The sequence below is a fragment of the Chelatococcus sp. YT9 genome (assembly GCF_018398315.1).
Classification (GTDB): domain Bacteria; phylum Pseudomonadota; class Alphaproteobacteria; order Rhizobiales; family Beijerinckiaceae; genus Chelatococcus.
Map to the genome: position 1 here is coordinate 3157886 of NZ_JAHBRW010000001.1, position 57011 is coordinate 3214896.

General features: G+C 64.0%; 55 protein-coding genes (2 of these 55 running past the window's edge). 40 read left to right on the top strand and 15 right to left on the bottom strand.

Annotated elements, in window-relative coordinates; all coding sequences use genetic code 11:
- Window positions 1-166 carry the 5' portion of a L,D-transpeptidase gene (locus KIO76_RS14430; RefSeq protein WP_213323915.1) on the bottom strand. 509 nt of this gene lie to the left of the window's left edge, so only the first 166 of its 675 coding nucleotides appear in the window; its start codon is at window positions 164-166; the stop codon falls past the left edge of the window.
- A gap of 777 nt (window positions 167-943) precedes the next feature.
- Here KIO76_RS14430 and KIO76_RS14435 point away from each other — a divergent pair.
- Genes KIO76_RS14435 through KIO76_RS14465 form a run of 7 tightly spaced genes read left to right on the top strand, consistent with a single transcriptional unit; the run spans window position 944 to window position 5984 of the window.
- Window positions 944-1207, top strand: a complete 264-nt coding sequence (locus tag KIO76_RS14435; RefSeq protein ID WP_213323916.1) for a hypothetical protein — start codon at window positions 944-946, stop codon at window positions 1205-1207.
- Complete coding sequence (locus tag KIO76_RS14440; RefSeq protein ID WP_213325270.1) at window positions 1179-2471, top strand: terminase large subunit domain-containing protein; 1293 nt, start codon at window positions 1179-1181, stop codon at window positions 2469-2471. The genes KIO76_RS14435 and KIO76_RS14440 overlap by 29 nt, the downstream gene beginning before the upstream one ends.
- 48 nt (window positions 2472-2519) lie before the next feature.
- A complete protein-coding gene (locus KIO76_RS14445; protein ID WP_213323917.1) occupies window positions 2520-3716 on the top strand; it encodes a phage portal protein in 1197 nt (398 codons plus the stop codon).
- A 17-nt stretch (window positions 3717-3733) separates the two neighbouring features.
- The gene (locus KIO76_RS14450; protein ID WP_213323918.1) at window positions 3734-3964 is read left to right on the top strand and encodes a hypothetical protein; all 231 of its coding nucleotides are present in this window, start codon (window positions 3734-3736) and stop codon (window positions 3962-3964) included.
- The gene (locus KIO76_RS14455; RefSeq protein ID WP_213323919.1) at window positions 3961-4128 is read left to right on the top strand and encodes a hypothetical protein; all 168 of its coding nucleotides are present in this window, start codon (window positions 3961-3963) and stop codon (window positions 4126-4128) included. The genes KIO76_RS14450 and KIO76_RS14455 overlap by 4 nt, the downstream gene beginning before the upstream one ends.
- A complete protein-coding gene (locus tag KIO76_RS14460; RefSeq protein WP_213323920.1) occupies window positions 4125-4712 on the top strand; it encodes an HK97 family phage prohead protease in 588 nt (195 codons plus the stop codon). Before KIO76_RS14455 ends, KIO76_RS14460 begins: the two co-directional genes overlap by 4 nt.
- A 12-nt stretch (window positions 4713-4724) precedes the next feature.
- Window positions 4725-5984: a phage major capsid protein gene (locus KIO76_RS14465; protein ID WP_213323921.1), complete on the top strand. Its 1260-nt coding sequence runs from the start codon at window positions 4725-4727 to the stop codon at window positions 5982-5984.
- A gap of 99 nt (window positions 5985-6083) precedes the next feature.
- Here the strand turns inward: KIO76_RS14465 and KIO76_RS14470 are convergent, their stop codons facing one another.
- Window positions 6084-6908, bottom strand: coding sequence for a S1 family peptidase (locus tag KIO76_RS14470; protein WP_249729604.1), 825 nt, complete (start codon window positions 6906-6908; stop codon window positions 6084-6086).
- 115 nt (window positions 6909-7023) lie between these two features.
- Between KIO76_RS14470 and KIO76_RS14475 the strand changes: the two genes are divergently transcribed.
- The 14 genes from KIO76_RS14475 to KIO76_RS14540 all read left to right on the top strand — a co-directional run bounded on the left by KIO76_RS14475 (window position 7024) and on the right by KIO76_RS14540 (window position 18632).
- Window positions 7024-7587, top strand: a complete 564-nt coding sequence (locus KIO76_RS14475; protein WP_213323922.1) for a head-tail connector protein — start codon at window positions 7024-7026, stop codon at window positions 7585-7587.
- 1 nt (window position 7588) lies between these two features.
- The gene (locus KIO76_RS14480) at window positions 7589-7915 is read left to right on the top strand and encodes a head-tail adaptor protein (protein WP_213323923.1); all 327 of its coding nucleotides are present in this window, start codon (window positions 7589-7591) and stop codon (window positions 7913-7915) included.
- A complete protein-coding gene (locus tag KIO76_RS14485; RefSeq protein ID WP_249729605.1) occupies window positions 7912-8364 on the top strand; it encodes a DUF3168 domain-containing protein in 453 nt (150 codons plus the stop codon). Before KIO76_RS14480 ends, KIO76_RS14485 begins: the two co-directional genes overlap by 4 nt.
- Window positions 8365-8430: 66 nt before the next feature.
- Entirely contained in the window at window positions 8431-8841 is a 411-nt protein-coding gene (locus KIO76_RS14490; RefSeq protein WP_213323924.1) for a phage major tail protein, TP901-1 family, read from the top strand.
- A gap of 8 nt (window positions 8842-8849) precedes the next feature.
- On the top strand, window positions 8850-9206 hold the full coding sequence (locus KIO76_RS14495; RefSeq protein WP_249729606.1) for a gene transfer agent family protein: 357 nt from the start codon (window positions 8850-8852) through the stop codon (window positions 9204-9206).
- Window positions 9203-9460: a rcc01693 family protein gene (locus KIO76_RS14500; protein WP_283771438.1), complete on the top strand. Its 258-nt coding sequence runs from the start codon at window positions 9203-9205 to the stop codon at window positions 9458-9460. The genes KIO76_RS14495 and KIO76_RS14500 overlap by 4 nt, the downstream gene beginning before the upstream one ends.
- A gap of 2 nt (window positions 9461-9462) precedes the next feature.
- Window positions 9463-10062, top strand: coding sequence for a phage tail tape measure protein (locus KIO76_RS14505; protein ID WP_213323927.1), 600 nt, complete (start codon window positions 9463-9465; stop codon window positions 10060-10062).
- A gap of 9 nt (window positions 10063-10071) precedes the next feature.
- Window positions 10072-10707, top strand: a complete 636-nt coding sequence (locus KIO76_RS14510; protein ID WP_213323928.1) for a DUF2460 domain-containing protein — start codon at window positions 10072-10074, stop codon at window positions 10705-10707.
- An 18-nt stretch (window positions 10708-10725) separates the two neighbouring features.
- A complete protein-coding gene (locus KIO76_RS14515) occupies window positions 10726-11619 on the top strand; it encodes a phage/gene transfer agent baseplate hub protein (RefSeq protein WP_213323929.1) in 894 nt (297 codons plus the stop codon).
- On the top strand, window positions 11616-12059 hold the full coding sequence (locus KIO76_RS14520; RefSeq protein WP_213323930.1) for an NlpC/P60 family protein: 444 nt from the start codon (window positions 11616-11618) through the stop codon (window positions 12057-12059). Before KIO76_RS14515 ends, KIO76_RS14520 begins: the two co-directional genes overlap by 4 nt.
- Complete coding sequence (locus KIO76_RS14525) at window positions 12059-15961, top strand: baseplate multidomain protein megatron (RefSeq protein WP_213323931.1); 3903 nt, start codon at window positions 12059-12061, stop codon at window positions 15959-15961. The genes KIO76_RS14520 and KIO76_RS14525 overlap by 1 nt, the downstream gene beginning before the upstream one ends.
- A gap of 15 nt (window positions 15962-15976) precedes the next feature.
- Window positions 15977-16693, top strand: a complete 717-nt coding sequence (locus tag KIO76_RS14530; RefSeq protein ID WP_213323932.1) for a DUF2793 domain-containing protein — start codon at window positions 15977-15979, stop codon at window positions 16691-16693.
- A gap of 23 nt (window positions 16694-16716) precedes the next feature.
- Window positions 16717-17073, top strand: coding sequence for a hypothetical protein (locus tag KIO76_RS14535; protein ID WP_213323933.1), 357 nt, complete (start codon window positions 16717-16719; stop codon window positions 17071-17073).
- 11 nt (window positions 17074-17084) lie between these two features.
- Window positions 17085-18632 carry a phage head spike fiber domain-containing protein gene (locus KIO76_RS14540; RefSeq protein WP_213323934.1) on the top strand — a complete coding sequence of 516 codons (1548 nt, stop codon included), beginning with the start codon at window positions 17085-17087 and terminating at the stop codon, window positions 18630-18632.
- A 48-nt stretch (window positions 18633-18680) separates the two neighbouring features.
- On the opposite strand, the gene KIO76_RS14545 is transcribed toward KIO76_RS14540, so the two are convergent.
- The gene (locus KIO76_RS14545; protein WP_110376039.1) at window positions 18681-18860 is read right to left on the bottom strand and encodes a hypothetical protein; all 180 of its coding nucleotides are present in this window, start codon (window positions 18858-18860) and stop codon (window positions 18681-18683) included.
- 98 nt (window positions 18861-18958) lie between these two features.
- Between KIO76_RS14545 and KIO76_RS14550 the strand changes: the two genes are divergently transcribed.
- The 12 genes from KIO76_RS14550 (at window position 18959) to KIO76_RS14605 (ending at window position 34842) form a co-directional block, all read left to right on the top strand.
- Window positions 18959-19717: a glycoside hydrolase family 108 protein gene (locus tag KIO76_RS14550; protein ID WP_213323935.1), complete on the top strand. Its 759-nt coding sequence runs from the start codon at window positions 18959-18961 to the stop codon at window positions 19715-19717.
- Between the two features lie 628 nt (window positions 19718-20345).
- On the top strand, window positions 20346-21014 hold the full coding sequence (locus tag KIO76_RS14555) for a response regulator transcription factor (RefSeq protein ID WP_213323936.1): 669 nt from the start codon (window positions 20346-20348) through the stop codon (window positions 21012-21014).
- Window positions 21015-21203: 189 nt separating this feature from the next.
- On the top strand, window positions 21204-22514 hold the full coding sequence (locus tag KIO76_RS14560; protein WP_249729607.1) for a sensor histidine kinase: 1311 nt from the start codon (window positions 21204-21206) through the stop codon (window positions 22512-22514).
- A 91-nt stretch (window positions 22515-22605) separates the two neighbouring features.
- Window positions 22606-23388 (top strand): FkbM family methyltransferase, encoded by a 783-nt coding sequence (locus tag KIO76_RS14565; protein ID WP_213323938.1) that lies wholly within the window; start codon window positions 22606-22608, stop codon window positions 23386-23388.
- Window positions 23389-23525: 137 nt separating this feature from the next.
- The gene (ccmI, locus tag KIO76_RS14570) at window positions 23526-24632 is read left to right on the top strand and encodes a c-type cytochrome biogenesis protein CcmI (protein ID WP_213323939.1); all 1107 of its coding nucleotides are present in this window, start codon (window positions 23526-23528) and stop codon (window positions 24630-24632) included.
- Window positions 24633-24724: 92 nt separating this feature from the next.
- Window positions 24725-25189: a cytochrome c maturation protein CcmE gene (gene ccmE / locus KIO76_RS14575; protein WP_213323940.1), complete on the top strand. Its 465-nt coding sequence runs from the start codon at window positions 24725-24727 to the stop codon at window positions 25187-25189.
- Entirely contained in the window at window positions 25186-27162 is a 1977-nt protein-coding gene (locus KIO76_RS14580; RefSeq protein WP_213323941.1) for a heme lyase CcmF/NrfE family subunit, read from the top strand. The genes ccmE and KIO76_RS14580 overlap by 4 nt, the downstream gene beginning before the upstream one ends.
- 3 nt (window positions 27163-27165) lie before the next feature.
- Window positions 27166-27696: a cytochrome c-type biogenesis protein gene (locus tag KIO76_RS14585; protein ID WP_213323942.1), complete on the top strand. Its 531-nt coding sequence runs from the start codon at window positions 27166-27168 to the stop codon at window positions 27694-27696.
- A 204-nt stretch (window positions 27697-27900) separates the two neighbouring features.
- Window positions 27901-29502 (top strand): Do family serine endopeptidase, encoded by a 1602-nt coding sequence (locus tag KIO76_RS14590; protein ID WP_213325273.1) that lies wholly within the window; start codon window positions 27901-27903, stop codon window positions 29500-29502.
- A gap of 243 nt (window positions 29503-29745) precedes the next feature.
- On the top strand, window positions 29746-30429 hold the full coding sequence (locus KIO76_RS14595; protein WP_213325274.1) for a response regulator transcription factor: 684 nt from the start codon (window positions 29746-29748) through the stop codon (window positions 30427-30429).
- Window positions 30413-31810 carry an ATP-binding protein gene (locus KIO76_RS14600; protein WP_213323943.1) on the top strand — a complete coding sequence of 466 codons (1398 nt, stop codon included), beginning with the start codon at window positions 30413-30415 and terminating at the stop codon, window positions 31808-31810. Before KIO76_RS14595 ends, KIO76_RS14600 begins: the two co-directional genes overlap by 17 nt.
- A gap of 41 nt (window positions 31811-31851) precedes the next feature.
- Window positions 31852-34842 carry a bifunctional [glutamine synthetase] adenylyltransferase/[glutamine synthetase]-adenylyl-L-tyrosine phosphorylase gene (locus KIO76_RS14605; RefSeq protein ID WP_213323944.1) on the top strand — a complete coding sequence of 997 codons (2991 nt, stop codon included), beginning with the start codon at window positions 31852-31854 and terminating at the stop codon, window positions 34840-34842.
- Window positions 34843-34891: 49 nt separating this feature from the next.
- On the opposite strand, the gene KIO76_RS14610 is transcribed toward KIO76_RS14605, so the two are convergent.
- From KIO76_RS14610 to KIO76_RS14625, 4 genes are all read right to left on the bottom strand, one after another.
- Complete coding sequence (locus KIO76_RS14610) at window positions 34892-36088, bottom strand: class I SAM-dependent methyltransferase (protein ID WP_213323945.1); 1197 nt, start codon at window positions 36086-36088, stop codon at window positions 34892-34894.
- Window positions 36089-36219: 131 nt separating this feature from the next.
- The gene (locus KIO76_RS14615) at window positions 36220-38517 is read right to left on the bottom strand and encodes a PAS domain-containing sensor histidine kinase (protein WP_213323946.1); all 2298 of its coding nucleotides are present in this window, start codon (window positions 38515-38517) and stop codon (window positions 36220-36222) included.
- A 186-nt stretch (window positions 38518-38703) separates the two neighbouring features.
- Complete coding sequence (gene pepN / locus KIO76_RS14620; protein ID WP_213323947.1) at window positions 38704-41337, bottom strand: aminopeptidase N; 2634 nt, start codon at window positions 41335-41337, stop codon at window positions 38704-38706.
- Between the two features lie 44 nt (window positions 41338-41381).
- A complete protein-coding gene (locus tag KIO76_RS14625) occupies window positions 41382-42839 on the bottom strand; it encodes a cation diffusion facilitator family transporter (protein ID WP_213323948.1) in 1458 nt (485 codons plus the stop codon).
- A 77-nt stretch (window positions 42840-42916) separates the two neighbouring features.
- Here KIO76_RS14625 and KIO76_RS14630 point away from each other — a divergent pair, with 77 nt between their 5' ends.
- The 6 genes from KIO76_RS14630 (at window position 42917) to KIO76_RS14655 (ending at window position 48199) form a co-directional block, all read left to right on the top strand.
- The gene (locus KIO76_RS14630; RefSeq protein WP_213323949.1) at window positions 42917-43357 is read left to right on the top strand and encodes a VOC family protein; all 441 of its coding nucleotides are present in this window, start codon (window positions 42917-42919) and stop codon (window positions 43355-43357) included.
- A 195-nt stretch (window positions 43358-43552) separates the two neighbouring features.
- On the top strand, window positions 43553-44599 hold the full coding sequence (locus tag KIO76_RS14635; RefSeq protein ID WP_213323950.1) for an aldose epimerase family protein: 1047 nt from the start codon (window positions 43553-43555) through the stop codon (window positions 44597-44599).
- 29 nt (window positions 44600-44628) lie between these two features.
- Entirely contained in the window at window positions 44629-45102 is a 474-nt protein-coding gene (locus KIO76_RS14640) for a nucleoside deaminase (RefSeq protein WP_213323951.1), read from the top strand.
- A gap of 53 nt (window positions 45103-45155) precedes the next feature.
- Window positions 45156-46097, top strand: a complete 942-nt coding sequence (locus KIO76_RS14645) for a sugar kinase (RefSeq protein WP_213323952.1) — start codon at window positions 45156-45158, stop codon at window positions 46095-46097.
- A gap of 152 nt (window positions 46098-46249) precedes the next feature.
- Window positions 46250-47758 (top strand): UbiA family prenyltransferase, encoded by a 1509-nt coding sequence (locus KIO76_RS14650; protein ID WP_213323953.1) that lies wholly within the window; start codon window positions 46250-46252, stop codon window positions 47756-47758.
- A gap of 30 nt (window positions 47759-47788) precedes the next feature.
- Window positions 47789-48199 (top strand): GtrA family protein, encoded by a 411-nt coding sequence (locus KIO76_RS14655; RefSeq protein WP_213323954.1) that lies wholly within the window; start codon window positions 47789-47791, stop codon window positions 48197-48199.
- A gap of 438 nt (window positions 48200-48637) precedes the next feature.
- Here KIO76_RS14655 and KIO76_RS14660 read toward each other — a convergent pair whose 3' ends face one another.
- Window positions 48638-49885, bottom strand: coding sequence for an ArnT family glycosyltransferase (locus KIO76_RS14660; RefSeq protein WP_213323955.1), 1248 nt, complete (start codon window positions 49883-49885; stop codon window positions 48638-48640).
- Between the two features lie 213 nt (window positions 49886-50098).
- On the opposite strand from KIO76_RS14660, the gene KIO76_RS14665 reads away from it, so the two are divergent.
- On the top strand, window positions 50099-50863 hold the full coding sequence (locus KIO76_RS14665; RefSeq protein ID WP_213323956.1) for an SDR family NAD(P)-dependent oxidoreductase: 765 nt from the start codon (window positions 50099-50101) through the stop codon (window positions 50861-50863).
- Between the two features lie 66 nt (window positions 50864-50929).
- Here the strand turns inward: KIO76_RS14665 and KIO76_RS14670 are convergent, their stop codons facing one another.
- The 7 genes from KIO76_RS14670 to urtA form a co-directional block, all read right to left on the bottom strand.
- Window positions 50930-51610: an urease accessory protein UreE gene (locus KIO76_RS14670; RefSeq protein ID WP_213323957.1), complete on the bottom strand. Its 681-nt coding sequence runs from the start codon at window positions 51608-51610 to the stop codon at window positions 50930-50932.
- Window positions 51611-51654: 44 nt separating this feature from the next.
- Window positions 51655-52014: a GFA family protein gene (locus tag KIO76_RS14675; RefSeq protein WP_213323958.1), complete on the bottom strand. Its 360-nt coding sequence runs from the start codon at window positions 52012-52014 to the stop codon at window positions 51655-51657.
- A gap of 62 nt (window positions 52015-52076) precedes the next feature.
- Window positions 52077-52772, bottom strand: a complete 696-nt coding sequence (gene urtE / locus KIO76_RS14680; protein WP_213323959.1) for an urea ABC transporter ATP-binding subunit UrtE — start codon at window positions 52770-52772, stop codon at window positions 52077-52079.
- A gap of 74 nt (window positions 52773-52846) precedes the next feature.
- Entirely contained in the window at window positions 52847-53602 is a 756-nt protein-coding gene (gene urtD, locus KIO76_RS14685; RefSeq protein ID WP_213323960.1) for an urea ABC transporter ATP-binding protein UrtD, read from the bottom strand.
- Between the two features lie 5 nt (window positions 53603-53607).
- Entirely contained in the window at window positions 53608-54750 is a 1143-nt protein-coding gene (gene urtC, locus KIO76_RS14690) for an urea ABC transporter permease subunit UrtC (RefSeq protein WP_213323961.1), read from the bottom strand.
- Window positions 54751-55006: 256 nt separating this feature from the next.
- Entirely contained in the window at window positions 55007-56605 is a 1599-nt protein-coding gene (urtB, locus tag KIO76_RS14695) for an urea ABC transporter permease subunit UrtB (RefSeq protein ID WP_213323962.1), read from the bottom strand.
- A 283-nt stretch (window positions 56606-56888) separates the two neighbouring features.
- A protein-coding gene (urtA, locus tag KIO76_RS14700) for an urea ABC transporter substrate-binding protein (protein WP_213323963.1) crosses the window boundary here: on the bottom strand, window positions 56889-57011 show its final stretch. Its footprint extends 1188 nt past the window's final position; 123 of the gene's 1311 nt are visible here — the last part of the coding sequence; its start codon lies beyond the right edge, outside the window; it ends in the stop codon at window positions 56889-56891.

Genomic DNA, 57011 nt, shown 5'->3' on the forward strand with positions numbered 1-57011 from the left:
CGACAGCAGGAACAGGAAAGCGCTCGTTATCGATAGCGGCGTACATCCGCTCGAAGGATCGATCATAGGCAGGCCCGACTTCCACCGGAACCGGCGGGCGTGAAACGCATCCACCCAAAGCCACGAGCCCGCCGCCCATCAACATACGCCGTGTCAAACCAACCATAATTGACCTCTGCCGGGGAAAATCTTGGAGCCGCGTAGAAAACGGCCCCTGATACATTGAGAACTAAGGCCAAAAGTTCCTTGAACGTGACCGTACTGGGGCAAATACCGCTCACGGCTCGGTGAAGTGTGTTGTTTGGCAACAGGTGTGACCTAAACAACGCAGTTTTGGCCCGCAATGTGACCAGGATAGCGCGTTATTCCTAGAATAGGAAAATTATCCTTGACAGCGAGCCGCTGGTGAGGTAGGGTTCAGCCATGCTCAAGAATTACGCCTGAGCCCGACTCATTGGTGGGGTCGCGCCGGTCGGCTTATCAAAGGGGAGCGGTGCGGCGCCGTTGGCAGCGGTGCCGCCGCCGCTCTGGAGCGGAAAACCTTCAATTCCCTGGTCTGACGCAATTCCGGAAGCAGCTTCGTCTGCTCTTGGGAGTTGGTCAGCGTTGACAGGACAATTTCATGGCCTCTCCATCTGCGGACGACGTGGCGGACATGCGCCGCCGCCGCGCTGAAGGCGCTTCCATTGCCGGGATTATGGCCGCCACCGGGTGGGGCCGGACTGCGGTGCGAAATGCCCTTTCAACTCCATCCGACAGGCCGGCCGCCTCGGCGTGCGCAAAGACTTCGGCTTCAGCAAAAACCCCTCGCAGTGCAAAGACGAAGGCGAAGTCTGTGGCGGGAGGCAGGCCGCCGCCGTCCGCGGCGCCTCCAGGCGCTAAAAGCAAGAAACCCAAAAGGGGATCTCTCGTCGCACGCCTCTGGCGCACCGCGGAAGCGCAGGTGCGGGAAGTAGAGAGACGTCTGGCCGACGGCAAGACGGAGCCCGGCGAGCGCGAGAAAGATGCTCGCACCCTGGCCATCGTGGTGAAGACGCTGCGCGATCTCCTCGCCCTTGAGGCAGACGAACACACTGTCGAAGCGACAGCACCAGAAGAGGAGGGCGGCGATGTCCGGGATCTCGACGATTTCCGACGCGAGCTTGCGGAGCGCATTGATCGACTGCGCCGCGCGCGGGATGCTGACGCCGCTGCTGGCGAGCTGTGATGCCCGGCTTCTTGACTGGCTGATGCACTACTGGCCTCTCTTTGCCCGTCCCGATCAGCTGCCACCCCCTTTGAGCGCGATCCAAGACGACTGGACCGTCTGGCTGGTGCTTGGCGGACGCGGCGCGGGCAAGACGAGAACCGGCGCGGAATGGGTACGGGGAATGGCGCTTGGACACCCGTCCTTTGCGTCGGCCCCGGTCAGGCGGATCGCTCTCGTCGGTGAGACAGCGGCCGATGTTCGCGATGTGATGATCGAGGGCGTTTCCGGTCTTCTCGCCATTCACCCTAAACATGAACGGCCCACCTGGACGCCGACGCGGCGTCGGCTGGAGTGGCCGAACGGCGCAGTTGCACAGGCCTTCTCCGCCGAAGATCCCGAACAGCTACGAGGGCCGCAGTTTGAGGCGGCCTGGGTCGACGAACTCTGCAAATGGCGTTACGCGCAGGAGACTTGGGACATGCTGCAATTTGGGTTGCGCCTGGGCACGCGTCCCCGGCAGGTGGTGACGACGACGCCGCGCCCGATCCCCCTCTTGAAGAAGCTGATGGTGGAGCCGCGCACAGTGCTGTCGCGGGCAGCCACCCGCGCCAATGCCTTTCATCTGGCTCCGGCTTTTCTCGATACGATCGTCGGCCGCTACGCCGGCACGCGTCTCGGCCGGCAGGAACTCGACGGCGAAATCGTCGAGGAGCGCGCCGACGCCTTATGGAACCGCGAAGCGATCGAATCTGTACGCGCCGACAAGGCCCCCCCGCTGACGCGTCTCGTCGTGGCCGTCGATCCGCCTGCGTCATCGGGCCGAAGGGCTGATGCCTGCGGCATCGTCGCGGCCGGCATCGATACCGGAGGCCAGGTCTTCGTGCTGGAGGATGCGACGTGCGAACGGGCGCGTCCCGCCGAGTGGGCCGAGATCGCGGTCGCACTCTATCGCCGGCTGGAAGCCGATGCGCTCGTGGCAGAGGTCAACCAGGGCGGCGAGATGGTGGCCGCCGTCATCCGGGAGGTCGACCCCGCGGTGCCCGTCACGACGGTGCGCGCGACGCGCGGGAAATATTTGCGTGCCGAGCCGGTCGCAGCCCTCTACGAGCAGGGGCGGGTGCGGCATGTGGGTATGCTCCCGGCGCTCGAAGACGAGATGGCCGACTTCGGCCCCGGTGGCCTCTCCTCCGGGCGCTCGCCCGATCGCCTGGATGCCCTGGTCTGGGCTGTAACGGCGCTTGCCTTGACGGGGCGGGGGGAGCCGCGCGTGCGCCGCCTCTGATCACGCCGTTCCGTATTCGCAGGACGGCCCTACCGGAAAGCTCAGTTCATGTCGAACTTCCTCACCCGCCTCATCGGGCGCGCGGTGAACGCGCCGCCACGCCCGGAAGGCATTTTGTCACCCGAGGCCAAAGCCTCACGGACAGGGCCCCTGATCGCGCTTTACCAAATGGGCAAGCCGGTCTGGACGCCGCGCGATTATGGAGCGCTGGCGCGCGAGGGCTTCCAGCGCAACGCGGTCGTTCATCGCTGCGTCCGGCTGATCGCCGAAGCCGCCGGCTCCGTGCCTTGGCTTGCCTATGACGGCCGCCGGGAACTCGATGATCATCCGCTGCTCAAGCTTCTCGCCCGGCCCAACCCACGCGAGGCTGGAGCCGCCTTTCTCGAGGCCGTCTACGGCCATCTCCTGGTGGCCGGCAATGCCTATCTCGAAGTGGTCACTCTGGACGGCGAGCCGCGCGAGCTATTCGCACTGCGGCCGGACCGCATGCGCGTCGTGCCGGGCGGCGATGGTTGGCCGGAAGCCTATGACTACACCATCGGCGGCGGCACGGTGCGCTTCCGCCAGGACGAGCGCCTGCCGCCCATCCTGCATCTCGCCCTGTTCAACCCGGTCGATGACCACTATGGGCTGTCGCCCATGGAGGCGGCAGCGACCGCGCTCGACATCCACAACGCGACGGGCGCCTGGAACAAGGCGCTGCTCGACAATGCGGCGCGACCGTCCGGCGCGCTGGTGTATGCCGGCCCGCAGGGCACCAATCTCACCGATCAGCAGTTCGAGCGGCTGAAGGCCGAGCTCGACGAGCAGTTCCAAGGTGCGGCCAATGCCGGCCGTCCCCTGCTGCTCGATGGCGGGCTCGACTGGAAGCAGCTGTCGCTCTCGCCGAAGGACATGGATTTCATTGAGGCGAAGGCAGCTGCAGCGCGCGAGATCGCGCTGGCCTTCGGCGTGCCGCCGCTGATGCTGGGCCTGCCCGGCGACAATACCTACGCGAATTTCGCCGAGGCCAACCGCGCCTTCTGGCGGCAGGCGGTCATCCCGCTCGTCAAGCGCACGGCCCAGAGCATCGCTCAATGGCTTGGACCAGCCTATGAGCCCGGGTTGACGCTCGTCCCGGATGTCGATGGCATCGAGGCGCTGTCCAGCGAGCGCGAAGCCCTGTGGCGGCGCATTGCTGATGCCGATTTCCTCGATCGCGACGAGAAGCGGGAGGCAACCGGCTATGGCCCGAGCCCAGGCTGAATCGTCGGAGGCCTGTCATGGCCACTATCACAGAGATTTTTATCGCGCGGGGCGATCTCGCGCATCTCGCCCTCTTTCTCTGGGCGAGCGGCGCCTCGACCCTGCTCGTGCTCATCCTGCGCGAGCTCAGCGCCGCGAACCGGCGCTTCGACGTTTTCGTCGGCGAGCTCGCCCGCTTCAACCTTCGCCACGCGGCCCATTCGCCGATCGAGCCGCTCCCTGATCCCAGCAAGGAGACAAAAGCATGAATGCTGCACCCGCGCGGCAGGCCCGGCCTGCACAGCGCCGCCCCCGCCAGCCCCATAAGCCGGACGAAGCCATCGCGACGTTCTTGCGCATCCTGGAGCAATTGGAGGCGGGCGCCGCCGGGCTGGCCAGCGGCCGCCGGCAGCCGGCCCGAGCCGGCCGGTGAAGCCGGAACCACGCGCCGCACCCACAGTAAAGCTCATCCCGACGGCTACAGCGCCCGGTCTGTTCGAAGGCTACGCCAGCTTGTTCGGCGTGCCCGACCTCGGCCGTGATGTCGTGGAGCGCGGTGCCTTCCGTGCAAGTCTGGAGCGGCGCGGCATCCAGGGTATCAAGCTCCTGTGGCAGCACAATCCCGGGGAGCCGATCGGCCGCTGGCTCGCGCTCGCGGAGGATGCGCGCGGATTGAAGGTGCGGGGACAGCTCAATCTCGCTGTGGCGCGCGCCCGCGAAATCTATGCACTGATGCGGGATGGCGCCGTGGATGGGCTTTCCATCGGCTATCGCACGGAACGTGCCCGTACCGATCCGCGCGATGGCCTGCGCCATATCGCCCGGCTCGATCTCTGGGAAATCTCGCTCGTCACCTTCCCGATGCTGCCCGGAGCGCGTGTCGGCAGCGTCAAGCGTGACCTGTTGCGAGAGCGTTTGCCGCATCCCTTGCCGATCCCAGGGCGGCCCGCGGGGGATCTCGCCGCTGTCATCCGCGCAGCCGCTGGGCGGCTGTCCGCCTCTCTCTCTGATCCATGAAGGAACGATTGTATGCATACGGATCTGATCGCCCCTGAAACGAAGGCCGCCGGCACGGAGGTTGCGGCCGCCTTCGCTGATTTCGCCACGACGTTCGAGGCCTTCCGCGAGACGAATGACAGCCGCCTCAGCGAGATCGAGACCCGCCTTGGAGCCGACGTGGTGACCGAGGAGAAGCTCGGCCGCATCGACCAGGCGCTCGACGAGACCAAGCGCCGGATCGACCGGTTGACGCTGGCCGCGCGCCGTCCGGCGCTCGGCGCGCCGGCAGCCGGGGAGGGGGCCGATGATGCGGCCGCGCAAGAGCACAAGGCGGCCTTTGCCGGCTATATGAAATCCGGCGAGGCGGGCGGCCTCAAGACGTTGGAAGCCAAGGCCCTGTCGGCAGGCTCCGGCCCCGACGGCGGGTATCTCGTTCCGGCCACAGTGGAGCGTGAAGTGCTGCGGCGTCTGGCGGCGATCTCGCCGATCCGCGCCATCTCCGGCAACCGCGTCATTTCGGGCGGCCTCTACAAGCGCGCCTTCTCGACCACGGGGCCGGCCTCCGGCTGGGTGGCGGAAACCGCCGCGCGGCCGCAAACCAACAGCCCGACGCTCGCGGAACTCAGCTTCCCCGCCATGGAGCTCTATGCCATGCCGGCAGCCACCCAGACGCTGCTCGACGACGCGGTCGTCGACATCGAGCAGTGGCTGGCCGATGAGGTTGAGACGGTTTTCGCCGAGCAGGAGGGCACGGCCTTCGTGACCGGCGACGGCACTAACAAGCCCAAGGGCTTCCTGGCCTATGACACGGTGGCCGAAGCCAGCTGGAGCTGGGGCAAGCTTGGCACGGTATCGACCGGCGTCGACGGCGCCTTCGCGGCGAGCAACCCTTCCGACATCCTGATCGATCTCATCTATGCGCTGAAGGCCGGCTATCGCCAGAACGCGGCCTTCGTGATGAACCGCAAGACGCAGAGCGCGATCCGCAAGTTCAAGGACAGCCAGGGCAATTATCTCTGGCAGCCGCCGGCCTCCCTGGGCCAGGCAGCGACCTTGATGTCCTTCCCAGTCGTCGAGGCCGAGGACATGCCTGACATCGCGGAGGATAGCCTCTCGATCGCGTTCGGCGATTTCCGGCGCGGCTATCTCGTAGTGGACCGCGCGGGCGTGCGCGTCCTGCGAGATCCCTTCTCATCGAAGCCCTATGTGCTGTTCTACACGACCAAGCGCGTCGGCGGCGGTGTGCAGGATTTCGCGGCGATCAAGCTGCTGAAATTCGCCGCGAGCTAGAGCATCTTCGAGCGAAGTGGGAACCGGTGCGCGTGAAGAAAATGCGTAAAAACAAAATATAGAGCAAGTCCGCGACAGACGGACTTGCTCCAGGGTGGTTCAATCCCCAACCCAGCTCGCGCGCCGGCCCCAGCCCCCCAGCGTCCTGTCGATGAAGGCGCGCTGCGGACCGACGAGCACGCCCTGGCTGAGGAGGCCGCAGTCACGCTTGCCCGGCCCCTTCGACCAGGTGCTGATGGCAATGATGGCGCCTGACTTAAGCGCGATAGGCCCGCCGGAATCGCCCCGGCAGACGCCGGCGCCCGCGGACTTGCCTAGCCCTTGTCTGTCGGCTGCCCAGATCAGAATGCTGCTCGGTCCGTAAGGTTCTACGACGGCGAGCGGTGCCGTGCGGAAGGTGCCGCTCGAGGCGCCGTCGCCCTCGCGAGCCACGCCCCAACCCCCGAGCATCAGGGACGTACCAGGCGCAGGGGATCGCTGGGCGGCCACGAGACTGGCGGTCGAAAACTGCACCGGCAAGGGCGATGGCAGGCGCACCAGCGCCAGATCTATCGATCTTTGACGCGTGCGGATGGCGTTTGGGACGTAGCCCGGATGAACGGCTATGGAGCGCGGTTCGATGAGGACCGGCTCGCCCCGCTCGCGGAAATGCACGCGGAAGGCATCGGCGCCGGTTACACAATGAGCGGCGGTCAGAACAGCGTCAGGTGCAACGACGACCGCCGAGCAGACGCTGCCGCGGGATCCGAGGACCATGACGCTCGCCGCGGCGAGCGATCCCCCATCGCCGGTGGCGCCGACCACCGCCTTTGCCGAGGGCGCGCCGGCGAGGAGAGCGGACACCAGGAGGCTGAGCGCCAGAGCATGTCGCGCGATGGTGCGGGTCTTCGCACTCAGCTCATGCATGGCGCTCGTCTCAAACATGCGGTTGCTCCCTTTCGGCGCGCCAACGCTTAAGCGCGGAGGCGCCGGAAGGGAAGTGCCGATCGGCAACGCGTCTCGCCAAAAGAGCTGCGCGAGATTTGTCCAGGAGCTGCGAATGACCGCGACATTGATCGAGGGGCCGGAGCGGGAGCCTGTCTCACTGATCGACATGAAGACCTATCTGCGCGTCTGCGATGACAGCGACGACGATTTGATCGCCTCGCTGATCACCGCAGCGCGGGGTGCGATCGAAACCACGACCGGACGCCAGATGATGCGCCAGACCTGGCGGTTGGTGCTCGACGCCTGGCCGCTGGCGCGCATCCTACGCGTGCCGATCGGCCCGCTGCTCGGGCTGGCGGCCGCGCGGATCGCCGACGCAACTGGCGGTTTGCAGGCCGTGCCCCCCGGCTATTTCGTGGTAGGCGCGCTCTCGGGTGTCGGCCGCATCGCACTCGGCCCGGATGTACCGGAGCCGGGGGTGTCCACAGCCGGTATCGAGCTCGATCTCGTGGTGGGCTACGGCACAGATCCCGAGCGTGTGCCGATGCCAATGCGGCAGGCCCTGCGTCAGCTCGTTGCCGGCTGGTACGAGCGCCGGGGCGATACCGCCGCCGCGGCCACGCTTCCCGATGAAGTCGCGGCTTTGCTCGCGCCCTATCGCCCGGTGAGGCTCTGACATGGAGATCGGCATGATGCGCCGCCCGCTCATTCTGGAGCGGGCGGTCGACACCCTCGACGACGTCGGCGGCGTCACACGGCGCTGGTGCAGGGTCGCCCGGCTGTGGGCGGCGATGGAGCGGACGCAGGGTACCTCCAGCGAGCGCGACCGCAGCGACCGGCGCGAACTCGCCATGGCCTATCGCGTCACGCTGCGCTGGCGCGGCGACATCACCGGCAATCACCGGTTCCGCGACGGCAGGCGCCTGTTCGCCGTTCTGAGCGCGGCGGATCCCGATGGCCGCCGGCGCCGGCTTGTCTGCACCGTCGAGGAGGTGACACCATGAGCGACACGATGAGTGATCCATCGTCGGCGGAACTGGAAAGCCCGGTGCTGGCGCTCCGCCGCGCCATCCTTGGCCGTCTCGCGGCGGATGTGGATCTCACCGTCATTCTCGGCGGAGCACGCATTCATGACGCGGTGCCGCGTGCGGCGTCAGGCGTGTTCGTGGTCTTCGGGGAGGCCCGTTGCCGCGACTGGTCGACTATGACGGACCGGGGGCACGAGCAGGACATCAGCCTGACGGTCTGGTCCAGGCCGGGCGGAGCGCGGCCGGCACTCGCCGCCGCGGCGCGCATCGAGCGGCTGCTGCATGACGCATCGCTGCCGCTCGCGGGGCATCGCCTCGTCAATCTTCGCGTCACGGCGACGGAGGTGCGGCGCGACGAGCGCGCCGACCTCGCCCGGGTCACGGTGCGGCTGCGCGCCGTCACAGAATGTCTCGCGACGCCCTGACCTCAAGAAGTTTCCCGATATTCAGCCAAGATTTCGGCCAAGATTCAGCCAAGAGGACGATTGGACATGAGCGCCCAGAAAGGCAAGGACCTCCTGCTGAAGGTGGCGGGGGATCCCGCCGGCTTCGTCACCGTGGCGGGCCTGCGCAGCAACCGGCTGGCCTTCAACGCGGAGACCGTCGACATCACCCACCAGCAATCGGCGGGGCGCTGGCGGGAACTGCTGGCAGGGGCGGGCGTGCGCCGCGCCAGCATCGCCGGTGCCGGCGTGTTCAAGGACGAGGCGTCGGATCAGCGCGTGCGGCAGATCTTTTTCGATGCTGTCATCGTGAGCTGGCAGGTCGTCATCCCGGATTTCGGCACCCTCGAAGGGCCGTTCCAGATCCTCTCGCTGGAATATTCCGGCGACCATGCGGCGGAAGTCACCTTCGAGCTCGCGCTGGAATCGGCCGGCGCCTTGACCTTCACTGCGCTATGAGCCCGGCGATGACCGCGCGACGCGCCAACCGCCACCGCGGCGAGGTCGAGGCCGAGTTCGGCGGCGAGCGCCATGTGCTCTGCCTGACTCTCGGGGCGCTCGCGGAGCTCGAGACCGCCTTTGGGGCAGACGACCTTGCGACGCTCGGCCAGCGGCTCAGCGAGGGGCGGTTGTCCGCCCGCGACATCATCCGTATTCTCGGGGCCGGCCTTCGCGGCGCCGGCACGACGCTCTCGGACGCGGAGGTGGCCGGATTGCCTGTCGCCGGCCATCTCGATGCCTATGCGCAGGCGGTTGCGGATCTGCTCGCGGCGGCCTTCGGCATGGGCGCCCCCGAAATCCCCGAGACCGCCGCAAACCCTTGATCGCCGCAGGACGCCCCGAAGCCGGGCCGTCGCCCGTCCCGCTGCCGTGGGATGCGGCGATGGCCTTCGGCCTCGGCGTCCTGCGGCTGGTGCCCGCTGACTTCTGGGGGATGACGCCGCGTGAATTTGCCGCCGCCGTCAAGGGCCTGACCGGGCGAAATCTGCGGTCCATGCCACTGGATCGAGCGCGGCTCGCACAACTGATGGCGGCTTTTCCGGATCAGACCAGGTCTCAGTACCAAGAGGAGCAATGATCATGGCTGACGGCCATCTGCCGGACGACGACCTTGTGTCGCTGGCCAATGCGCACGATGCGCTGAAGGATCTCGATAGCCTGTCGCGTCAGTTCGGCCGCTCCATCAGCGATTCCTTCGCCAAGGCGGCGACGGGCAGCCGGCAATTCGACGACGTGCTCCGCAATGTCGGCTCTCGTCTCACGGAGATCGGCCTGAAGGCGGCGCTGAGGCCGCTCGGGCAGGCCTTGACCTCGGGGCTCGAAAGCCTCGTGACGTCGGCGGGTGGCTCCCTGCTCGGCGGCCTGTCCCTCAATGCCACGGGCAATGCATTCTCGCAAGGGCGCGTGAAGCCCTTCGCCGCCGGCGGGGTGGTGGCGACGCCGACCTATTTCCCCATGCAGCGCGGTGTCGGGCTCATGGGCGAGAGCGGCCCGGAGGCGATCCTGCCGCTTGCGAGAGGCGCGGACGGCCGGCTCGGCGTCGCGGCTTCCGGGGGCGGGGCCGCAACATCCATCGTGGTGAATATCGCCACCAGCGATGCCGAGAGCTTCCGCCGGTCGGAGGCACAGGTCTCGGCCGCCCTTGCCCGCGCCGTGGCGCGTGGCCAGCGCGCCCTGTGAGGAGCCGCCATGCCCGCTGATTTCCACGATGTCCGCTTTCCGCTCGATGTCGCGCTGGCGGCGAGCGGGGGGCCGGAATGGCGCACCGACGTCGTCATCCTCGGCTCGGGCCACGAGCATCGCAATGCGCGCTGGGCCCATTCCCGCCGCCGTTATGACGCGGGCTACGGCGTGAAGTCGCTCGACGCGCTGGCGGCGGTGCTCGCCTTCTTCGAGGAGCGCCGTGGCCGCCTCTTCGGCTTTCGCTGGCACGACCGGCTCGACGGCAAATCCTGCATGCCCTCCGGGGTTCCCCAGCCGACCGACCAGGTGATCGGGCAGGGCGACGGCGAGCGCGTCGCCTTCCCGCTCGTCAAGACCTATGGCTCCGTCCACGACCCCTACGCGCGCCGCGTCGCCAGGCCCGTTGCCGGCTCGGTGCGCGTGGCGATCGACAGTATCGAGCAGTCCGCCGCGACCTTCACCTGTGACGCCGCGACGGGCCTCGTGACCTTTGCCGCGCCGCCGGCGACCGGGCAGGTCGTGACGGCGGGCTTCGTCTTCGACGTGCCGGTGCGCTTCGACATCGACCGGCTGGAGGTGGACCTCGCCGCCTTCACGGCCGGCAGCATCCCGAAGATCCCCCTCGTCGAACTCATCGACTGACAAGGCAGGAAACCCACCATGCGCCTGATCGATCCCGGGCTCGCCGGCCATCTCGCCGGCGGGGTGACGACCTTGTGCCATTGCTGGAAGCTGACGCGCCGCGACGGCGTCGCCATGGGCTTCACCGACCATGATCGCGATCTCACCTTCGCCGATGTCGTCTTCCGGGCCGGGACAGGCCTGGAGGCGGCTGAAATCACGGCCGAGCGGGGCTTTGCGGTCGGCGGCGGCGATGTCTCGGGGGTTCTGACCGCCGCGAGCCTCACCGAGGATGATCTGGCCTCCGGCCTCTACGACGATGCCAATATCGAGCTTTGGCTCGTGAACTGGGCTGACGTGAGCGAGCGCCTGCTGCTGGAGGTCGGCTCGACCGGCGAGGTGCGGCGCACGGAACACGCCTTCGCGGCGGAAGTGCGCGGGCTCATGCATCGCTACGGGGAGGAGAGGGGACGCGTCTATCGCACCACCTGCTCGGCCGATCTCGGCGACCGCCATTGCGGGATCGACCTTGCCGATCCGGCCTTCGCCGCCGAGGTTGCGGTGACGTCGACCGACGGCCGCCTCGGCTTCGGCGCGACGGATCTCGGCGGCTATGCGGATGACTGGTTCACGGCGGGACAGGTTCGCTGGCTCGACGGCGCCAATGCCGGGATGCGCGTGGATGTGAAGGCGCATCGCGCGGCGACCGGGCGCGGCGAAGTGCTGCTCTGGCAGCCCGTGCCGCGCGCCATCGCCGTCGGCGACCGGCTGCGCATCACGGCCGGCTGCGACAAGCGCTTCGCCACCTGCCGCACCAAATTCGCCAATGCGGCCAATTTTCGCGGCTTTCCGCACATGCCCGGCAACGACTTCGTGGTGCGCTATCCGCTGCCGGGCGAGGCTGGCCACGACGGCGGCAGCTTCTTCCGATGAGCACGTCACCCACTCGGGAGCAGGTCGCCGAGGCCGCGCGCGGCTGGATCGGCACGCCGTACCGGCATCAGGCCTCACTGCGCGGCATCGGTTGCGACTGCCTCGGGCTGGTGCGCGGCATCTGGCGCCAGCTCTACGGCGCCGAGCCCGAGGCTCCGCCGCCCTATGGCCCGGACTGGGCCGAAGCCGGTCGCCGGGAGATGATTGGGGAGGCGATGCTGCGCCACTTCCGGCTCGTCGACAGCGTCCCGCACCGCCCCGGCGACGTGCTTCTCTTCCGCTGGCGCGCGCATCTGCCGGCGGGCCATCTCGCCATCGCCACGGGCAACGCGAGCATGGTGCATGCCCATGCCGGCGCGCGCGTCGCGGAGGTCGCCATCGGCGCCTGGTGGCGCCGGCATCAGGTCGCAAGCTTTGCTTTTCCGGAGATCCTGGACTGATGGCAACACTCGTCCTTCAGGTTGCGGGCTCGGCGCTTGGCGGGGCCATCGGGGGGCCATTCGGCGCCATCATCGGCCGTGCCATCGGCGGGCTCGCGGGTGCCGCCATCGACACCGCGCTGCTCGCGTCCGGCAGCGGCACGCGCTATGTCGAGGGGCCGCGCCTCAACGACGTGCAGGGGCTCACCTCCACGGAGGGTGCTGGCGTGCCGCGCGTCTATGGCCGCGCCCGCGTCGGCGGCCAGCTCATCTGGGCGACGCGCCTCGAGGAGGTCGCCCATACGAGCGAGGCGAGCGCGGGCGGTGGCAAGCTCGGCGGTGGCGGCTCGACCGTCACCACCAACTACAGCTATTTCGCCAATCTCGCCGTGGGGCTGTGCGAGGGGCCGATCGCCTTTGTCCGCCGCGTCTGGGCCGACGGCCGCGAGCTCGACCAGAGCGGCTTCGTCATGCGCGTCCACCAGGGCCACGAGGATCAGGAGGCCGACCCCCTGATCGTGGCCAAGGAGGGCGGGGACAACGCGCCGCGCTATCGCGGCCTTGCCTATGTCGTGTTTGAGCGCTTGCCGCTTGAGGACTTCGGCAACCGCATCCCGCAATTCTCCTTCGAGGTGCTGCGGCCGGTCTCCGGCCTTGCCGAGATGGTGCGCGCGGTGGATTTCATCCCCGGGGCGAGCGAGTTCATCTACGAGCCGCAGGCGGTTTCGCAGGTGCTCGGCCCGGGCGTCACGCGCTCGGAGAACCGCCACCAGCTGTTCCGGCCGAGCGACGTCATCGCTTCCCTCGACGTGCTGCAGGCGCTGTGCCCCAATCTGGAGCAGATCGCGCTCGTCGTGAGCTGGTTCGGCGACGACCTGCGCGCCGGCCATTGCACAATTACGCCGCGCGTCGAAAGCCATCTGAAAACGACAGAGGACCTGCAGTGGCAGGTTGCCGGGCTCGACCGTGCCGCAGCCAGCCAGGTGAGCCAGCTCGATGCGCGCCCTGCCTATGGCGGCACGCCGTCGGACAACTCGGTGATCGGGCTCATCCGCGAGATCAAGGCACGCGGCCTGAAGGTTGTCCTCTACCCCTTCTTGATGATGGACGTGCCACTGGCCAATGACCTGCCGAACCCTTATGCCGATGAGCCGGGCCAGCCGGCCTTTCCTTGGCGTGGCCGAATTACCTGCCATCCCGCGCCGGGGCAGGCGGGCTCGCCGGACGGCGCCGCCGAGGCGGGCGAGCAGGTCGCCCAGCTTTTCGGCGAGGCCTTGCCCGGCCATTTCATGGCCGCAGCGGAGGGCGTGCTCTATGCGGGTCCGGACGAATGGAGCCTGCGCCGCCAGATCCTGCATTATGCGCATCTCGCCACGGTCGCGGGCGGCGTCGATGGCTTCATCATCGGCTCGGAGTTCGTGGGGTTGACGCGTGTGCGACGCGGCCCCGGCCTCTATCCGGCAGTCGAGCAGTTGATGACGCTGGCGAACGATGTTCGCGGCGTTGTCGGATCGGATACAAAGATCCTCTATGCGGCCGACTGGACCGAATATGGTGCCCATGTCCGCGAGGGCGGCGAGGTGCGCTTCCCGCTCGACCCGCTATGGGCCTCTTCGGCGATCGACGCGGTCGGAATCGATTTTTATCCCCCCTTCACCGACTGGCGTGACGGCACCACCCATCATGACGCGGCAGAGGCCTATTCGATCTACGATCCGGACTATCTGAAGCGACGGATTACGGCCGGCGAGGCTTTCGACTGGTATTATGCGAGTGATGCGGATCGCGATGCACAGATCCGCACGCCGATTGCAGATGGCGACTATGGCAAGCCGTGGATATATCGCGCCAAGGACCTCGCCGGCTGGTGGCAGAACCCGCATGTCGAGCGCGTCGGCGGGGTGGAGACGACCGCGACCGCATGGGTGCCTTGCGCGAAGCCGATCTGGCTGACCGAGATCGGCATACCGGCCGTGGACAAGGGCCCTAACGGGCCGAACGTCTTCCCTGACCCGAAATCATCAGAATCAGCCTATCCGCCCTATTCGCGCCGAGTGCGCGATGATCTGATCCAGAATCGTGCGCTGGAGGCGCTCATTGGTCATTACGGAGAGGGCGGCGAAGCGGTCAATCCGACCTCGCCGCTCTATGGCGGGCCGATGGTCGATCCCGCCGGCGTTTTCGTCTGGGCCTGGGACGCGCGGCCCTTCCCCGCCTTTCCCGACCAGGCGGGCACCTGGTCGGACGGAACGAACTGGCAGAGCGGCCATTGGCTGACTGGGCGGTTGGAGGGCCTCCCGCTCGACCGGCTCGTAGCCCAAGTGCTCGGTGATTTTGATCTCCCAGCCGCCTCCGTGCTTGCAATAGACGGCTTTCTCGACGGCTATGTCGTTGAGCGTCCGATGAGCGTCCGCGCCATGCTGGAGCCTTTGGCCAACGCTTATGGCTTCGATGCCGTTGCTAGCGGGCAGGCGGTGCATTTCCGTGGCACCGGCCGCGGCCCCCTCGTCCAGTTGGAGCCGGGCGCTCTCGTTCCCGACGATGCGGGCACCGGCTTGGCTCTACGCCGTGCGCAGGAAACGGATCTGCCGCGCGAATACCGTATCGGCTTCACCGATGGCGACCGCGAGTACAGGCGCAGCGCCGCCGCCTCGCGGCGGCTGAGCGCCGGCAGCGCCCGCGAGCAGGGGAGCGACCTCGCCGTCATTACCGGTCCGGCCGAAGCGCAACGTCTCGCGGATCTCGCCTTGCAGGACGCCTGGATCGGCCGCGAGACGCTCGATTTCGGCGTGAGTCCCCGGATGGTGGAGCTCGAGCCTGGCGATCTGCTCGATGTGCCCGTTGGCAGTGGGCGTCGGATCTACCAGATCCAACGAATTTCGGATGGCCTCTCCCGTCGCGTCAGCCTGCGCGCCATCGAGCCAACGTTGCATGACGGGGCTGCGCCCCATATCCCCCGTCATACAGCGTCGTCGCCACCCGTCCCAGGGAGGCCGGCCGTTGTCATTATGGACTTGCCGATCGCGACGAAGAGCCCCCCAACGCTGCAGCATATGGCCGTCGCGGCCAGCCCCTGGCCGGGACGCGAGATTGTCTGGCGCTCTGCTAACGGCACGAGCTTCGTGCAGCACATGGTCGCCCCCCTGTCAGCTGACCTCGGCGAAACGTGGGATCTCCTGCCGCCCGGGCCATTGTGGCGTTGGGATAAGGCGAGCAGTCTGACTGTTCGGCTCTGGGGCGGAGCGCTGGCAAGCGTCGACGACACGTCCGCGTTGGCAGGTGCCAATAGCTTCGCCCTGAAGGGGGCTGACGGGCTGTGGGAAATTCTGGTCGCAGCACGCGCGGAATTAATTGGCGATGGGGTCTACAGGCTCAGCCGCTTGCTGCGCGGTCTTGGCGGTTCAGAGGAAGCCGCCGGGCGGCCGGTGCCTGCGGGCGCGACAATCGTGCGCCTCAACCGCGCAATCCTTGACCTCACCGATCGCACGGCTGATCTCGGACGCACCTGGCACTATCGCGTTGGGCCGACCGGACGCGACCACGGCGATGCCATCATCCGCGCGGTGAGCGCGAGGGTGGGTCCGCTGGCGCTTATGCCCTTCTCCCCGGTTCACGTCCGCGCTCGCCGTATTGCGGGGGGCATCGCGATCGCCTTTATCAGGCGCAGTCGCATCGATGGCGACGCCTGGGAGGCGGCGGAGATCCCACTCGGTGAGGATGCGGAAGCGTATGAGGTTGATATCCTCGACGGCGCGACCATAAGGCGCCGGCTGACGAGCGGCTCGCCCGCCGTCTTCTACTCGGCAGCCGATGAACTGGCCGATTTCGGCAGCACCCAGGCAACGCTCACGCTCGCGCTCGCGCAGATCAGCACCTTGGTCGGGCGCGGTTTCGCGGCCCGCGTCACCATTCCCATCCTCTAGTTTCCGGATCTTTCGATGACTGAGACGCCCAATCTTGCGCTGCCCTTCATGGCGGCGGCGCAGGCCCAGAAACACGTGACCCACAATGAAGCGCTGCTGAAGCTCGATACGCTCGTGCAGCTGGCGGTGGAGGATCGCCATCTCACCAGCCCGCCGTCCTCTCCGTCCGAAGGAGCCGCCTGGATCATCGCGACGCCGGCGACGGGCGCCTGGGCCGGCCATGCGCATAAGGTCGCGGCGTTCCAAGATGGCGCCTGGACCTTCCTGACCCCGCGCGTCGGCTGGCAGGCCTATGTGCGGGACGAGAACTCGCGCGTGACCTGGACAGGCGCTACCTGGACCGCGGTGGTGAGCGATGACGGCGTCGTGGCGAGCTCAATTCATGGGGCGACGACGGAATTCGCAATCGCGGAGGAAGAGCGCACGCTGGCCGGCGCTAGCGTCACCTTGGGCATCGCTATTCCCGACCGCGCGATCGTACTGGCAGTGACCGAACGCGTCACAGAGGCCGTGACGGGCGCCACGTCCTTTTCAATTGGCATTGCCGGCGAGCCTACGAAATTCGGCAATCTGCTCAGCGTGAGCCTCGGCTCGCACAATATCGGGGTAGTCGGCCCTACCGCCTTCTACGCCGAGACGCCTCTGCTGATCACAGCGAACGGCGGTGCCTTCACCGGCGGCAAGCTGCGCGTCGCCCTCCACTACGCGCGCTTCGGCGCTCAACTCGCCTGATGGTCGCTTTGAGGATCCGATCAATGATGCCTGTATGCTATGATTTTGCGGTGGTGCGCGGCAACAATCGGCCTATCACCTTTCGTTTCAGCACAGTGAGGGATGGCGAGGCTGAGCCGGTCGACTTCAGCGGCGGCGAAGTTGTATTGACCGTCGTCTCGCGCCTTGGCGTCCTGCGCAAGTCCACTGACGATGCCGACGGCCTGGCGGTCGTCCCGCTCGCAGGGGAGGTGACTTGGCAGCCCACTCTTGCCGAGACGCGTGCGATCCCCGAGGGGCGTCGCTCGACCTACGAAGTCGAGTGGCGGCAGGCAAGCGGCCAGCAACTCACTCTCCTGCGCGGCGCCGTCACCGGCGTCGGCGGCATCGGCGATGACTGATGGAGGTCACCATGTCCTGCGACAACGACGTCATCTGCGACGATGACGCCCCCCTCGTCATGATTCCGGACAGCGATGAGCCGTTGATCATCGAGATTGTCGTGCCGGGTCCTCCCGGCCCGAGCGGCCCGCCGAACCAACTCGCCATCGGGACGATCACGAGTGGAGCGCCCGCAGCCACGATAACGGGCATGGCGCCGAACCAGGTCCTCAATCTCACGTTGCCGGACGGAGGCGGACCAAACACCGCCGCGGCGGCAGAACTCGGGGCCTCGCTTGGGGCGTTGCGCGCAAGCGGCGTCACGCGACGTCCAAGCCGCGTCATCGACTTTGCCAATGGTGTTTTTTTCCTGCGGCACAGCCTGGCAACGGCTTCCTGGTCTGCAATCGTTGCTGCGCTGGGCGCGACTTTTTCGCGGGCCACGGCAGCTACCTCTTGGGGCGAGGGCGGCGACATGGAGGTGGCTGGCCCCGATGTCCCAAGATTTGACTATCGCTTCAACAGTGGCGTCGCGGAAGGCATTCTGCTTGAGGGCGCACGCACGAACGCCATTCGCAACAGCATCTTTCGCGGCGTCACGCCTGGCGTGATCGGCGCGGGTGGAGCATGGCCAACCAATTGGCAGAATGGCGGCGCCAGCGGTCTTACCCGCACGATCTCCGCGCCCTACCAGTATCGGGGAATGACCTGCATCGATGTCCGCTATCACGGCATCACGACGGACGCAGGCGGCTACCCTTTGATTTTCGAACCACCCTCAGCCATTGCGGCATCAAGTGGACAGAGCTGGACGATGAGCACCTATCTGGCGCTCGTCGGTGGCTCGATGGCCAATATCTCGAGCTTCCGCTTCTATATCCCTCCCCAGCCGTCCGGCGTGGCCGCCGCCTCCAACTCGATTGGGCCGGAGCTGACGAGCGAACTGAAGCGCTTCGCTTTCACCTTCAGCTTCACCACGGCCATCACCCACATCCAGCCGCGCTTCGCCATGAATCACGCCGTCGGGGCGGCGATCGATTTCACACTGCGCATAGGCCTGCCGCAGATGGAACTGGGCGCCTTCCCTTCCTCGCCGATCGCGACGGAAACGATCGCGGTGGATCGTGGCCCCGATCATTTGCAGCGGCCCCGAGCCGGGGTCGGCGCGATATGCCGTTTGCTGACAGCTCGCGCCGCCGGAGGAAAGGGTGGCGATCAGGTCCTATGGCAGGCCGATGATGGCAGCGAGGCCAACAGCCATAGGCTGCTTCGCGATTCAACGGGCATGCTGCGCTACCTCGTGACCGCCGCGGGCACTGCCCAGGCGAATCTGGCGCTCGGCAATGTTGCGGATGGAGCCCTGTTCAAGGTGGCGATCCGTGCCGCGCCGAATGATTTCGGCGGCTCCTTGAACGGGGCAGCCGCGGTCGCGGATGCAAGCGGGGCCATGCCGTTGATCACAAGGGAGCGATGGGGCGGCGGTACGATACCCGGCACAGAGTGGTGGGGCGCATTGGCGAGCGACCTCGAGTTCAACACCGTGCTCGCCAATGCGGAATTGCAGGCTCTGACACTGTAAAAGCAGCCTGGCGCTAACGCGGCATGAGGAAGATCCCCGTCGCCCGCTCTACCAGCGACGTTCGCCGAATGAGTCGGTTGCGCGTTGCCGCGTCTGCACCTGCACATATTCCGGAACGCCTTCGGCGCGCTGCTGGCGACGCAGCGCCTCGCGCTGGGGGTCATTCGCGCAGCCGGCAACGGCCCAGGCAGCCACGGCGGCGCCGAGCGCCACGACGATCTTCAGCATCTCAAACTCTCGTGTTGGGCGGGGAGGCATCCTGTCTCCGCGTTCCGCGCGACCGATCCATGCCCGCCGAAAGGCAGCATTTTTATGGGGAGCCGACCATGGTGGCAACCAACTTCCAAAAAGCGGTGGATCATGTGCTCGCCAGCGAGGGGGGCTACGTCGACCATCCACGGGATCCTGGCGGTGCCACCAATCTCGGGATCACACGGGCAACCCTGGGGCGGTTCCGGGGGCGGGAGGTCACGAAGGCGGAGGTGCGGGCGCTGGGCCTCACCGAAGCGACGGCTATTTACCGGCAGGACTACTGGACGGCTGTTCAGGCCGACGCCCTGCCGGGCGGCGTTGACTTCGCTGTTTTCGACTGCGCGGTGAACTCCGGGCCGCGGCGCGCCATCCTCCTCCTGCAGGAGGCACTTGGCCTGACCCGTGATGGGATCATTGGCCCAGCGACCCTTCGCGCGGCCGCGACCGCCGAGCCGGTCGCCTTGATCAATCGATACTGCACACTGCGGCTCGCTTTTCTCGGAAAGTTGCCGACCGCATCCGTGTTCGGCAACGGCTGGCGCAAGCGTGTCGCAACCGTGCAAGGCAACGCATTGGCGATGGTGTCGCTAGGGGTGCGCCATCCCGCTTCCAAAAATGAGGAGTACGGATCAATGGTCAATTTGCGTACAATCCTGCTAAGCCGGCCGATCTGGGCCAACCTTGTCGGTCTGGCTTCGATCATGCTTTCCTTGGCTGGCCTCGATACGACCGGCCTCGATACCGCGGGCTTTTCGGATGCGCTCCTACAGGTGGTCGCCGGCGGCAGTTTCATCGCGTCAAGTGTGTTACAACTCCGCCGGCGCAACACGTGATTGATGCAATTGCACCCAGGGGGCGAGGCATGAGATGTATAGAGGACCAATCGGTTCTATGATCCGCTGCTGATGTTGGAGTTCCATGGCCAGGTTGTCATCCGCAGCCAAATCGCCGCCCTCGCCCTGCAGGGCCTTCCCCCGGACGCGGCGTTTCCTGGTCCATGCTATCTTTGCCAGCTTGGGTCTTCTGTCCGTCGCCGGTGTCAGTGCCCCTGATTCCTCACAGGCGGCGGTCCAGTGTCTCTCCGCTCAGGAAACGCGGGAGGCGGTGGCACAAAAGCTCGTGGTTTCACCTGCCGCTGCGCTTCGCGCCGCGCGGGCGTCAACGGGAGGGGGGCAGGCCGTCCAAGCGCGTCTATGTCGGAATGACAGCAATGCATTAATCTATCAATTTGCCATATTGCGCGCTGATGGGAAGGTGGTGCGTCTGACATTGGACGCCGTAAGCGGCAAGGTCATGCGGCGTCGGGAACATGTGGGGCAGAGAAAGAGCGCGAAACCGGTGAACGAGCAGCCATCTGATGCGACAACACCTCTCGCGCCTCCGCCCGGGAAATCAGGCCTGTGATGCTGCCGAACTGCGAATGGCCCCGATGCACCGAGCTTATAGGACAGAGACAGAGCCGTGCGTATTTTGATCGTTGAGGATGACAGGGATATCAATCGCCAGCTATCGGATGCGCTGACCCAGGCCGGATATGTCGTCGACAAGGCCTTCGACGGCGCAGAAGGCCAGTTCCTTGGGGAGACGGAACCCTACGATGCGATCGTCCTCGACATGGGCCTGCCCACCGTGGATGGCATCGCTGTGCTGCAGGCCTGGCGTGCGGCCGGCCGGACCATGCCCGTGATCATTTTGACGGCGCGCGATCGTTGGAGCGACAAGGTTCAGGGTTTTGATGCCGGCGCTGACGATTACGTCGCGAAGCCGTTCCATATGGAAGAGGTCTTGGCGCGGCTGCGAGCCCTGCTGCGCCGCGCGGCGGGTCATGCGACCAGCGAATTGTCGTGCGGGCCAGTGCGCCTCGACACCCGGTCGGGCCGCGTCGTCGTCGATGGCACCGCGATCAAGCTCACGTCTCATGAGTATCGATTGCTCTCCTATCTCATGCACCACACCGGGCGCGTCATCTCACGCAGTGAACTCGTCGAGCATCTCTACGACCAGGACTTCGATCGCGATTCAAACACCATCGAAGTTTTTGTCGGGCGGCTTCGGCGGAAGCTTGGCGTAGACGTCATCCAGACGGTTCGTGGGCTTGGCTATCTTCTCCAGCCACCAGATGTTGCATGACCCTTAAGATCGCCTCGTCTCTTCGCATTTCCGGGAAGGCGACTGAGCGCTCCTTCGAAACTGCCTTTCTTTGCTCCGTTCCAAGCCTCCCCATTCCCTGATCGGTCACATCTCCCGATGCGACGCAAATTCTTCTCGAGACTTCCCCCCCGTTCCATTGCCACGCGCCTGCTGTGGTCCGGTGGCTTGTTGAGCATCATCATTCTTGCAATCGCAGGATCGGTGCTGTCGACGCTGTATCGACAGACGACGGAAGGTGGTTTCGACGAGCGGCTTAACGTCTACCTCACCGATCTCGTTTCAGATCTCGCCATTGCGGGGCCGTTTGATCGCAAGGAGATCGCCGTTACCGCCGAGCCGCGCTTCGATTTGCCACTGTCGGGCTGGTATTGGCAGGTTGCGCGCGCGGCAGGCGACGCGGAAATCCGTACGTCCCGCTCTCTGTTTGGTGGGCAGCTCGCAGAATTGCCAGCAGCACCGGGTGAAACTCCTGGTGCTATCCGCAAGGCTTATATCGCCGGTCCGGACGAACGGCAGCTGCGCACCATCGAACGGGTCATCGATCTCGGTGAGGAAGGCAGTTATCGCGTGACGGTTGCCGCACCCGCAGATGAAATCGACGCCGAGACGCGGCGTTTCGGCATCACCTTGGCGGTCACTTTCGTTTCGCTTGGTTTGGCTCTCGCGATCATCACATTACTTCAGGTACGCTTCGGCCTGCGGCCGTTGGTGCGTTTGCGCAGCGCGGTCGGGGATGTGTGGCGTGGTGACGCTGCCCGCATAGAAGGAAGCTTTCCGAAGGACATTGCTCCTCTCGCCGATGAGCTGAATGTGCTGATTGAAGCCAATCGCGAGATCCTGGAACGGGCTCGCACCCACGTTGGCAATCTGGCGCATGCACTGAAAACGCCACTCAGCGTCATCTTGAACGAGGCCGATGCCAATGGCGGTCCCCTCGCAGATACGGTGCGCGTGCAGGCCGCCATCATGCGCGATCAGGTAAATTATTATCTCGATCGCGCCCGTGCTGCGGCACTCGCCGGCGCTCTTGGATCCATCACCGAAGTCGTACCCGTCATCGAGGGTCTGCAACGTGCGTTGGAGCGCATCTACCGGCAGCGCGACATTGCCGTCGCAGTCAGCGTTCCCGCCAGCATTCGCTTCCGCGGCGAGAGGCAGGACTTCGAGGCGATGGTCGGCAATCTCATGGACAACGCCTGCAAATGGGCAGAGGCGCGCGTCGAGGTCCGTGCCGAGTTGGAGACCAGCGGCGAGCGCTCGATGCTCGTCGTGACGATCGATGATGATGGCCCCGGACTGATGCCTGAGGTGAGATCGGAGGTGCTGCGACGCGGCCGCCGGTTGGACGAGTCAAAGCCGGGATCGGGCCTTGGCCTTGCGATCGTCGCGGAACTCGCCGGCCTCTATGATGGCTCTCTTAAATTGGACGATGCTCCACTCGGCGGATTGCGTGCAGTATTGGTCCTTCCTGCCCCATGACCGAGTCGTGCAGAGAATGCTATAGTAATTGAGCTAAGTACGACGCTGCAGCCTCCCTGGCCTCCTAATCTAAAAAAAATGGGGGCTTTTCATGAATAGTTTCATGCTAAAAAAGTATATCAAAGTGGCCGCCTTGCAGGTGCCACCTGTCCGGAGACTTTTTCAGCAGCGCGACGAAGCGCGGCAGCGCGTTGGAGACATGCAGACCCAAGCCGCGCGTATGATACCGGATTGCGGGAAAGTGGCTTTCGCCCACTGGGGCGAAGATGCTGTCATCGACTATTTGTTCCGAGACAAGCCCTCGGGCCGCTATCTCGATATAGGCTGCTTCCACCCAGATCTATACTCAAATACCCGTCTGCTCCATGCCAGGGGCTGGAATGGCGTGAATATCGATCCTAATCCCTTCATGATTGAGCAATTCCGTCAACGGCGACCGAACGACGTTAACTTGAACGTGGCCGTTGGGAAGGAGCGCGGTTGTCTTGACTTCTTTGTGTTCCATGAATGGGGATCCAGCAATACCCTTTCGCCGGAGTTCTCCGACAAGATCGCCGAGAGCCAGAACATTCAAGTGCAACGTCGCATTCCCACACAAGTTGTTACGCTTGCTGATGTGATGGAAGAGAACTTCTCCCAAAAAGCTCCCGATTTCATGAATGTCGATGTCGAAAGTCTCGACCTGGAAGTTATTCAGTCTAATGAATGGGAAAAATTCCGGCCTACAATTATTGCTGTTGAGGATTTTGATTTTGACTTCGCCGCCCCGGATGCATCACCAATTTTCAGATTTATGAGATCCGTCGAATATAAGATGATCTCGCGAACGATCTTTACGAGCTTCTTTAGCGAGCAAGGCTTCCGTTTCAGCTGAGGTCCCGTCGCAAGATCGCAGCGAAGGCATCTCTGCAATCTATTAACTGGCTGATTTCGCAATTAAAAAATCCCGCGACAGAATGTCGCCCGATCATGCCCTGAAGTCGGCCGGCGTCCTGCTGTACAGAAGAGGGCATGGTGCTTTGGCTCGTCTTCGCCTTGATGATGGGTGCGGCTATTCTCGCTGTGCTCTGGCCGCTGTCGCGGCCGCTTTCCGTCGATGGTCCGTCGACGGGAGAGAAATCGTTCGTCAAGGATCAGATCCGCGAAATCGAACGCGATGTAGCGCGGGGCTTTCTGTCCCCGGCGGAGAGGGATGTGGCGATTGCCGAAGTCGGGCGCCGTTTTCTGAGAACGGTCTCTGACGAACCGGCCAAATCGCCGGCTCAAGGTGAACCCGCCCTGCGTCGCCGTCGCGCGGCATCGGCTGTCGCCCTGTCGATGATTCCTCTCGTCTCGCTTGCCTTCTACGGCTTGCGAGGCTCCCCGCATTTGCCTGCTGCGCCGTTTTCCGAGCGGTTCCTCGATACGGCGGAGATCGACCTCCAGCAGGCGGTCCGACGGGTAGAGGCGCATCTGGCCAACGCTCCGGAGGACGGGCGGGGCTGGACAATCCTCGCCCCGATTTACATGCGTATGGGCCGTCCGGACGATGCGGTGCGCGCCTATACGGCCTCGCTTCGTCTGGAAGGAGACAATGCCGCCCGTCGCGCAGACTTGGCAGAGGCACAAGTGTTGAGCAGCGGCGGGCTCGTCACCGCGGAAGCCCTGGAGAATTTCAGGGCCGCGCTGAAGCTGGATGCCAAGCTCCCCAAAGCGCGTTACTACATCGCGCTGGCGGCTGAGCAGGACGGGCGTGTGGAGGAGGCTCTAAGCCTTTTCAAGGGCTTGCGTGGCGACGCCGGTCCTGACGCCCCATGGGTGCCGACTGTCGAGACACATATAGCGAAGTTGGAACGCAACGCGCCCGCGGAGGCAATCGCGCGCTTACCGGACGCCGAGCGCGATGAAGCGATCAAAGGGATGGTTGCTGGCCTTGCGGCGCGGCTTGAGGCCGACGGCGGCAATATCGAGGACTGGGTCAGGCTTGTCCGGTCTCATATCGTGCTTGGCGCAAGGGCTGAAGCGCTCGCCGCGCTCTTGAAGGCCCGCGAGCGGTTCAAGTCGGATGAGGCCGCTCTCGCCAAACTCGCTCCGCTAGGGGATGTTCTGCAATCGCCCGCAGCGGATCAATCGCCATGACGCCAAGCGTGGATCCCGGAAGTGTGTATTGGCACAGGTTGCATGGTCGCTCTCCGCGCCTCAAGATCACAGCGTTATTTCCGTGAGCGCCAATGACCCGTAAGCAACGTCGCCTTACCTTGATTGCTGCAGGCGGTGCGGTCGTCGCCATCGCGCTGGCGCTCGTGCTGGTCGCGATGCGGGATACGATCGTATTCTTTCGGGCACCGAGCGACATCGTGAGCATGAATATCCAGCCCGGTACGCGGCTGCGGCTCGGCGGGCTCGTGGCTGAGGGCTCGATTGTCCGAGAGCCCGGTCAGCGGGTCGTTTTCGTTGTGAAGGACGCCAACCATGGCATCACCGTCAACTACACAGGCTTGCTGCCGGATCTCTTCCGTGAGGGGCAGGGCGTGGTGGCGGAGGGTGTCCTGGGAGCGGACAGGCGGTTCACGGCCGACAGTGTCCTCGCCAAGCATGACGAGCGCTATATGCCCCGTGAGGTTGCTGATGCCCTTAAGCAGCAGGGGCTCTGGCAGCATACGGGCGAGGCAGGCCAGGCCGGGGCAACTCAATGATAGTGGAACTCGGCCATTTCGCGCTGACCCTCGCGCTCGCGTTGTCCCTGGTGCAATTTGTTCTGCCGCTGTGGGGGGCGCTTGCCAATGATGAGCCCCTGATGAACGTTGCCGCTCCGGCGGCCCTTGGTACGTTCGGGGCGGTGGGCTTCGCCTTTCTGGCGCTCGCGCATGCCTACGTGACGTCGGATTTCTCGGTTCTCAACGTGGTCGAGAACTCACACACCTTGAAGCCGACGCTTTACAAGATCACCGGTGTGTGGGGAAACCATGAAGGCTCCATGCTGTTGTGGGTCTTCATCCTCGCGCTCTTCGCCGCGCTTGTCGCCATGGCGCGCCACTCGCTGCCACTGCGTCTCAGGGCACTGACCCTCAGCTTCCAGGCCTTGATCGCCAGCGCATTCCTGCTTTTCCTCCTCGCGTCGTCCAATCCCTTTGCGCGGATCAACCCGGCGCCCTTCGAGGGGCAGGACCTCAACCCCATTCTTCAGGACATCGGTCTCGCCATCCATCCGCCGCTCCTCTACATCGGCTATGTCGGCATCTCGATATCCTTCTCCTTCGCGGCCGCGGCCCTTGTGGAAGGACGTATCGACGCGTTGTGGGCCCGGGCTGTCCGACCTTGGACCCTGACGGCATGGGTCTTCCTCACGCTCGGTATCGCGATGGGCTCTTACTGGGCCTATTACGAGCTCGGCTGGGGGGGCTGGTGGTTTTGGGACCCGGTCGAAAACGCCTCGTTCATGCCTTGGCTCGCAGCAACGGCGTTGTTGCACTCCACCGTGGTCATGGAGAAGCGGGATGCGTTGAAAGTTTGGACGATCCTGCTCGCGATCGTCAGCTTTTCGCTTTCTCTGCTCGGCACCTTCCTCGTCCGCTCCGGCGTGCTGACCTCCGTGCACACCTTCGCGACCGACCCGGCACGCGGCGCCTTCATACTCGGTATCCTCGTCTTTTTCATTGGCGGAGCGTTCGCTCTGTTTGCCTGGCGCGCACCGCTCCTGCGTCAGGGAGGGATCTTCGCGCCCGTATCGCGGGAGGGGGCGCTCGTTCTCAATAACCTCTTCCTGGCGACAGCCTGCGCGACCGTTCTCATCGGCACACTTTATCCACTCGCGCTCGAGTCGCTGACTGGGGAGAAGATCTCTGTCGGTGAGCCCTATTTCGAGGCGACCTTCCTCCCGATCATGCTGCCGCTGCTCTTTCTTATCCCCATCGGCCAGACGCTGGCGTGGAAACGAGGGGACCTGCTCGGCGCAGCCCAACGCCTGATGGGGGCCTTCGCCCTCGCCATTGGCGTCGCTCTGGTGGTGATCGCGATCACCGAGGGTGGACCAGTCCTCGCCATCGTCAGCATCGGGCTGGGTTTTTTCATCATTTTCGGTGCCGTGTCCGATACGATCATGCGGTGTTGGCCAAGGGGCGCGAAGCTCGGCATCGTCTGGCGGCGTGCCATTGGCCTGCCCCGGTCCGCATGGGGCACGACCCTGGCTCATGCGGGCGTCGGCGTCGTGGTAATCGGCATCGCCGCTTCAGCCTGGAGCACCGAGGACATCACGCTCGTCAGGCCGGGCGGGAGCATCCAGACCGGCCCCTATACTCTGCGCCTGGAAGGTGTGTTTCCGCGTGCTGCCAACAACTACCGCGAGGATGTGGCTCGGTTCGCGGTTTCGCGTCATGGCCGGCCCCTCGGCACCATGGAGGCATCCAAGAGGTTGTATACGACGCGTGGCACGCCGACGACCGAAGCGGGGATCATGACGATCGGCTTCGGCCAACTCTATGTCAGTCTTGGCGATAACGAAGCCGAAGGCGCCATCGGCCTGAGGGCCTATTGGAAGCCTTATGTCACCCTGATCTGGCTGGGGTCTATCATCATGGCCGTGGGCGGGGCGTTGTCCCTGACCGATCGGCGCATCCGCGTCGGAATCCCGCGCCGCCGCATGGATGTCTCTGCCGTGCCTGCGGAGTGAGCGATGTCTGGGCTCTCGATAGCAGGTTCTCTCTCCTTTCGCCGCTCGTGTGACCAGTCCCGGGGCAGGGCGGTCGCGGCTGTCCTTTTCATTGCCGTCCTGTTCTTTGCCAGCAGTGTCTCGCCGACGCGAGCCGTGGAGTTCGACGAGATCCTCCCCGACAAGGCGCTGGAGGCTCGGGCTCGCACGATCTCGTCCGGCCTGCGCTGTCTTGTTTGCCAGAATCAATCAATTGACGATTCGAACGCGCCGCTCGCGCGAGATCTGCGTATTCTCGTCCGCGAGCGTTTGAAGGCCGGCGATAGCGACGATCAGGTCCGGGCCTTTTTGGTCGCGCGCTACGGTGAGTTCGTGCTGCTCAAGCCTCCGATGACAATGACGACGGTGCTGCTCTGGGGAGCGCCGTTTCTCATTCTCGGCTGCGGAGCCATTGCCATCGCGCTTGGCGTGAGACGTCGCCGCCGGCAGACCCGTGCTGTTCCTCTCAGTGACGAAGAGAAAGCGCGGCTGGAAGCTGCGCTGGGCGGCGATTGAAGGCCCTTGAGCATCGGCGCGGCCTGCGCTGTTTGCCTGTCTCACGTCCCCTTTGAATCTTACGAAGAATTCATGGTTTTGAGAGGGTGCTGTAAGGGGCGGTTTGTCATTGTCTGTTGCGAAGAGGGGGCGCGATGACCGCGTCCTGCGCACGGGAGCCTTGGGGGATGGGGCTTTTGTGTGAGCGTGACTGGAAAGACGATGATGATGGACAAGAATTTGCAGAGCCCTGCCGCGTCTCGGACGGATCGCCAGGCTGGCGTGTCGGCGCCCCGGTCGAACCGGCGCAAGTCTTTGTTGCTGGGGGCGGTGGCACTGGCGGCCCTGGGCACGGCGGGCGTGCTGCAGGGTCTGGTTGCCCCGCCTTATGGTCCGGCCTATGCGCAGCAGATCGCGCCGGCGCCAGCGGTGACGGTGCCCGGTCAGGCCTCCTTCGCCGATCTCGTCGACCGGGTGAAGCCGGCTGTGGTGTCGGTTCAGGTGAAGGTGGCGATCGACAACGTCCGCGATGAGGGCGGCATGCAGCGCTTCGGCGGCCAGCCGGATGACGGCGAGTTCGGCATGCCCGGCATGGGTCCGGGTGGCCCTGGCAACCCCTTCGAGCAGTTCTTCCGCCGCTTCGGTGGCGAGGGCGGGCCGCGCGGCGGCCAGCGCCAGCAGCCGCGCCGCTTCGGCGAGGCGCAGGGGTCGGGCTTCTTCATCAGCCAGGACGGCTATGTCGTCACCAACAACCATGTGGTCGAGAAGGGCTCGGAGATCCAGGTGAAGATGGATGACGGGCGCAGTCTCACGGCCAAGGTCATCGGCACCGACCCGAAGACGGATCTGGCGCTTCTGAAGGTCGATGAGGCCGGCCCGTTCCCCTATGTGCCGCTGGCGGGCGTGGCCCCGCGGGTCGGCGACTGGGTGGTGGCGGTCGGCAATCCCTTCGGGCTTGGCGGCACGGTGACGGCGGGCATCGTCTCGGCGCGAGGCCGTGACATCGGAGCCGGCCCCTATGACGACTTCATCCAGGTCGATGCGCCGATCAACAAGGGCAATTCCGGCGGCCCGACCTTCAACCTGTCCGGCCAGGTGGTGGGCGTGAACACGGCGATCGCCTCGCCATCGGGTGGCAATGTGGGCATCGCCTTCGCCATTCCGTCGGAGACGGTGCAGTCGGTGGTGCAGCAGCTGAAGGACAAGGGCGCGGTGAGCCGCGGCTATATCGGCGTGCAGATCCAGCCGGTGACGGCGGATATCGCGGCGGGCCTTGGGCTCGACAAGGCGGAAGGGGCGATCGTGGCGCGCGTCGAGGACAATGGTCCGGCGGCCAAGGCCGGCCTGAAGGCGGGCGATGCGATCGTGGCGCTCGATGGCAAGGCGGTCAGCGACGCGCGTGCCCTGTCGCGGGAGATCGCCGGCCATGCGCCGGGCTCCAAGCTCGACCTGACGGTGTGGCGCGACGGCAAGACGCAGAAGATCGCGCTGACGCTGGCGACGATGCCGGGTGAGAAGACGGCGGCGCTGAGCGAGGAGCAGGGCGCCGGCCAGGGCAAGCTCGGGCTGCAGCTGGCACCTGCGGCCAGCGTCGGCGGCGCCGGCCAGGAGGGCGTGGTGGTGATGGGCGTTCAGCCCGGCTCGCCTGCCGAGGAGCGTGGCCTGAAGACCGGCGACGTCATCGTCGAGGCCTCCGGCCGCAAGGTCGAGCGTCCGGCCGACATCACCAAGGTGATCGCCGACGTCAAGAAGGAAGGCCGCAAGGCTGTCCTCTTCCGCCTGAAGACCGACGACGGCTCGCGCTTCGTCGCCCTGCCGGTGGCGTAAGGCCCGACAGCCAGGACATTGGGGGAGGACGGCGCGCCGCGCAAGCGGCGCGTCGGCCCCCTCAAGCCTCGGAGAGCCAGGACCCCTGCCGGGGATCGTGACCGCGTACCAGGCTCTCCAAAACGCGGCAGGCCGGACACCATCATCCCGCCTGCCGCTCTTCTTGTGAATGCTTATGGCGCAGAGGCGAAAATGCAGATATTTCCGCTCCCTCAGGACGACTCTTCGCCTACACTCGACGCCATGCGGATTCTCGTTATCGAAGATGATCAGGAAGCGGCCGCCTACCTCGCGAAGGCGCTGCGCGAAGCTGGCCATGTCGCGGACCTCGCGCCTGATGGGCTGGAAGGCTATGCCCTCGCTCGAGAGGGCAGCTACGATGTGCTCATTGTCGACCGTATGTTGCCGAAGCTTGATGGGCTGTCGGTAATCCGGTCGCTGCGTGAGCAACATATTGATACGCCGGTTCTCATCTTGTCGGCCCTGGGTCAGGTCGATGATCGCGTCAAGGGCTTGAGGGCTGGCGGCGACGATTATTTGCCCAAGCCCTACTCCTTCACCGAGCTGCTTGCCCGCATCGAGGTTCTGTCGCGCCGCCGCGCAGCCCCCACGGGGGAGGCGACATCGTACCGGGTCGGCGATCTCGAGCTCGACCGCCTGTCGCATCGTGTCACGCGCTCCGGCCAGGAAATCGTCTTGCAACCCCGCGAGTTTCGCTTGCTGGAATATCTCATGCGCCACGCAGGGCAGGTGGTCACGCGCACCATGCTCCTCGAGAACGTATGGGACTATCATTTCGACCCTCAGACGAATGTCATCGACGTGCATGTCTCGCGACTGCGCTCGAAGATCGATAAAGGCCACGAGCGCCCGCTGATCCAGACCATCCGGGGCGCGGGATACATGGTTCGTGACAGCGCTCACTAAGCTATTTCGCGCAACGGCCTTCCGCCTGTCCGTTGCCTATCTTCTCGTGTTCGCGCTCTTTGCGGGCTTCATTTTGGGCTATGTGGCGTGGAACGCGCGCCAGGTCCTCGACGATCAGATCCAGGGCACCATCGAGGCCGAGATCACGGGACTTGCCGAGCAATATCGGCTCGGCGGCATCCGCCGCCTCGTCGGCGTGATCGATCGCCGCACGCGCGAGCCCAGCGCCTCCCTCTATCTCGTCACGACAAACGCCGGCGAACGGCTGGCAGGCAACGTGGGCAGCTTGCCGGCAGGCGTGCTGGATGATCCTGGCGTCCGAGAGACGGATTATCGCCAGAGCGATGAGCCTGACGCGCAAATCCGCCGCGCCCTCGTGCGTGTCTTCATTCTGCCTGGTGGTTTCAGGCTGCTTGTGGGCCGCGATGTCGAGGAGCGCGAACGGCTGGGTGCGGTCATCCGTCAGGCGCTTGGCCTGTCGCTCGGCCTCGTCACGATACTTGCCTGCCTTGGCGGTTGGTTCGTGACACGGCGCGTGCTGAAGCGGGTCGATGCGATGACGGAGACCACGCGTACCATCATGGCAGGCGACCTCGACGGGCGCCTGGCGGTCAGCGGCAATGGCGACGAACTGGACCGACTGGCCACCAACCTCAATGCCATGCTGGACCGTATCGGCGAATTGATGTCGGGCATGAAGGAAGTCTCGGACAATATCGCCCATGACCTCAAGACACCTTTGACCCGGCTGCGCAACCGGGCGGAGGAGGCGCTGCGGACGGCCAAAACGCCCGAGGATTATGCCCGCGCACTCGAAGGCACTATCGATGAATCGGATAATCTGATCCGGGTCTTCAATGCCCTCCTCATGATCGCGCGCCTCGAGGCCGGGAACGCCGCCGCGACCATGGCTGATTTCGACCTTAGCGAGGTTGCTCAGAGCGTTGCCGAACTCTACGACGCTGTCGCGGATGAGGCATCGGTTCCGCTGGAGGTTGCGATTGAGCCGGACCTGTCCCTACATGGCAACCGCGAGCTGGTTGGCCAAGCATTGGCGAATCTTCTCGACAACGCCCTGAAATACGGCGTGTCCGCCGAAGATGTCTCAGGTGGACCGCCGTCGATCACCATTGCCGCGATGCGTCGGGGTGATCATGTCGAAATCTCGGTTGCCGACAGGGGGCCGGGCATCCCTGAACACGCGCGCGCCCATGTGCTCGAGCGTTTTGCGCGGCTGGAGGCAGCGCGGTCGCGGCCCGGTTTCGGGCTCGGTCTCAGCCTCGTTGCCGCCGTCGCGCGCCTGCATGGTGGCGAATTACGGCTCGAGGATAATTCTCCCGGCTTGAAAGCCGTGCTAGCTCTGCCTGCCAAGGTGCCTTGAAGAGGCGCAGGGATCGGTACGCATCGCCGGGGATTGAGACGATGGCCAAGCGCGCGCAGGACGAGGAAACACCCGTGGGGCTCGGTGCGAGGATCGCGCCGGGGCTGATGCCCTTTGACGCCACGTCTGCGGAGCACCGCCTTGAAGACCTCGTCGCGGACGCGGCTCGGCATGCCGCGTCCAGCGCGCTCATCGAGCGCCTGTCGCAATGGCCGGGTGCGCGCGATATCCTGCTGGCGTTCGCCGATCATTCTCCCTTCCTGTGGTCTCTGGCGACAACTGATCCGGCGCGGCTGCTCGGCCTGCTCAGCGACGATCCGGAGGCGCGCCGGCTGCGTATTGTCCAGGAGACGCGGGACTGCTGGCGCGATGCCGTGGATCAGCGGGCACTCATGAAGCACCTGCGCCACCTGCGCGGAGAATATGCCTTGCTCGTGGCGCTCGCTGACTGCGGCGGGCTCTGGCCGCTGGAAGCGACCACGGGCGCGCTTACCGACTTTGCCGATGCCGCCGTCGGCGCATCCGTGCGCTTCCTGCTGAAGGAGGCCGCCGAGGCGGGCCGCTTCATCCCCGCCGATCCCGAGCAGCCCGAGGTCGGTTGCGGCATTGTGATCCTGGCGCTCGGCAAGCACGGCGCCGGCGAACTGAACTACTCCAGCGATATCGACCTCGTCGTCTTCTATGATCCTGACGAGGTGCCGGTCGCCGGCCGGGCCGAGCCGCCGTCCTTTGCCATCAAGCTGGCGCAGGGGCTCGTCAAGCTGCTGCAGGAGCGTACGGGCGACGGTTATGTCTTCCGTGTTGACCTGAGGCTTCGCCCGGATCCAGGTTCGACCGCGGTTGCCGTGTCGCTGCCTTCGGCATTCACCTATTACGAAACCGTCGGCCAGAACTGGGAGCGGGCGGCTTTCATCAAGGCCCGCGCGATCGCGGGTGATGTCGCACGAGGCGAGCGCTTTCTCGCGGATCTCACGCCATTCATCTGGCGGAAGTATTTCGATTTCGCCGCGATCGCCGATATTCATGCCATGAAGCGCCAGATCCACGCGGCGCGTGGCCATGAGGCGATTGCCGTCGCCGGCCATGACATCAAGCTCGGACGTGGCGGCATCCGTGAGATCGAATTTTTCGTCCAGACACAGCAGCTTGTGTTCGGTGGAAGGCGTCCGGCGTTGCGGGGCAGACGTACGCTCGAGATGCTCGACGCGCTTGTGGCAGAGGGCTGGATCACCGCGCAGGCGCGCGATGACCTTGCGGCGGCCTATCGCTTCCTGCGCACGGTCGAACATCGTCTCCAGATGGTCGCGGACGAGCAGACTCAGCGTTTGCCGCGTGACTCCGGTGATCTCCTCGAATTTGCGAGGTTCTGCGGTTATCCCGATGACACGGCTTTCGCTGATGCGCTGACCCACCAGGCGCAGGCGGTGCAAAAGCATTATGCGCTCCTGTTCGAGGAAGCGCCCGAGCTGGCAAGCGATGTCGGGAGCCTCGTATTTACAGGCACCAGCGATGATCCAGAGACCCTGGAGACCTTACAGGCCCTTGGCTTCCAGGATCCGGCACGCGTCGCGGAGACGATCCGTGGCTGGCATTTCGGACGTCGTCCCGCCGTCCGTACCGCCCGTGCGCGCGAGGTGCTCACCGAACTGACGCCCGCACTCCTGACCGCCCTCGGGCGGAGTGCCGATCCGGATGGCGCGCTCGCGGCCTTGGACCAGGCCTTCGGGCACATGCTGGCGGCCGTCGAACTGCTCTCCATGCTGCGCTCCAGCGAGCGGCTTCTCACTCTCTTCGCGGACCTTCTCGGCAGCGCCCCCCGGCTTGCTGATGTTGTCGCATCGAGCCCGCACGTGCTCGACGCAGTGATCGATCCGGCCTTCCTGGACCCCACGCGCAACGAAGAATCGACGGAAGCCCGCCTTAGAGGGCTCGTTGGCGAGGCAGCGTCCTTCGAGGATTTCCTCGATCGCGTTCGCGGCGCCGCGCGCCAGGAGAATTTCCTCGTGGGAGCACAATTCCTGACGGGCATCCTCTCGCCGAAAGCTGTCGGCGAGGCCTATTCCGCGGTTGCGCAGGCCGTCGTACGTCTCTGCCTTGCAGCAGTCGAGGCGGAGTTCGCCGCGCAGCACGGTCGCGTGCCGGGAGGGCGCGCCGCAGTGTTCGGGTTCGGCCGCCTCGGCTCCCGCGAGATGACGGCGACCTCCGATCTCGATCTGGTCGTGCTCTATGATTTCGATCAGGACAACAGCCGCAGCGACGGCGAGCGGCCGCTTGAGGCGCTTGTCTATTACACACGATTGACCCAGCGGCTGGTCAGCGCACTCACCGTGCCGACCCGCCGCGGCCGCCTCTTCGAGGTGGACATGCGCCTGCGGCCTTCAGGCAACAAAGGGCCTGTGGCGACGCAGTTCCGCAGCTTCCTCGCGTATCACGCCGACGGCGAGGCGGAGACATGGGAGCGGATGGCTCTGACGCGCGCCCGCGCCATCGCCGGCGATCAGAGCCTTTCCCAAGAGGCGGCGGCCGCGATGCAGTCGATCTTGCGGACGCAGCGTGATGCCTCCAGCCTCGCGCATGACGTCGCCGCCATGCGTCATCTCATCGCCGTGGAGAAGGGGGATGCCGGACCTTGGGATCTGAAGATGGCTCCTGGCGGCCTCGTCGACTTGGAGTTCATCGCCCAATATCTCGTTCTTGCTCATGCTCACGCCAATCCAGCCATCAGCGCGCTTGTCGGGACAGGTGAGGTGCTGGCTTTCGCGGCGCGCAACGGCCTCGTTGCGCCTGAACAGGGCGAGGAATTGCGCGCGTCCTACGTCCTTCTGTCAGATGTCTTCCAGTGGCAACGGCTGACCGTTGACGGCCCCTTCGACGCGAAGGCTGTGGCACCTTCCGTGCTAAAGCGGATCGCAGCCGCGATCGGCGTGCCTGACGTGAAGGTGCTGGCGAGTGATCTCAAGGATACACGGGCCCGTGTGAGGGCGACTTTCCAACATGTGGTTGGGCGTGTTGGCGGTGGTCCCGCCCGATAACGAGGCAAGTTCTTTACGATGGGTTAGATCGTCTGCTGAGATCGTCGCGCTACCGGAACATAAATGGCAACAGGCTGGGCCGGGATTGGGGGGGAGTTGTCGTTGGAAAGGTGAAGCCTGGTACGTGAAAGATGCCGAACTCGCGCGAGCGGCCCGTACCTTGTGTGCCACCGATCAGGGTGAAGTCTGCAAATTTCGTTCGGCCCTGAATGAGTGCTTTTTCCGCTTCTGGATCATGGCCCGATTCCCAGACGACGTAATATTCGACCCGCTTGTTGACTTCGTCGAGCACGCGTTCGGCCTCGCCTGATGCCATGAAGTGATAAAGGAATGTCAGCATCAGGCAGCCGGCAAACAAGGTCTGATCGGTCGCGAAAAAGTCGAGTATTGTTTTGCGATGAAAGGTCGGCTTGAGGCGGTAGAGCCCGGATATGGCGCAAGCCAGAGCGTGGTGGTCTGGGTCGGGCTCGACTCCAACCGCTTTCACGCCTTCTCGCGCCAGATGATGACAAAAGAATCCAATATTTGAACCAATATCCAGCACCGGGCCAGGAAGTCGGCCAGGCCCAAGGTGTCGAAGGAGTTGTTCGAGGCGGGTTCGGGAAGCAAAGTCGCGGTGCGTCGGCAGGTCGAACAGCAACGGGTTGAGGATTGGAGTATAAAGCTCTTTTCGCTCTTGTGCCGCGAGGATGCGATGTATGTCCCGGACGACCGTGATATTCAGCCACTCACTCAGGTCCTCGAACGGCATCGCCGCTGCGATCTGACGCTGTCCGCGTGTGTGTAAGAACGTCGCGCGGTGATGTCCGTCTTGCAGCATGAAGAGATTGCGATCCTTCAGCCATTTTACGCAAACGGTGAGTGATGGTGCGGCGACGCCTTGCGTGCGCAGTGTGTGATCGAAAAAGCGATAGCGCTCATGCCGGTCATGGAGAAGGTCGGCATCGTTGAGGGGAGGCGTGAGCCCACGCGTGTCAAACAGAGCACGATACCAATCCCGATATGCTTGGGGGAACACAGGTTGACCCCTGCTGAAGCATTCGAATAGTTCGATATGCGGCGTCAGGGAGGCCAAAGGGCGGCCATTCCAGAGGGAGTGTTGTACATCCCATTCCGGTGTACGGTTCGGAACCACGCTACCGGTTATGTCGCAGTGTTCAGTCCAAATAAGATCGAGCGGGACGAGTGCGGTGGCAATCCCAGCCGATCCCATCGCAAACTGCGAAGAGAAGGAGAGGCCGTCCATAATAAAAATCTCAACAGAATGATGATTTGAATTCAGAACTTAAATTTTTCAGAAAAATAGTTTGAAAGTGAAAGCCGCCACAACGTTTCACAGCAGCGGATGTATTAAGATGAATGTAAATCGCGACGACGTCAAGCTGCGCGGCGGCGCATCTGCTCGAGCGGCAGATGGACCAGCACGATTGTGCCGGCGCCCACGCTGGAGCGGATCTTAAGCGAGCCGCCGTGCAGTTCCGCAAGCGACCGCGCGATCGCGAGCCCCAGCCCTGATCCTTTGTAGGTCTTGGACATTTCGGTCTCGACCTGTTCGAAGGGGCGTCCCAGCTTCTTCACCGCCTCGCCTGGAATGCCGATGCCATTGTCCTCGATATAGATGTTCACCGCCTCTGCCGCGAGCCGAGCGCGCACAGATACACGTCCGCCATCCGGCGTGAATTTCACGGCATTGCGGAGGATGTTGACCAGCATCTGTTGCATGGCGCGCCGATCCGCCTGCAAGCCAACGCCAGGTAGCACTTCAACTTCGACCGTTATGTCCTTGGCTTCGGCATCCTTCATGACGGCCTGCGCGGCGTCAGCCAGAATATCGTCGATCGTCAGGGCTTCCTTGTCCAGACGTACCCGGCCCGCCTCGATGCGCGACATGTCAAGGATGTCGGTGATCACGCTCAGCAGGTATTGGCCGCTCTGACGGATATCCCTGCAATATTCGTTATACTTTTGGCTTCCCAATGCGCCGAAAATGCCGCTTTCCATGACTTCCGAGAAGCCGATGATGGCGTTGAGCGGTGTCCGCAGCTCATGGCTCATGTTGGCCAGGAACTCCGATTTTGCGCGATTGGCGCTCTCGGCGGCGGCCTTCTGTTCGAGGTAGCGCTCCGCGAGGTCTGCAAGCTGGGTAGCCTGGGCTTCGAGCTTGTGACGTGAGCGACGGAGGTCTGAGACGGTCAGAAGCAGCCGCCGTTCAGAATCGATGAGTTGCTCTTCATGGCGTTTGAGGTCGGTGATGTCCGTACCCACCGAGACATAACCGCCGTCTTTCGTCCGTCGCTCATTGATCCGCAGCCATCGCCCGTCTCCAAGCTCGGCCTCGAAGGAACGAGCACCGATCTCTGGCGTATCGTGGGCGACAGGATGAGTGGCGACAAGCGGTGCATCACTCGCCGCCATGAGATCCTCATAGGCCATCCCGGTGATGATGGCATCGGGGGAGAGATCGCGCAGTTTCTGGAATTTCGAATTGCACATCACGAGCCGGTTGTCGGCGTCCCATAAAACGAACGCCTCCGAAATCGTCTCGATCGCATCCCGGAGCCGCATGTCGGCGGTCGCGGTCCGTTCGGCAAGGCGCTTCTGTTCAGTGATGTCCATCGCGATGCCCACGAGATGCGGGCCTTCGCCTTCTTCCCCCTCGACGATCTCCGCACGAGCCTTGATCCAAACCCAGTCACCGGTCGCGTTGCAGATACGGAAGTCATGGTCGATAGCGCTGGCCTGGGAGGACGCAAGCAGATCCGCCATGCCGTAGAGGTCCGTATCGTCGGGATGTACCAGACGGTTGACCTCGCCGAACGACAGGAATTCGTTACGGCGCTCGTAGCCAAGCATGGCGTACATCGAGTCAGACCAGTAAAGCCGGCCTCTCGCGATATCCCAATCCCATAGGCCGCATCGCCCGCGGTTCAGCGCCGCATCGACGCGGTCTTTCACCCGATCGCAGACTTCATCGGCGGCTCGGGCACGTTCTGCCTGCATGAAGTAGGCGAGGGCGATGGATAAGAGCACGAAAGCGGCCGCGGCGAGGAGCGTTGCTTGTCCGTAAAGGCGCGTTTTCCATCCGGCCAGCACCCCGCTCATGGGTTGAACCACGACGATTTGCCCGAGCCCTGGTAGACTGCGGGCTGTTGCGAGCGCGTCCTGGCCATCGGGCAAAGCAATTTGCATGACCCCGGCGCGGTCGGTGAAGGTGGTGAGTGGCTGGCCAGGGCCGATGATGTCGATGAGCGAGGCATTCTGGCCGAAGTCGACATGAGAAGCAGCGACAATGCTGCCGTCCTTGTTTGCGACCAGGATCAGGCGCTGGTCATCCGTTGCCGCGTCAGGCAGCGCGCTGGCGAGTACGCCCGCTGCCGTCTCTCCCAGCCGGGCCACGTCCGGCGTGCGTTGGACGACAAAGCTTTCCGTCAAGGCTGCGATGAGGGCGATGTTCTGGGTGGCCTCGTGGACGGCATCACGGCGCGCATCGAGTGACTGGAGCACGGCGCCGGCAATCAGGGAAGTCAGAAAGACGCCCAGGAGGGCGGGCACCGCGAGGCGTAGCCAGGGTTCCATCCTGGCCAGGCGCCGGTAGGCGGGATTAGCAATCGAACGTGCTATCCCTAGTATCGTGCCCGCGCGTGCAGGCACGCACGTCGCGTCGATACGCGCCATGCCTCACCCTTTCGGAATCCAATCGCCGCTTCGGTTCGACGTGCCGCATCTCTCCGAATCATGCCTATCTGAATCCTCTCTGAGCATTTTGTCCAGAGGTTGATGAAGTGTTGATAGATTTAAACAAAAGCCCGGAGCGATGCTCCGGGCCAGAGTGCTTCCCGCAGATGGGTCAAGGCTCCGGATCTAGTCGAGTGAACGTCCGGCGATATCGGACACATCGGGGGATAGACCTTGCGTAGCGGCCACGCGGCGGAGCGCTGCCTCTGCCTTGCCGCGACGGACCGGCTCCAGGATTCGCCAGGTCCGGAAGGCGGTCAACAGCCGCGCCGCGACCTGCGGGTTGCGCGGATCAAGCGCTAGCACGGTGTCCGCGATGAGATCGTAGCCGCGGCCATCTTCTCGGTTGAACTGTGTCGCGTTGGTCATAGCAAAACTGCCGTAGAGCGACCGAATGCGATTGGGATTACCCATCGAGAATGCCGGATGGCGCGCAAGTTCGGCAATGCGGTCCAGGATGTCCTCCTCGGGAATGGCGGCTTGCAGGGCGAACCATTTGTCGAGAACGAGGGGATTGTCCCGGTAGCGTGAGGCGAAGGCGGCCAGCGCCTCCTCGCGGGCCTTCCCAGGTATCAACGCAAGGACGGCGAGGGCACCGAACCGCTCCGTCATGTTGTCGGCGTGTTCGAACTGGCCAACAGCTAGCATTTCTCCTTCGGCTGGATCGCCCGCCGCGAGAAGATCGAGCGCGGTATTGCGCAGGGAGCGGCGGCCGGCGCTCCCGGCGTCGGGGCTATAGGCGCCGGAAGATTGCAGCGCTGCATGGAGAGCTTTGAGACGGGGCGCCAGCTCCGCGCCCAGTGCCCGCTTCACGGCACGCCGCGCCTCATGGATCGCGGTCGGATTAATATCTCGGCCGATATCCCGGGCGATGTCGGCCTCGCTTGGAAGCGCAAGAACCTGCGCGGCAAAGGCGGGATCCTGGGTGGCGTGCTGATCGAGGAAATGCCCGAGCCCCTTGCCGAAGGCGGCTTCAAGATTCTCGCCGCGCATCGCCGCCCGGATGTGCCGTGTCGCCAGTGTCTGACCGGCTTGCCACTGGTTGAACGGGTCACTGTCGTGGCTGAAAAGGACGAGAAGGTCATCGTCGCTGAGGCTGGCTTCGAGCCGCACTGGCGCCGAGAACCCCCGCAGAAGCGAGGGTACGGGTCGTTCGGGAAGGCCGGTAAAGGTGATGGTCGCGGTTTCCTTGTCGAGCACAAAGAGCCCGTTCTCGTCGACGGACGCCTCGTTCGTGGTCACGATCGGCAACTTGTCGCCTGAGGCACCGACAAGGCCGAGGACAACCGGGATTACCATTGGAACTTTGGTCGGTTGGCCGGGCGTGGGCGGCGTGACCTGCCGGAGAGTGAGACGGTAGGTGCCGTTCGAAGCCTCATATTGCCCCGAAGCGGTTACGACCGGCGTGCCGGCCTGCTCGTACCATTGCGAGAAGTGAGCGAGATCACGGCCGCTCGCCTCTGCGAAGCAGCCGAGGAAATCTTCGATTGTGGCCGCTGTTCCGTCGTAGCGGTTGAAATAGAGATCCATGCCCCGTCGAAAGGCTGCCGCGCCGATCAGAGCACGCAGCATGCGCACGATCTCCGCGCCCTTCTCATAAACGGTGGCCGTATAGAAGTTGTTGATTTCTCGGTAAGTCCTCGGACGGACTGGATGGCTGAGCGGCCCGGAATCCTCAGCGAACTGCTGGGTGCGTAGAGTGCGGACGTCCGCGATGCGCTTGACCGGGCGGGAACGCTCGTCCGATGAAAACTCCTGATCGCGGAAGACGGTCAGCCCTTCTTTCAGGCAGAGCTGGAACCAGTCGCGACAGGTGATGCGATTGCCGGTCCAATTGTGGAAATATTCGTGGGCGATGACGGTCTCGATGCCAGCATAGTCGGCATCGGTTGCCGTATCGCTGCTGGCCAGAACGTATTTATCGTTGAAGATATTGAGCCCCTTGTTCTCCATCGCGCCCATGTTGAAATCCGAGACGGCGACGACATTGAACACATCGAGATCGTATTCCCGTCCAAAAGCCTTCTCATCCCAACGCATGGAGCGCTTGAGGGCATCGAGCGCATAGGCTGCTCGATCACGCTTGCCAGCCTCAACATGGATCGCGATCTGGACCTTACGGCCGCTGGCCGTGACGAAATCCTCTGCGAGAGTGTCGAGCGTGCCGCCAACGAGTGCGAAGAGATAGGCAGGCTTGGGGTGCGGGTCATGCCAGATGGCATAGTGGTGGGTGCTGCCGGGGATATCGCCACGCTCGACGAGATTGCCATTGGCGAGGAGCAGGGGAGCATCGGCGCGCTCGGCCTCCAAGCGTGTGGTATAGACCGAGAGCACATCCGGGCGGTCGAGGAAATAGGTGATCCGGCGAAAGCCGTCGGCCTCGCACTGCGTGCAGTAATTGCCGCCGGAGCGGTAAAGCCCCATGAGTTTGGTGTTGGACGACGGGTTCACCACCGTCTCGACGGTCAGGCTGAAGCTTTCAGGTAGCGGACCACGCACGATGAGACCCTGAGCATCGGCTTGATAGCGCTCCGAGGCAAGCGGCGTGCCATCAAGAGCAATGGATGCGAGGGAAAGCTCGTCGCCTTGAAGGACAAGCGGTGCGTCAGCCTGCCCGGCCGGGTTGCGGCGCAAGGACAGCTCCGCGCGGACTTTCGTTGCGGTCGGATCGAGAAGGACGTCGAGGGCGACCGTGTCGATGAGAAAATCGGTAGGGCGATAATCTTCCAGGCGGACGATCGGAGCGGTCTCAGTGCGCATTGCGTTTCTCGAATGATCCGTGCAGTGATGGCGGAGCTGTTGGTTTAAGTCGGGTGTCCCATCGACAGGCGCAATGGTTCGGTCGCGAGCGGCTCCGCATGGCCTACGACGCGGCAGATCTCCGGATGATCGGCACGCACCAGCCGTTCGAGCACGTCCACCTGTTCATGGACCTCTGCGACGTTGAGCGCGCCGTCGGCGCGGCAATGATAGTTCACGACGAGCCCGGCAGGCGTTTCGCGCACACGGACGCTGTGCACCTCACGGATGGCTTCCGTCGCCGTTGCCTGTTCGGCCAAGGCAAGCGCGACGCGCGCAACGGTTGCTGCGTCCGCCTCCCGGCCGTCCAGTTGCGGCACCAGAGGTTCGATATGGCTTTCCACCTCGACGTCTGGCCCCAGCTCGTCCCGGATGGCGATTTCGACGCGGCTCGCGATCTTATGGGCCTCTCCCAGTGTCAGTCGCTGGTCGACCTCGAGATCGAAGCTGACAGACAGGCGGCGGGCGAGACTTTGCACTGTGACATGGTGCAGGGGAACCCGCAGGCGTGCCGCGATCAGCATGACGCGCTCCATGACGGTCTCGTCATCAAGCTGCACCGGATTGGTCGTCACGGTAAAGAGCGAACCGGGATGCTCCCCATCCAGCGCCTCACGCACGCGATCCTTCAGGGCTTGCACGCTTTCCAATGGCAGGGTGCGCGAAACCCGAACACCGACCTCACCGATGACATGCGCGCCCGCCGGACGCACCCGGACGTGATCGACACCGACCACGCCCGGTAGCGCCTCCACTTCGGCCGCTATGCTGTCGCCCAGTCCTTTTGGCGCAGTGTCGAGCAGGGTGTTGATAGTGCGCCGCGCAAGCCTGAAGGCGGCGATGGCGATGAAGACTGAAACGCCGATGGCGATGATCGGATCTGCTTGGGAAAAACCGAGCTGAGCTGCGGCGATGGCGATCAACACGAAAATCGAATTGATGAGATCAGAGGAGAAGTGGAGGGCGTCCGCGGCCAGCGCCTCGCTGTTGGTCTCGGCGGCAACCTTTCTCAAGGTCCACCAGCGCCATCCATCCACAACTATCGAGCCGACAAGTACGGCGACCGCTATCCATGAGAAGAGGATCTCGGTCTGTCCGCTCATGAGCCGCCGAATTCCCTCGTAGGCAACGGCGCCGGACAGCAGGAACAGGAAGGCCGTTTCGATGAGCGCCGATAGGGATTCGAACTTGCCGTGGCCGTAGTGATGTTCGTCATCGGCAGGCTTGTGGGCCGCGCGAATGGCGAGCCATGTCATCGTCGTCGCGGCAATATCGAGGAGGCTGTTGGCGGCATCAGAGATGAGCGCCAGCGAGCCGGTCGTGAAGCCGGCAAAACCCTTCGCAAGGGTAAGAAGGGCCGATACAAAGATGGAAACGAGGGCGACGCGCTCCTTACGCCGCTCGGTGGCGTTGATCTCGGCCGCGTTTCCAGCCGATAGGGAAGTTCCAGTCGCCCTATTCATGGCACCTATACCGGAGAGGAGTTTGACAGAAAGCCATCGAGGCTGTCCTGTGTGCAGATTCTTTGGAGGGATGCCAGATGCGCTATGTGCACACAATGGTTCGCGTTGCGAACCTGGAAGACGCGCTCGACTTCTACTGCAATAAGTTCGGCTTGGTTGAAACACGCCGGACCGAAAACGAGAAGGGCCGTTACACGCTGGTCTTCCTGGCTGCCCCGGGAGACAAGGCGGCTGTGGAGAAGAACCGCGCGCCGGAGCTGGAGCTTACCTACAACTGGGATCCGGAGGTCTACTCCGGCGGTCGCAACTTCGGTCATCTTGCCTATCGCGTCGACGATATCTATGCGTTCTGTGACCGGCTGATGAAGGCCGGCGTCACTATCAACCGCCCTCCGCGCGACGGTCATATGGCATTTGTGCGCTCACCGGAAGGAATCTCGATCGAGATTCTGCAGGAGGGCGACGCCCTGCCTCCGCAAGAGCCATGGGCTTCGATGCCGAACACGGGCAAGTGGTAGCACGCTGCGGGCCGGAGGGCGTGATCCGCATGGGCTGGCGGGCGCGCTCCAATCTGCGGTCAATGGAGCTTCTTCTGTGTGCATGGGAACGCCACGAGCTGCGGATGCAACGTGGCGGCAATGTGATCGGCAGGGGGATGCCGGCCTCGAAACGGTTTGATTGCGGGGAGCCATTCATGAAAGGGGTGGGGGCGGATGTCCGTCAGGCAATTTGGTGAGATTGAAGGTACGCCGGTTTGGGAGATCACAATTCGCTCTTCCGCCGGCGCAGAAGCGAAGATCCTCAGCTGGGGGGCTGTGGTCCGCGACATGACAGTGCCGCTGCAGACCGGCGCAAGGCAACGCGTCGTGCTCGGTCTGAACACCATCGACGATTATCTCGCGCATTCGCCCCATATGGGGGCGATCGCCGGACGCTGCGCCAACCGTATTAGCAATGGCCGCTTCAAGATCGGCGACGCGACCTATGAGCTCGAGCGCAACTTCCGAGACAAACATACGCTCCATAGCGGCAAGAGTTTTGGTAAATCACTGTGGCAGCTAGCCCACCGTGATCGCTCCAGTGTGACCCTGACCTATGTCTCGCCGAACGGCGACAGCGGCTTTCCCGGGACGGTGACGACGACCTGCACCTACCGGCTCTTAGAGCCCGCCACGCTGAGGGTGGAACTCACGGCGACCACAGATGCGCCGACGCCGGTCAATCTTGCTCACCATTCCTATTTCAATCTGGACGGATCACCGTCCATCCTCGACCACCGTCTCACGGTTTCAGCGGATTTCTACACGCCGACTGACGCCGAGCTGATTCCAACCGGCGAAATCCGGACTGTCGGCGGCACACCTTACGATTTTCGGTCCAATCGTAGTGTCCGCTTTCCGGACGCAGAGACGGGCGCGCCCTATGCTTATGATGCGAATTTCGTTCTGAGGCGCGATCGTATCGAGGCTGCCGGTTGGCTTGATCTCTGGCTCGCCCATGCCGCGAAGTTCTCGTCACCGATCACGAAGCTTGCGCTTGACGTATGGACGACCGAACCTGGCGTGCAAGTCTATGACGGCCGTAAGCTGGATGTGCCAGTGCCTGGGCTCGACGGGGCGACGTACAAGGCGAGCGCGGGGTTGTGCCTCGAGCCTCAGCACTTCCCCGACAGTCCTAACCGGCCGCATTTTCCCTCGATAATCTTGCATCCAGAGGACGTCTATCGTCAGATTAGCGAGTATCGGTTCCAATCGGCCTGATCGGCGCGGGACTGCACGAAGGGATGCCCATGAGCGACGACGATCACTTTCTGCAATATGCCGCCGAGTTGTCCCGGCGGCCGCTGAGCGGAACGGTTGGCGGGCCTTTTGGTGCGGTCGTGGTTCGTGATGGGCGCATCATCGGAGAGGGGATCAATGCCGTTACGGCAACCAATGATCCCACCGCCCATGCGGAGGTCGTCGCCATTCGCGCGGCCTGTGCGGCCGAGGACAACTTTTCCCTCGCCGGCGCAACGGTTTATACCAGCTGCGAGCCATGCCCGATGTGCCTGGCCGCGTGCTATTGGGCACGCGTGTCGAGGATCGTTTTCGCTGCGACGCGCGCCGAGGCCGCCGCCGCGGGCTTCGACGACGCCTTCATCTATGATGAGATCCCCAAGGCAGCTGAAGCGCGGACCCTGGCGATGGAACACCGCCCCAATGATACTGCCACGGATACCCTTGCCGCGTGGCTGGCGAAAGCGGATCGCATCGCTTATTAGAGGCGCGCACCCGGCCGGCTGAATCGCTGAGGGGCAACCGTGGGAGGATTGCGATGGCATCGTTGCAGCGCGAAGCATTGGATATTCTTGCTTTCGGCGAACCTCTGATGGAATTCGCCGAGACCGAGCGGCAGGGCGAGGCGCTTTACCTGCCGGGTTTTGGCGGCGACACCTCGAACGCGGCTATCGCGGCGGCGCGCATGGGTGCGCGCGCGGGCTATTTCACGGCTGTCGGGAGTGATGCCTTCGGCCAGAAATTCCTCGACCTTTGGGACCGGGAGAACGTTGACCGCTCCCGAGTTAAGGCGGTGCCGGGCACTCGGACGGGCGTCTATGTCATCAGCTACGGCCCCGACGGCCACCTGTTCAGCTACTATCGCGCGGGTTCAGCCGCGAGCCTCGTCACACCCGCTGATCTACCGCTCGATCTCATCGCATCCACGAAGATCCTCCATCTCTCCGGGATCAGCCAGGCCATCTCCACGACCGCGGCCGATGCGGGTTTTGCCGCGATTCGTCATGCGAAGGCGAACGGCACGACCGTGAGCTATGACACCAATCTCCGCTTGAGCCTTTGGCCGCTCGACCGCGCCCGCGCCGTGATCCACGCGGCGGTTGCGCTGTCAGATATTGCAAGGCCCGGCTTGGACGATGCGCAGCAGCTGACCGGCCTCGATCGCGCCGAGGACATCTGCGACTTCTATCTCAATCTGGGATGCCGGATCGTGGCTCTGACGCTCGGCAAGGAAGGGGCCATGGTGGCAATTCCTGGCGAGCGCCAGGTCATCGCATCAAAGACGGTCGATGCGGTGGACGCGAGTGGTGCTGGGGATGCCTTCGGTGGCGCTTTCCTGGCGGAATGGCTGCGCTGTGGCAACCCGTTTGCTGCCGCCGAGTTCGCCAATGCCGCGGCCGCCCTCTCGACGCTCGGGAAGGGTGCGGTCGCACCGTTGCCCTATCGCCGCGACGTCGAAGCATTCTTGAAAGGAAAATAGGCTCTCATAGAAGGGGTGCCTTGACGCATCCTCGACGAGCCGTCGCGCCGGCCCAGGACGAGCGAAGGCTGCGGCACCAAGTTTGCACAGCGTATCTCTGAGACGATCGTTGTCCCGGTTTGGAACAACCGCCAGCGGGAAAAGGAGATGCCATGTCGGTCTCGTTGCAGCTTTTGAACCGGAGTCCGGATCTCGCCGACGAAACCGTTGCGGTTCCGGTGGGAGCAGGCGCTGACCTTACGCCGCTGGTGCTGGATCTCGACGGCACGCTCTTGCGTACAGATTTGCTGTACGAGTCCCTCGTTGCATATCTCAGGCACAATCCCTGGGGTTTCTGGCGGATTTTTGGCTGGGTCGCCAAGGGCAAGGCCAATCTGAAACGGGAGCTGGCAAAGGCTGCGCCGCTCGATCTCGAGAGCCTGCCCGTCAATGAAGAGGTCGCAGCCTATGCTGCGGAGGCTCGTGCCACCGGCCGTGATGTCTATCTCGCGACTGCGGCCGATGGAGACCTCGCCCACCGGATCGCGGCACGTTTCCCCTTCCTGAGCGGCATCATAGCCAGCGACGGGATCACGAACCTCAAGGGCGTGCAAAAGGCTGAAGCCCTTGCTGCCCGGTTCCCGCAAGGTTTCTCCTATGCGGGGGATTGCCGTGCCGATCTTGCTGTTTGGCGCAAGAGCAGTGAGATCCTGTTGGTCGGCGTATCCCCCGGTGTCGAGAAAACCGCCCGCACGATCGCCGAGCCCGCCGCCATTTTTCCTCCGTCCCCGACCGGATTTAGGCTTTATGCGAAGGCGCTCCGCCTTCACCAGTGGGCAAAGAACCTTCTCATTTTCGTGCCCCTGATCCTTGGCGGAAAGACGTTCGATATTGCTGCCTGGAGCACGACAGCGGCGGGTTTCCTGGCGCTCGGCCTTCTGGCGTCAGCCACCTACCTTCTGAATGATCTGAGCGATCTGCCCGATGATCGCCGGCACTGGTCGAAGCGTGAGCGGCCACTCGCGAAGGGCAGTCTGCCTATTCGCACGGCATTGATCCTCGCGCCACTGGGGCTCCTCGCCAGCTTCTCCATCGGTGCGATCCTTGGGCCCGCCGCCGTTGTGATGCTGGGGCTCTACCTCGCCTTGACGCTGGCCTACTCGCTGCGTCTGAAGCGTGAACCGATTGTCGACGGCTTTGTACTTGCCTGTCTGTTCACCTTGCGGCTGGGGTTCGGCATCGTGCTCGCGCAGGTCGTGACCTCGCCGTGGCTGCTGACTTTCTCGATGTTCCTCTTCCTGTCGCTCTCCTTCGCCAAAAGGCACACCGAGGTGGAACGCATGGTCCAGCACGGCCTTAAGAAAGCCGCCGGGCGTGGCTACCGGGCGGGTGATGGCCCGCTACTTCTGGCCGTTGGGGCGTCGGCGGGCGTCGGCTCTGTGCTCGTCATGGTGCTCTACCTGATCCAGGAAGCATTCCCTGCCGGCTATTACACGAAACCGGCCTTCCTCTGGGCGTTTCCCGCGGTTCTCTTCCTTTGGGTCGGCCGCGTTTGGCTGCTGTGCCAACGTGGTGAGCTCAAGGATGATCCCGTGGCCTTCGCCCTTAAGGATCGCACGAGCATCGCCCTGGGCGGCGTCATGGCCGCGGCCTTCCTGGCCGCGCATCTCGGGCCGTTCTGACCGATGCCCGCCCTGGATGCATCGCCTACAATGGGGTCTGGACGCGGGGAAGAACTGCGGCGTCTCCTGCGGTTCCTCGTGCTTGGCCTGGCGGCTGCTGCGGTCAACTGGCTCGTGCGCTTCCCGCTCTCTTGGTTCATGCCTTTCGGCGCCGCTGTGGCCCTCGCCCAGGTCATCGGGATGACGGCCGGTTTCACGCTCTACCGGGCCTATGTTTTTCCGGCCTCGGATCTGCCCCTCAGCCGCCAGGTGATGCGCTTCGTCGGCGTCAATTGCATCAGCGGTGTGCAGGTCTGGCTGATGACCATGGGCCTGGCTGCGTTGCTTCCCTGGCTGGGCCTCGGCTGGCAGCATGAGGCCATCGCGCACGGTATATCGATCGGCGTAGGCGCCGGGACGAGCTATGTTGGGCACAAGTTCCTGACCTTCAGGCGAAGGTGACCCCGACGCGGCATTCGCACAGCCCATCGACATCACGAATGCCTTCAATCTTGGTGTTCTCGGAATGCAGGCAATGACCTTCGGCGATGGCCGGAAGGCGCGATCAGAAAATCAACCTGCACGAACATGGTCGAGAGTTTCAACCGAAAGCGAAGTATCCAACGGCAGGGTCCGCGGATCGTGGCTTCTGTCCCGCTTGCGGCTCGACGACATCCTAGCGCATCTGGCCGCATGCAAGATCTCGATTGTCGACGGCCAGTTGGGCGCGGCAGTGCAACGGGTTCGATCCGGTCGCTCTATATCCGCAATCCTGATCTCACGCTCAGCGAAATCGCAGAGCTTATCCATCTCAGCCGAGACGGATAGCGGCCCTTGCGAAAGAAAGATCTGCGGGCCGCTTATGCGTCCTCTGTACTTACCGTGCTAAAGTCGTTCGGGTCACGCGCCGCCGCTTGTGACGGCAAGCACGCCCATCGTCACCACATTAAGAAGAAGCGCATAGGTCACGAGCAGACGGAAGACCGGCAGACGCTCGCTTGTCAATGTGAGTGGCAGGAAGAGAAACAGGAGTGGCAACCAGTCCAGTGTGTAGCGCTGGACGTTGTACTGGGAATAGCCATTGGAATGGTAGAACAGCGTCACCCCGCCGATGATGACAGCTGTCAGACCGGCAATGACCACGTCCCGCCGCCAGGGGAGGAAGAAGGCGAAGAGCACGAAAGGGCTCGCCGCCAACAAAGACGTCCCGTTGGAATCGAGGCCAGTCAACTGCGTCATCAGAGGGCCGGTGAATTCCGCATGGAACCCTTGCACGAAAAGGTAGAACAGGTTGAACAGCACGTAACGAGGCGAGAACAGGGCCTCCGCGATGCGCTGGCCGAGATAGCTATGTCCGTCCGGGACGATATAGCTGTAGCCGGTTTCGAGCGGATTGCCGAAGCGCAGCCCGTTGTAGATGAAATAGGCAATGAGCGCGATCGCGACTGGTACGGCAAACTCAATGAACTTTCGCCACCAGCTCGCGCGATTCAGGCTGAACAGGCCTTCGTCCCTGTCGAGGGCCAGCACGAATAGGAACGGCACGACAAGGATGGCCATTTGCCGGCACAGAAACGCAAGGCCGATGGCGATGCCCGCCATGATCAATCGTTTGTGCAGTGTTTCGTGCAGGGCCAGCGTCAGCAGGAAGAGCCCGACGACTTGGGCGAAGAACCAGATGCCGTCTGCCCGCAGCGTGATGAAATAGACCGGCGAGCCAAAGGCCAGCGCCAACATCAACCACAGACGGGCATCGTCGCGGGCACCCATCGCCGCAAAGATGCGCCACCAGAGGGCCAGCGTCCCGGCGAAGAAGAGAAGACCGATGATCATGAAACCAGCGAAATGCGGACCGAACAGTGCCACGAAGGGCATCGCGACAAGGGCTGGCACAGGCGGGAAGATCACGTAACCGCGCCCGTCGACCATCGCACAGTCGCCGTCGAAACAGCGATCGACGTCGAAGCGACCGTGGAGAAAGGCTTCGGCGAGAAGCGCATAGCTGTTGGTGCCGCCGCTCTCCTGCAGGACGCGCACCAGAATGCCAGTGACGAACAGGGCGGCCATGGCGAGTGCCGCGACGGTCAAAAGCGTCCATCGGTCGAGCATGAAGCCACGCTTGGCGGGCTGATCAACGGCGGCTGTCATCGCACGATCCTGTCTCTGCTGCTGGCGCGAGCGTGAGCGCGGCGCGCAACCTCATGTATCGAAATGGCACGGTGCTAGCGTGTTGTACAGCATATCAGCAGAAGCCATGCCATTTCCCCCCGCTTTCCGCAGGCGATCGCCCGCAATAGACTGGCGGGCAGCGTTTTTCTAAGGATCGCTCGCAGGCGATCTATCAGGGCTGATGGAGGCGATATGTTCAAGGATCTGGCCGGCAAACGGGTACTGATAACCGGCTCAAGCACCGGGATCGGTGCGGCCGTCGCCCGTGGTTTTGCCGAGGCTGGTGCGCACGTCGTGGTGCATGGTCATTCAAGCAAGGCAGAGGCAAATGCAGTCGTCGAGGCGATTCGCGGTCTGGGCGGACAGGCACAACTTGTCCTCGGCGACGTCAGCAACAGTGCTGGCGCGAAGCAGGTCGTCAACGATGCGGTTGCCGTGCTCGGTGGGCTCGATGTGCTCATCAACAACGCTGGCGCTTTGGTCAAGCGCGTACCTCTCGTTGAGATCGATGACGCGCTTTACGACACGGTTTTGGATCTCAACGTGCGGTCCGTGATCGCGGCGACTCAGGCCGCCATTCCGCATCTGAAAGCCGCAGGTGGTGGTTCGATCATCAATACCGCTTCCATTGCCGGCCGGAACGGGGGTGGCCCTGGGGCAGCCCTCTATGCCAGCGCAAAAGCCTTCGTCGCCAACGTCACGCGCAACATGGCCAAGGAGTTCGCGCCTCACAATATTCGCGCGAATGCCGTGGCGCCGGGGGTCATCCTGACACCTTTCCACGAGCGTTTCTCAACGGCCGAGCAGCTGGAAACGATGCGGCTCACTATCCCCATGGGCCGGCTCGGCAAGCCGGAGGAATGCGTGGGCTCCTACCTCTTCCTCGCGTCTGCCGCCGCCAGTGGCTACATCACTGGCCAGGTTATCGAGGTCAACGGCGGCCAGCTGATGCCGTGATACAGGCGCTCCGGGATCGGCTTTCCCACCGATCTCCGGAACCCCCTCGGGCTTCCCGCGAAACCTTCATTCCTTGCCGTGGTCATGCCCGTGGTGGGCATGGCTATGGTGGCGGTGGCCATGCTCCTCGCCATGATCCTCAGGGTGATCGTGGTCGTGATGATGGTCATGGCCGCAGCCGCAGGCGCCATGGGCGTGATGCGCATGATCATCCTTGTGCGCATGCGCATGGTGGTCATGATGCTTGTGATCATGACCATGATCGCCATGGTGATGGTGACCATGATGGTGGCCGTGGTGATCGTGGCCACAGTCGTGGCCGGCGATCGCACGCTCGGGCCGGAAGGGACGCTCGACCGAGACCAGGCTGCACCCCTGCCCGCGGATCAGTTCCGCAACGGCATCGTCCTCAGCCACGTAGATCGCATCCTGCGTGACTTCCACCGCGGTATGATTCTGGCCGAGATGCCAAAGCACGCGCATCAGCCGGAGAGGATTTTCCGCCTTCGCTTCGATGAGCTTCTCGTCCGCGGCCTTCACAGCGACGAGCCCGCCGTCCTCGAGCTTCAGCGCGTCGCCGTCGTTGAGCTGGGAGCCGTCGGGCAAGTGAAGATGGACATGAAGACCAGCACTCGCGGTGAGATGCGAGGGTGGGTTATCACGCGCGACATGGTCGAGCACGACCGTATCAACGACACGCTCCGCCTTCACTGCCGCCTTGCGGACGATGGCCGTGGCCTTGGTCATTGCATATACCTCTTTGGACCCCTGTCCCTCTCGGACGTACTGTGTCAGCGGCTGCGGCCGTCAAAGGGCGTGGGGCTCAGGGCCGACACGTCGACGCCATCGAGGCAGCGCACATTGATGGCGCGCATCGGTGTACCATCCGGCATCGCGCCTTCCGCGAAGGGTTCGACACCGCAGTTGCCGCAGAAACGATGGCGGATGCGCATAGTGTTGAACTGGTAGTCCTTCAGTGTGTCCTCGCCCGCTTCGAGCGTGAACTGATCCGCTGGCACGAATGTCAGAATGAGGCCGTGCTTGGAGCAGATCGAGCAATTGCAGCTGATAACATTGGACAGGTCTGCATTCGCCGAGAATTGCACGGCGCCGCAATGACAGCGCCCCTCGAAATGTTGCGTTTCGCTCATCGGTCACCCGCTCGCTGGACCGCATCGACATGCGGCAGGCGGCATGACTAGCACGAAGTGGCCTAGACGGACAGCTTCCGCCGCACCTCGGCGTCGACCATCTCGGCCCGCGTCCCCGCCAGGACGACCTGCCCGCGCTCCATCACCGCGAAGCTGTCGCAGAGATCACGCGCGAACTCAAAATACTGTTCAACAAGGAGAATTGCCATGTCCCCCTTGTTGCGGAGGTAATCGATCGCGCGGCCGATATCCTTGATGACCGAGGGCTGGATACCTTCCGTCGGTTCGTCGAGCACCAGCAATCGCGGACGGGTGACAAGGGCCCGGCCAATCGCGAGCTGCTGCTGTTGTCCCCCCGAGAGGTCACCGCCTCGCCGGTGCAGCATGTCCTTCAGCACAGGGAACAGGTTGAAGATGTCCTCGGGGACCGTCTGATCGCGCCGCTTGAGCGGCGCGAAGCCCGTTTCCAGGTTCTCCTTGACGCTGAGCAGGGGAAAGATTTCCCGCCCCTGCGGAACGAAGGCAATGCCGTGGCGCGCCCGCTCATAGGGCGGCAGGCGCTTCAGATCCTGTCCGTCGAGGCTGATGGTGCCGCGCGATACCGGCTGCTGCCCGACGATGGCGCGTAGCAGAGAGGTCTTGCCCACGCCGTTGCGCCCGAGCACGCAAGTGACTTTCCCGACGGCGGCACTGAGCGAGATGCCACGCAGCGCCTGGGCGGCGCCATAATGGAGATCGATGGCGTCAACAATGAGCATGGCTGGCGCTTTCGCTCCTCCCCCTCGCGGGGAGGTGTAGGGGCTGGAAGAGGCGGTCAGTGATCAATGCCATCTCACCGCCCCAGGTAGACTTCGATGACGCGCTCATTGGCGGAGACCGCATCAATGGAGCCTTCGGCCAGCACCGATCCTTCATGCAGCACGGTTACCTTGCAATCGAGGTCGCGGACGAAGGCCATGTCATGCTCGACAACGACGACCGTATGATCCCGCGCGATCTCGCGCAGCAGGCGCGCGGTCTCCTCTGTTTCGGCGTCGGTCATGCCGGCCACAGGCTCGTCGACCAGGAGCAGCTTTGGATCCTGTCCGAGCAGCATTGCGATTTCGAGCCATTGCTTCTGCCCGTGACTGAGGTCGGCGGCCGGTCGCTCGCGATGATCGATCAGCCGCACTTTTCTCAGAATCTCGTCAATCTTCTCGTCCGCGATGTGGTTGCGCGCGCCGAACAAAGCCGACCAGGGGCCGCGCTCGCCCTTCAGCGCCAGCCGGATGTTGTCGGCAACGGTGTGGCTTTCGAAGACCGTGGGCTTCTGAAACTTCCTGCCGATACCGAGCTCGGCGATGGCCGCCTCGTCGAGCCTCGTGAGATCAACCGTGCCGCCGAACATGACATCCCCCTCGTCGGGGCGTGTCTTGCCGGTAATCACGTCCATCATGGTTGTCTTGCCGGCGCCGTTGGGGCCGATGATGGCGCGCATCTCGTTCGGCGCCATGGCAAGCGACAGATTGTTGAGCGCCCGGAACCCATCGAAGGTGACATTGACCCCGTCGAGATAGAGGAGGGCACTGGTCAGAGTGGTGTTGAGCATCACATCTACTCCGCGGCCGCCTGCGGCACGGGCGCGCCGGCGGCACGATCATCGGCACGGGGACGATTGAGTTTCTGAAGGAGGCCCAAGATGCCTTTGGGCATATACAGCGTCACTAGGACGAAGAGCGCGCCGAGGGCAAAGAGCCAGATCTCCGGCAAGGCCCCGGTGAGCCAGGTCTTGGCAAAATTCACGACGACCGCGCCCAGAGCCGCACCGACAAGCGTGCCACGTCCCCCCACGGCGACCCAGATGACCGCCTCGATGGAATTGGCAGGTGCGAACTCCTGTGGGTTGATGATGCCGACCTGCGGCACGTAGAGCGCGCCGGCGATCCCCGCCATCATTGCTGAGACCGTGAAGGCGAGGAGTTTGTAGTGCTCAACGCGATAGCCGAGGAAGCGCGCCCGTGATTCCGCGTCGCGGATCGCCACCAGCACCTTGCCGTAGGTGGAGGTCACCATCACCCGCGCGATGAGGTAGCCAACGGCTAACGCCACCGCGCTCGCCGCAAAGAGCGTGACGCGCATGCCTTGCGCCTGGACGTTGAAGCCGAGCAGGTCCTTGAAGTCCGTGAGGCCGTTGTTCCCGCCGAACCCCATATCGTTCCGGAAGAAGGCGAGCAGCAGCGCGAAGGTCATCGCCTGGGTGATGATGGAGAGATAGACGCCCGTGACCCGCGAGCGGAAGGCGAGCCAGCCGAAGACGAAGGCGAGCAGCCCCGGGACGAGAACCACCATCACGATCGCGAAGGGGAAGGACGAGAAGCCGTACCAGTACCAGGGTAGCTCCTGCCAGTTCAGGAACACCATGAAATCCGGCAGCACTGGATTGCCATAGACGCCCCGCGTGCCGATCTGGCGCATGAGATACATGCCCATCGCATAGCCGCCGAGCGCGAAGAACGCCCCATGTCCCAGTGAAAGGATACCGCAGTAGCCCCAGACGAGATCGAGTGCGACGGCAAGCAGGGCATAGCAGAGATATTTGCCCATCAGCGAGACAGCGTAGGTCGGTACATGCAAGGGGGAGGTCGGCGGCAGCATGAGATTGGAGGAGGCGACGAGCACGGTCACGGCCGCGAGAATGCCGAGGAAGATCCGCCCCTTGCCGTCGACCAGCTTGAGGATGAAGGGCTGGCGGGTCATCGGGCGGTCCCCTTGCGCGGCAACGCACGCGATTGTGGATTCTCTTCCCCTGCACACGCTGGCGCGTGCTCCGGCCGGGAATGACATACGTGGGAATGAAACGCGGGTGTGATCCCCGGCGCCATGCCAGGCTGGCTTTTGCCGGCTTGGCTCACCGTTAAGCGTGACACGGCTGCAGCCGTTTCACGGCGGCGGGAAGGGGAACCAGGGAGCGGTGTGGCATGCATGTCATGCCCGGCGCGGTGCTGAACAATCATCATGCTTCCACCGAGCGGCCCTTCAGGGCGAATAGCCCGCGCGGCCTTTTTTGGATGAACAGGATCAGGAAGACGAGGAGCAGGATCTTGCCGAGCACAGCGCCTGCGTAGGGCTCGAGAAACTTGTTGGCGACCCCGAGCGTGAGCGCCGAGACGAATGTGCCCCAGAGATTGCCGACGCCGCCGAAGACCACCACCATGAAGGAATCGATGATGTAGCTCTGGCCGAGGTTCGGCGAGACATTGTCGATCTGCGACAGAGCCACACCCGCTACCCCGGCGATGCCTGAACCCAGCGCGAAGGCGAGCATGTCGACGCGCGGCGTGCGGATGCCCATGGCCGACGCCATGCGGCGGTTCTGGGTCACCGCGCGCATTCTGAGGCCGAAAGACGTCAGCTTGAGCACCGCGATCAGACCGAGGAACACGCACAGGCTGAAGATGACGATCCACAGCCGGCCGTAGGTAATCGTGACGCCCATGACGTCGAAGGCGCCTGCCATGTAGGAGGGCGCGCCGACCTCCCGGTTCGTCGGCCCGAAGATCGAGCGCACGGCCTGTTGCAGGATGAGGCTGATGCCCCAGGTCGCAAGCAGCGTTTCCAGCGGCCGGCCATAGAGATGGCGGATAACAAGGCGCTCGATGAGCGCCCCGACACCGCCTGCGACGAGGAAGGCGAGCGGGAGGGCGACGGGTAGCGACCAGTCGAACAGGCCGGGGAAACGGGTGCGGCAGATTTCCTGCACCACGAAGGTGGTGTAGGCGCCGATCATCACCATCTCGCCGTGCGCCATGTTGATGATGCCCATGACACCGAAGGTGATGGCGAGGCCGATCGCGGCGAGCAGCAGCACGGAGCCAAGTGATAGCCCGTACCAGATGTTCTGGACAGTGGCGGCGATGGCGAGCTTGCGCTCGATAGTGGCAATCGCGGTTTCGGCAGCAAGCTTGAGAACCGGGGACCCGCGGCCCGCCACCTGGGTAAGCATGGAGCGCGCGTCCTGGTCGCCCCGCGCTGCGACAATATCGACGGCTGCGATGCGATCACTATCCGTGATGCCGTCGGCGGTGAGAAAAATGGCGGCTTGGGCCTGAATCAGCGCCTGCTTCACGCTGCTGTCACGTTCGGCCGCGATGGCCTTGGCGAGAACGGGCAATGTCGCCGCGTCGCGGGAGCGGTAGACGGCCTCGGCCGCCTGGCGCCGTTTGGATGCTTCCGGCGACATCAGCGTCAGCGTGCCGACCGCCGCCTCGACCGCGCGCCGCACGCGGTTGTTGAGGCGCACGGGCTTGAGGCCAGTTGGGGCCGGTGTCACAACCTCGCCAGTCGTCGCGTCGCGGACGTTTCCGCCCGCGTCCTTGTAAAAGAGGGCCCTGTCCAAGGGGCGGTATAGCAGGCGATTGTCGCCCAAGGCGTCGAGCACCGCCTCTGCGGTCGGTGCGCCGCTTTCTGCAACTGCGGCAACGCCTTTCTCGATCTCGGCATAATTGTCGGTGGCGAGTGCCGCAAAGGGCGCCTTCGCCTCTGCGAAAGCCGGCTGGATGACGGCAGCAACGAGGATGCCGAAAAGTGACAAGAGCCTGATCAGTGATGACATGGGATCGAGCCCGCCTGGCCTTTCGTGGATAACAGCGCCACCGCATGGGGAGTTTGGGTGCCTCTCCCGGCGGGGAGCGGCAGGGTGAGGGGGACCCGTCTCTCTCTGTAGCGGGAATTTTCCCTCACCCGGCCGCTGCGGCCACCTCTCCCCGCCATATCGGCTGTTGCCGATATGGCTTCATCTCAAGCGCAACATGGCTAGAGCCATGTTGCCGGGTAGAGGTGAAGAGCCGCTCCGGCCTATGCACTCCCCTGCACTGACAGGGAAGTGTGCATTCCAGTTACTTCGCAGCCGCTTGCGTGCCCTGGCCGCCGCACTTGCCCGTCTTGACGTTGAAATTGCCGCAGGACAGGGGGGCTCTCCAGTCCGAGATCAGGTCCTTGGAACCGTCGAGGTAGTCGGA

Bases quoted from the DNA above. Each gene is read 5' to 3' on its own strand.
- KIO76_RS14635 (WP_213323950.1), top strand. From the start codon at position 43,553: ATGTCCGTCAGGCAATTTGGTGAGATTGAAGGTACGCCGGTTTGGGAG.
- KIO76_RS14510 (WP_213323928.1), top strand. From the start codon at position 10,072: ATGCCCGCTGATTTCCACGATGTCCGCTTTCCGCTCGATGTCGCGCTG.
- KIO76_RS14615 (WP_213323946.1), bottom strand. From the start codon at position 38,517: ATGGCGCGTATCGACGCGACGTGCGTGCCTGCACGCGCGGGCACGATA.
- KIO76_RS14535 (WP_213323933.1), top strand. From the start codon at position 16,717: ATGATGCCTGTATGCTATGATTTTGCGGTGGTGCGCGGCAACAATCGG.
- KIO76_RS14675 (WP_213323958.1), bottom strand. From the start codon at position 52,014: ATGAGCGAAACGCAACATTTCGAGGGGCGCTGTCATTGCGGCGCCGTG.
- KIO76_RS14590 (WP_213325273.1), top strand. From the start codon at position 27,901: ATGATGGACAAGAATTTGCAGAGCCCTGCCGCGTCTCGGACGGATCGC.
- KIO76_RS14580 (WP_213323941.1), top strand. From the start codon at position 25,186: ATGATAGTGGAACTCGGCCATTTCGCGCTGACCCTCGCGCTCGCGTTG.
- KIO76_RS14485 (WP_249729605.1), top strand. From the start codon at position 7,912: ATGAGCGACACGATGAGTGATCCATCGTCGGCGGAACTGGAAAGCCCG.
- KIO76_RS14660 (WP_213323955.1), bottom strand. From the start codon at position 49,885: ATGACAGCCGCCGTTGATCAGCCCGCCAAGCGTGGCTTCATGCTCGAC.
- KIO76_RS14605 (WP_213323944.1), top strand. From the start codon at position 31,852: ATGGCCAAGCGCGCGCAGGACGAGGAAACACCCGTGGGGCTCGGTGCG.
- KIO76_RS14610 (WP_213323945.1), bottom strand. From the start codon at position 36,088: ATGGACGGCCTCTCCTTCTCTTCGCAGTTTGCGATGGGATCGGCTGGG.
- pepN (WP_213323947.1), bottom strand. From the start codon at position 41,337: ATGCGCACTGAGACCGCTCCGATCGTCCGCCTGGAAGATTATCGCCCT.
- urtD (WP_213323960.1), bottom strand. From the start codon at position 53,602: ATGCTCAACACCACTCTGACCAGTGCCCTCCTCTATCTCGACGGGGTC.
- KIO76_RS14550 (WP_213323935.1), top strand. From the start codon at position 18,959: ATGGTGGCAACCAACTTCCAAAAAGCGGTGGATCATGTGCTCGCCAGC.
- KIO76_RS14495 (WP_249729606.1), top strand. From the start codon at position 8,850: ATGACCGCGCGACGCGCCAACCGCCACCGCGGCGAGGTCGAGGCCGAG.
- urtC (WP_213323961.1), bottom strand. From the start codon at position 54,750: ATGACCCGCCAGCCCTTCATCCTCAAGCTGGTCGACGGCAAGGGGCGG.
- KIO76_RS14650 (WP_213323953.1), top strand. From the start codon at position 46,250: ATGTCGGTCTCGTTGCAGCTTTTGAACCGGAGTCCGGATCTCGCCGAC.
- KIO76_RS14520 (WP_213323930.1), top strand. From the start codon at position 11,616: ATGAGCACGTCACCCACTCGGGAGCAGGTCGCCGAGGCCGCGCGCGGC.
- KIO76_RS14595 (WP_213325274.1), top strand. From the start codon at position 29,746: ATGCGGATTCTCGTTATCGAAGATGATCAGGAAGCGGCCGCCTACCTC.
- KIO76_RS14545 (WP_110376039.1), bottom strand. From the start codon at position 18,860: ATGCTGAAGATCGTCGTGGCGCTCGGCGCCGCCGTGGCTGCCTGGGCC.
- KIO76_RS14625 (WP_213323948.1), bottom strand. From the start codon at position 42,839: ATGAATAGGGCGACTGGAACTTCCCTATCGGCTGGAAACGCGGCCGAG.
- KIO76_RS14490 (WP_213323924.1), top strand. From the start codon at position 8,431: ATGAGCGCCCAGAAAGGCAAGGACCTCCTGCTGAAGGTGGCGGGGGAT.
- KIO76_RS14640 (WP_213323951.1), top strand. From the start codon at position 44,629: ATGAGCGACGACGATCACTTTCTGCAATATGCCGCCGAGTTGTCCCGG.
- urtB (WP_213323962.1), bottom strand. From the start codon at position 56,605: ATGTCATCACTGATCAGGCTCTTGTCACTTTTCGGCATCCTCGTTGCT.
- KIO76_RS14470 (WP_249729604.1), bottom strand. From the start codon at position 6,908: ATGTTTGAGACGAGCGCCATGCATGAGCTGAGTGCGAAGACCCGCACC.
- KIO76_RS14670 (WP_213323957.1), bottom strand. From the start codon at position 51,610: ATGACCAAGGCCACGGCCATCGTCCGCAAGGCGGCAGTGAAGGCGGAG.
- urtE (WP_213323959.1), bottom strand. From the start codon at position 52,772: ATGCTCATTGTTGACGCCATCGATCTCCATTATGGCGCCGCCCAGGCG.
- KIO76_RS14585 (WP_213323942.1), top strand. From the start codon at position 27,166: ATGTCTGGGCTCTCGATAGCAGGTTCTCTCTCCTTTCGCCGCTCGTGT.
- KIO76_RS14525 (WP_213323931.1), top strand. From the start codon at position 12,059: ATGGCAACACTCGTCCTTCAGGTTGCGGGCTCGGCGCTTGGCGGGGCC.
- KIO76_RS14475 (WP_213323922.1), top strand. From the start codon at position 7,024: ATGACCGCGACATTGATCGAGGGGCCGGAGCGGGAGCCTGTCTCACTG.
- KIO76_RS14450 (WP_213323918.1), top strand. From the start codon at position 3,734: ATGGCCACTATCACAGAGATTTTTATCGCGCGGGGCGATCTCGCGCAT.
- KIO76_RS14655 (WP_213323954.1), top strand. From the start codon at position 47,789: ATGGGGTCTGGACGCGGGGAAGAACTGCGGCGTCTCCTGCGGTTCCTC.
- KIO76_RS14465 (WP_213323921.1), top strand. From the start codon at position 4,725: ATGCATACGGATCTGATCGCCCCTGAAACGAAGGCCGCCGGCACGGAG.
- KIO76_RS14480 (WP_213323923.1), top strand. From the start codon at position 7,589: ATGGAGATCGGCATGATGCGCCGCCCGCTCATTCTGGAGCGGGCGGTC.
- KIO76_RS14645 (WP_213323952.1), top strand. From the start codon at position 45,156: ATGGCATCGTTGCAGCGCGAAGCATTGGATATTCTTGCTTTCGGCGAA.
- KIO76_RS14665 (WP_213323956.1), top strand. From the start codon at position 50,099: ATGTTCAAGGATCTGGCCGGCAAACGGGTACTGATAACCGGCTCAAGC.
- KIO76_RS14530 (WP_213323932.1), top strand. From the start codon at position 15,977: ATGACTGAGACGCCCAATCTTGCGCTGCCCTTCATGGCGGCGGCGCAG.
- KIO76_RS14445 (WP_213323917.1), top strand. From the start codon at position 2,520: ATGTCGAACTTCCTCACCCGCCTCATCGGGCGCGCGGTGAACGCGCCG.
- KIO76_RS14440 (WP_213325270.1), top strand. From the start codon at position 1,179: ATGCTGACGCCGCTGCTGGCGAGCTGTGATGCCCGGCTTCTTGACTGG.
- KIO76_RS14505 (WP_213323927.1), top strand. From the start codon at position 9,463: ATGGCTGACGGCCATCTGCCGGACGACGACCTTGTGTCGCTGGCCAAT.
- KIO76_RS14565 (WP_213323938.1), top strand. From the start codon at position 22,606: ATGAATAGTTTCATGCTAAAAAAGTATATCAAAGTGGCCGCCTTGCAG.
- KIO76_RS14540 (WP_213323934.1), top strand. From the start codon at position 17,085: ATGTCCTGCGACAACGACGTCATCTGCGACGATGACGCCCCCCTCGTC.
- KIO76_RS14515 (WP_213323929.1), top strand. From the start codon at position 10,726: ATGCGCCTGATCGATCCCGGGCTCGCCGGCCATCTCGCCGGCGGGGTG.
- ccmE (WP_213323940.1), top strand. From the start codon at position 24,725: ATGACCCGTAAGCAACGTCGCCTTACCTTGATTGCTGCAGGCGGTGCG.
- KIO76_RS14455 (WP_213323919.1), top strand. From the start codon at position 3,961: ATGAATGCTGCACCCGCGCGGCAGGCCCGGCCTGCACAGCGCCGCCCC.
- ccmI (WP_213323939.1), top strand. From the start codon at position 23,526: ATGGTGCTTTGGCTCGTCTTCGCCTTGATGATGGGTGCGGCTATTCTC.
- KIO76_RS14630 (WP_213323949.1), top strand. From the start codon at position 42,917: ATGCGCTATGTGCACACAATGGTTCGCGTTGCGAACCTGGAAGACGCG.